Below are 56,779 nucleotides of genomic sequence, written 5' to 3'. Positions count from 1 at the left end.
CGACGACGAAGGGCGCCCGCTGGTCGCGCGCGAGCTCGCGGATCGCGTGGACGCACTCCCGCGCGGGGGAGCGGAGCGCGGACGCCCCGGACACCCCGATGCCGAGGATCCCGTCGAGGACCAGGTCGGCGCGGAGCGCCGCCTCGGTCGTCAGCTCCGCCAGACGGTCGGCGTCCGACGGCACCGCAGCCCGCAGGACGTCCGCGGCACCGGCAGTGGACGCGCCCGTCCCGGAGTCGGACGGTCCACCCAGGAGGCTGCACCCGGCCTCCAGGGCGGCGGCCATCCCCGCCTCGTGGACCCGACTGCCGACCTGGACGACCTCGACGGTCCGGCCGGCGGCCGCGAGACGCGCGCCGGCGAAGAGGGCGTCGCCGCCGTTGTCGCCGCTGCCGACGAGGAGCAGGACCGTGCCGGGGCCGTCGCCCGGCCGTTCGGCCGGGTCGTCGAGCAGTGCGCCCACGATGGCGGCCAGGCCGTCGGCCGCCCGCTGCATGAGCGGTTCGCCCGCGTCGAGGTGGGGCCGCTCAGCCGCCCGGATCTGATCGCCGCCGTAGCCGTCCATGCGGTCCACAGTGCCCCGATACCCTGGGAGGCCATGTCACTCGTCCCCGCCGCTCCCCGACCCCGCGCCGTGATGTCGCCCGACGGCCGCTCCATCGCCACGTACGACTTCGGCGACCCGGACGCGCCCGTCGTCGTCGCCGTCCACGGGTTCGCCTCCGGGGCCGTGCTGAACTGGCACGCGTCCGGGTGGACCCGCGACCTCGTCCGGGCCGGGTACCGCGTCGTCGCCCTCGACCAGCGTGGACACGGTGCGTCGTCGAAGCCGCACGAACCGAGTGCGTACTCGATGGACCTGCTCGTCGCGGACGTCATCGCGGTGATCGACACGTACCTGCTCGACGACGTCGCGTTCCTCGGGTACTCCCTCGGCGCCCGCGTCGGGTGGCACACCGCCGAACGTCTGCCGGACCGGATCAGCCGGGCCGTCTTCGGTGGGATCCCGGACGCCGACCCGATGCGGCGCGTGCGGGTCGACCAGGCGCGGGCGTTCATCACCGACGGCACCCCGGTCGAGGACCGCGTGACGAACGGCTACCTGACGATGGCGGCCGGTGTCGACGGGAACGACCTCGGGGCACTCGTGGCGATGGTCGAGGGCATGCGGAACAGCATCGAACCGACGCCCGAGAACGCGCCCGCGCAGCCGATCCTGATGGCGGCCGGCAGCGAGGACGGCATCCGGGACAGCGCCGTGCGGCTGGCCGAGGCCGCGCCGAACGCGTCGTTCTTCGAGATCCCGGGGCGGAACCACTTCAATGCCCCGACCTCCAGGCCGTTCCGCGAGGCGGCGATCGCGTTCCTGGGCGGAACCACGCAGTGACACCGTTCGGTGCTCCGACGTCGCGGGCGTTCCGCGAGGCGGCGATCGCGTTCCTCGGACAGGGGCTGTGACGGGTACTGCCAGGCCCTCTCGACTGCGGGCCACGCGGGCGTAGCGTCCGCGCCATGGAACACAGAACCCTCGGGAACAGCGGGACAGCGGTGTCCACCCTGACCCTCGGCACCATGACCTTCGGCAGCGAAGCCGACGAACCCACCTCCCACGCCATCCTCGACGCGTTCGTGGCGGCCGGCGGCACCCTGGTCGACACGGCCGACGTGTACTCCGGCAACGAGTCGGAGCGCATCATCGGGCGCTGGCTGTCGTCGCACCCGACCGAGGCCGCCCAGGTGGTCCTCGCCACGAAGGGCCGCTTCCCGCAGGGCGACGGCCCGAACGACCTCGGGCTCTCGCGCCGGCACCTCCGCGTGGCGCTCGACGCCTCGCTGGACCGCCTCGGCGTCGAGCACATCGACCTGTACCAGATGCACGCGTGGGACGCCCTGACCCCGATCGAGGAGACCCTGCGCTTCCTCGACGACGCCGTCTCCGCGGGCAAGATCGGCTCCTACGGGTTCTCCAACTACCTCGGTTACCAGGTCACCAAGGCCGTGTACGAGGCGAAGGCCCACCACTTCGCACCGCCCGTGACCCTGCAGCCGCAGTACAACCTGCTCGTCCGCGACATCGAGCACGAGGTCGTGCCCGCCTGCCTCGACGCTGGCATCGGCCTGCTCCCCTGGTCCCCGCTCGCCGGCGGCTGGCTGTCCGGCAAGTACCAGCGCGACGAGGCCCCGACCGGTGCCACCCGCCTCGGCGAGAACCCGGAGCGCGGCATGGAAGCCTGGCGCGCTCGGAACGACGACGAGCGCACGTGGGAGGTGCTCGACGTCCTCTCCGGAGTGGCGGACGCGCACGACGCCTCACGCTCGCAGGTCGCCCTCGCCTGGCTGCTCGCGCGTCCCGCCGTCACGAGCGTCATCCTCGGCGTGCGCACGCTCGACCAGCTCGCCGACAACCTCGGCGCGGCCGACCTGGTGCTCGACGAGGCCGAGCTCCAGGCGCTCACCGATGCCAGCGCACCGCGCATCGACGACTACCCGTACGGCACCGCCGGTGTCGCGCAGCGCGAGCGGAAGATCGCCGGCGGCCGCTGACCCGCCACCACTGATCCCGCAGCCGTCGCTGGACGCCGGCTGCGGGATCAGTGCGGGAAGCCGCGAGGTCGGCTGGGACCTCTTCACAAGCGCCTCGGCGCAGTGTCATCATCCTGGTACGGCCGGCTGGTTACCGCGCCGAGCGCCGGAACGCCCCCTGATCCGTGTTCCACCTGCGCCGAAGGCCCGAGCGACATCGTCGCCCGGGCCTTCGCTTCGCTCCCGTAGGATCTCGGGGTGCAGACCCGCGACCTCCAGGGCCCCTCCCAGCGGGCCGGGGTCCGCGTCGTCGCACTCGTGCTCCTCGCCGTCGCCACCGCGTACCAGTGCTTCTGGCGGATCGGTGCGGAGAACGTCGGTGGGGACGAGGCGACGTACGTCAAGGCCGGCCTGGCCTACGTGCACGGGGCGTTCGACCAGAACCGCGAGCACCCGCCCACGGCGAAGTACCTGTTCGGCCTGGCCCAGCTCGTGTTCGGCGACGGGGCCACCGCGCCCCGGGTCCTCGTCGGCGTGCTGGTCGTGCTCGGTGCCGGCGTGCTGTTCCTCTGGCTGCGCGTCGAGATCGGCTTCTGGGCCGGGTACGGCGCCGCGGCCCTCTGGACGCTGACACCGCGCGGCGGCGCCGGCGCGCGGGTCGACCGCGTCGCGCTGCTCGACCCGGTGATGGTGTTCTTCGCCCTCGCCGCGCTGTTCGCGATCTGGATGTGGATGCGGACCGACCGAGGGTGGTGGTTGCCCCTGTCCGCGGTGCTGATGGCCGCGTCGGTCACCTCGAAGGCGTCGACGCTCGTGCTCCTGCCGGCGTTCCTGCTCGCCCCGGTGCTGTTCCGCCGCTGGCGCGCGCTCGTGGTCGGCGGTGCGGTGTGGCTCGCGGTGTTCGTGGTGACCGTCGTCGCGCTGTACGCCCCGATGGGCATCCGCTCCGCCGTCACCTACATGCTCGAGTTCCAGGAGGGGCAGAACCGCAACGGGCACCTCGCACAGATCGACGGGCGGACGTACCAGTTCGCCCCCTGGTGGGCCAACGCCTGGTACCTCGTGCACGGCGTCGGCACCCCGGTGTTGGTCGTGCTCGGGATCGGGGTGCTGCTGGCGCTCGTGGTGCGTCCGGGGCGCCTCGTCGTGTTCGTGGCCGTGCCGCTCGTCCTGCTCGGGGTGTTCTACGCGGTGGCGGCGAAGATCGCCCTGCCCACGTACTACTCGGCGTGGATGCCGTTCATCGTGCTGCTCGCCGCCATCGGCTTCGCACGACTCGCCGCCCTCCCGCCGCGGCGGCTCACGGCAGCTGCGGCGTCGCTCCTCGTCGTCGCGGCCGTGGTCGGCAGCGCACCGCTGGCGAAGACCGTCTGGGAGACCCGCTCGACCGGCGTCGCACGACTGCTGCCGCTGCTCCGGCACGAAGGGGTGGGCGGCGGGCGGATCTTCTTCGGGGCGATCACGCCGAGCGACTACGACCAGTACGTCGGCTCGCGCGGCGTGCGGGACGTGGTCGACGCACCGTTCGTGGCGATCGTCGTGGGGACGGACCGGCGCTTCCCACTGCCGCCCGAGGTGCAGTCGCTGCTGGAGACGCAGCGGTCCTCGTTCGACCGGGTACGGCTCGACCGGGTCGTCGTGTGGATCCCGGACGGCGAGGTCGTGCGTGACGGAGCAGGACTCACCATCCGGAGGTGAGGCCGGAGCTGCCGACGGACTTGGGGCCAGCAGCGGGACTTGAACCCGCAACCCCCGTATTACAAGTACGGTGCGCTACCAATTGCGCCATGCTGGCTGACGCCCTCATCGTACCAACGAGGGCGTCGGGGTCACTCGCCCTGCGCGGAGAAGTTCAGCGACAGCGAGTTCATGCAGTACCGGTCACCGGTCGGGGTGCCGAAGCCGTCCGGGAACACGTGCCCGAGGTGCGAGCCGCAGTTCGCGCAACGGACCTCGGTGCGGGCCATGCCGAGCGAACGGTCCTCGATGAGCGTGACGGCCTGGGGGTCGACCGACTCGTAGAACGACGGCCAGCCGCAGCCGGAGTCGAACTTCGTGCCGCTCTTGAACAGCTCCGCGTTGCAAGCCGCACAGGTGTAGATGCCGGCGCGCTCCTCGTCCAGGAGCTCACCGGTCCAGGGACGCTCCGTGCCGGCCTGCCGCAGCACGGCGTACTGCTCGGGGGAGAGCTCCTCGCGCCACTCGGCGTCTGACTTCTCGACGTTGTGTGCCATGGGTTCCTCCTGCTTTCCAGCCGTGGGTGTCGGCCACTTCAGTAAACTCGCCGCGATGTCCAGACATTCCGTGCACCGCACCCGCTGGGACCGCCTGACGACGGACGAACTGTACGGCATCGTGCGGTTGCGGAACCGGGTGTTCGCGCTCGAACAACACGTCTCGGCCGAGGACTTCGACGGCCGTGACCGCGAGCCCGACACCGAGCACTGGTGGTTCGGAACCGAGGCCGATGCGGTGGGGTACCTCCGCCTGATCCGACCCGCCCCGGACGAGCAGCACCCGGCGGACGCGGCAGCCCCGGCGTGGGTCGTCGGCCGTGTCGCCACCCACCCCGACCACCGTGGCACCGGCATCGCGAGCAGGCTCGTCGGTGCCGCCCTCGCCGAGCACGGGCACGAGCCGGTCGTCCTGCACGCCCAGGAGTACGTCGCCGCGCTCTACGAACGGCACGGCTTCGTCCGCTTCGGGGCACCGTACGCCGAGGCCGGCATCACCCACGTCGGCATGTACCGCCCCGGCGCGTGAGCACTCCACCGCGGTCGACGCGGGAGCGCTACACCGCCTACGCGGACCGGATCGCGGACGTCTCGCCGTCCTACGCCGCCTGGGCGCGGTCGCTCGACGACGACCTGGTCGCGCTCCTCGACACGGTGCCGCCGACCCAGCGGCAGCCCGAGCTGGTCTTCGCGGTCGCCCGCGGCCTGGGTGCCGACCCGTCGGACCCGGCCGCGCTCCGCGCACTCGGACAGGAGGCCCGCCCCGCGTTGGTCGCGGCCCTCGCCACCGCGACGGTGCAGGCCAACGACCCGCGACGGCTCGGTCCGCTGGTGCCGGTGGTCGCGGCGCTCGCCGCGGCCGTCGCACGGCCGCTCGGCCTGGTCGACGTCGGTGCCGCGGCGAGCCTGTGCTCGTTCCCGGACCGGGTGACGCTCGACCTCCGGGTGCACGACGGGCACAGCGGGGCGCGATCCGAGCTCGTGCGGATGCACACCGCGCCCGCGGGGCCGTCGCTCCGACTGACCGCGGACGCGTGGGGAACCGTGCCGTCGCCGTCAGCGGCCACGATCCGGGTCGCTGGGCGGGTGGCGCTCGACCCGCACCCCGTCGACCTGCGGGTCCCCGGGGCCTTCGACCGACTGGTGCAGGCCGTCCCGCCCGAGGCGACGGACCGGACCGCCCTGATGCGCGAGGCAGCGCGCGTGACGCTGGCCGAGCCTCCCGTCCGGATCACCGGCCGTGTGCCGGACGACCTGGACCGCGCGCTCGACGCGCTGCCCGCGGACTGCGAGCCCGTCGTGCTGACCGCCGGCACCCTCGTCTACGTGCCGGGCGTCGACCGGCAGCGGTTCGTCGACCGCGCCACCGAGCGCGGCGTGCACTGGGTCGCGCTCGAACGCACCGGGATCCTCGCCGGGGTGGCCTCCACGCTGCCCGACGGGATCGACCCGGCGGACCCGGCGTGCTTCGCGACGGTGTCCCTCGACGGCGTGGCCCTGGCCGTCTGCGACGCGTTCGGCACCGCCACCCGGTGGTTCCGCGACCCGTCGCTGTGACGGTCCTGAGGGTGAATCCACGACAGTCCAGCGCCATGCCAGGGTGACCATCCGCCGCACCCCTACGATGTGCGAGACCCGTTGCCCGAATGTGATCGGACCGTCGTGACCACCATCCCCGCGGACGAGCTCAGTGAGCTCGCGAAGCACGTGCTCGCCTTCGAGCACGACCGCGCGCGGCACGACCGGACGAAGGAAGCGGAGATCCGGGTGGAGTTCGACATGTCCCCGGCCCGCTACTACCAGGTGCTCAACCGGGTGATCGACACACCGGCGGCGCTCGCGTACGACCCGCAGCTCGTCGGTCGACTCCAGCGTCTGCGGCGAACGCGGACGAGTGCACGCGCTGCCCGCAGCTTCGTCGCACCCGCCGACGCCCACCGAACCGAAGAGGAACGATGACGAGATTCCCCCATGACCGCTTCGACGACGTGACCGACGGGCCACGAGTCGGAGCGCACCGTGGTGTGCACCGTCGTGGCCGCGGCTGGATCGCGTTCGCCTGGGCTGCGCTCGCGACCGGGGTGCTCGTCGGCATCGGGGTGCTCGTGCTCGCGCTGCTGAACGGCAGCTACTCGTTCACCGGAGGCGGCAGCAGCTCGTCGCCGTCGTCGTCCGCGTCGTCGTCGGCGACCTCGTCCGCCTCGCCGTCCGCAGGCGGATCGAGTGGTCCGGACGCCGGCGCTGGTGCCGGTGACGCCTCGTCGCCCGCGGCGGCCGCACCGACGGACCAGGGCGCCACGACCGTGGTCGTGCTGAACGGGACGACCACGAGCGGGCTCGCCGCGAACGCGTCCACGAAGCTGACGACCGCCGGGTGGAAGGTCACGTCGACCGGGGACGCCGGCACGACGGGGGCGACCGCGACGATCGTGTACTACCAGCAGGCGTCGCAGGCGGCGGTCGCGCAGGGCGTCGCGGCGTCGCTCGGGGTGACGGCCGTGCAGCAGTCGGCGGCGTTCCCGAACGCCGACGTCAGCGTGGTGCTCGGGGCGGACTACCGCGGCTGACCGGGTGCTTTCGCGGTGGTCTCCCGGGTGCTTTCGCGGTGATTGATCCGCATTCCGCGGGGTCCATGTGACGACGGTGTTTCCGGCACGTTGAGTTCATGAGGAATCAGCGCGGAATGTGCGTGACAGCCCTTGTCCGGACGCCGTTCCTGATTAGAGTCACAAGTGGTCACCGGAGTGCTCGGAATGACGTCCCGCTTCGGGACGGACGCCAGGAACACCCGGGTGAGGCGTGCACGCACTCGGACCCGCGGCATCACCCGAACGATGCCGTTGATCGCTACAGCTGTACCGCAGGGAGCAACAGATCATGGCCAACGGAACCGTCAAGTGGTTCAACGCTGAAAAGGGCTTCGGCTTCATCACCGTCGATGGAGGGGGCCAGGACGTGTTCGTCCACTACTCGGCCATCGACATGAACGGCTACAAGGTCCTCGAGGAGGGCCAGGCAGTGACGTTCGACGTCGGCACGGGGTCCAAGGGCCCGCAGGCCGAGTCGGTGCGTCCGGCCTAGTCAGCGAACCACCGCGAACGCGCCGTCCCCGTCGGGGGCGGCGCGTTCGTCGTGTGCGGGGCGTGCTGCGTGCGCTCCCGGCCGGCGTCCGCGGGTTGGTGGGTCCGTGGTTCCGGAAGGTGTGGCGCGTGTTGCACTCTCAGGGGTCGAGTGCCAGAATCGGCTCTGGCACTCGGTGACGCTGAGTGCCAGAAGACCCCACGACGTCCGGGAGGGACGAAGACTCACATGGCTAAGATCATTGCTTTCGACGAGGAGGCCCGCCGTGGCCTCGAGCGCGGCCTGAACCAGCTGGCCGACGCCGTGAAGGTGACGCTCGGCCCGCGCGGCCGCAACGTCGTCCTCGAGAAGAAGTGGGGCGCCCCCACGATCACGAACGACGGTGTCTCCATCGCCAAGGAGATCGAGCTCGACGACCCGTACGAGAAGATCGGTGCCGAGCTCGTCAAGGAGGTCGCCAAGAAGACCGACGACGTCGCCGGTGACGGTACGACCACCGCGACCGTGCTCGCCCAGGCCCTCGTCCGCGAAGGCCTCCGCAACGTCGCCGCCGGTGCCGACCCCGTCTCGCTGAAGCGCGGCATCGAGAAGGCCGTCGCGGCCGTCTCGGACCAGCTGCTCGCGAACGCCAAGGAGATCGAGACCAAGGACCAGATCGCCGCAACCGCGTCGATCTCGGCCGCGGACCCGACCATCGGCGCGCTCATCGCCGAGGCCATCGACAAGGTCGGCAAGGAAGGTGTCGTCACCGTCGAGGAGTCGAACACCTTCGGCACCGAGCTCGAGCTGACCGAGGGCATGCGCTTCGACAAGGGCTACCTGTCGCAGTACTTCGTGACCGACCCCGAGCGCCAGGAAGCCGTCTTCGAGGACGCCTACATCCTGATCGTCAACTCGAAGATCTCGAACATCAAGGACCTCCTGCCGGTCGTCGACAAGGTCATCCAGGCCGGCAAGCAGCTCCTCATCATCGCCGAGGACGTCGACGGCGAGGCCCTGGCCACGCTCGTCGTGAACAAGATCCGCGGCATCTTCAAGTCCGTCGCCGTCAAGGCCCCGGGCTTCGGTGACCGTCGCAAGGCCATGCTCCAGGACATCGCGATCCTGACCGGTGGCCAGGTCATCTCCGAAGAGGTCGGCCTCAAGCTCGAGAACGCGACGCTCGACCTCCTCGGTCGTGCCCGCAAGGTCGTCATCACCAAGGACGAGACCACGATCGTCGAGGGCGCTGGCGACACCGAGCAGATCGCCGGCCGCGTGCGCCAGATCCGCTCCGAGATCGAGGCCACCGACTCCGACTACGACCGCGAGAAGCTCCAGGAGCGCCTCGCCAAGCTCGCCGGTGGCGTCGCCGTCATCAAGGCGGGTGCCGCGACCGAGGTCGAGCTCAAGGAGCGCAAGCACCGCATCGAGGACGCCGTCCGCAACGCGAAGGCTGCCGTCGAAGAGGGCATCGTCGCCGGTGGTGGCGTCGCCCTGATCCAGGCCGGCAAGGTCGCACTCGACTCCCTCGAGCTCGAGGGCGACGAGGCGACCGGCGCGAACATCGTCCGCGTCGCCATCGACGCACCGCTCAAGCAGATCGCGCTCAACGCCGGTCTCGAGCCGGGTGTCGTGGCCGCCAAGGTCCGCGAGCTCGAAGCTGGTTGGGGCCTCAACGCCGCGACCGGCGAGTACGTCGACCTCATCGCCGCGGGCATCATCGACCCGGCCAAGGTCACGCGCTCGGCGCTGCAGAACGCTGCGTCGATCGCCGGTCTGTTCCTGACGACCGAGGTCGTCGTCGCCGAGAAGCCCGAGCGCGCCGCGGCCGCTCCGGCCGGCGACCCGACCGGTGGCATGGACTTCTAGTCCCAGCCCCACGGAAGACCCCCGCACGCTCAGCGTGCGGGGGTCTTCCTGCGTCCGGGGGCGGGCGTCCGGGGGCGTGCGGCGCGTGCGTGCGTGCGCGGGTGCGCGTGCGTGCGGTGCGTGCGCGCGCCCGTGCGCGCGCCGGCCCCGTCCGCCGGCCCGGTCCGTCTGGTGGCCCACCGGTCGAAACACCCCGCTCACGTTCGCCGAGCGGCCGCAGAACGTCGCTTGGGCTCGCTTCCCACGACCAGTTCGGACCAGTGGGCAGGTCACCGCCGGTGTGTCGTGACCTGTGGAAGCGCCGCCAGGGCGGGATCCGGGACGACGCGGTACCGCACAGGAGGCTCGGTCCAGCACGTTCTCCACAGTCCGGTCCGGCGTGGGTCGCGTACAACCCGGTCCGGCGCAGCATGTGGCATGCCTCGCCGACGACCATTGCCCGATGCCCTGTCCGATCAGCCCTTCCGGGTCGCCGATGCCGTGGCGATGGGTGTGAACGCCGAACGCCTGCGCCGCAGTGACCTGTCGGCACCGGTGCACGGGGTCCGCGTCGTGGCAGGCCGAGACGACTTCGAGTCGATCGTCGACGCGCTGGCGCTCGTGATGCGTCCAGATCAGTTCTTCAGCCACACGACCGCTGCCCGGCTCTGGGGAGCACCACTGCCGCTGGCAGTGCAGCGCGAGCAGACCGTGCACGTCTCGACGAGCGGGACGGGCCCGCGGATGCGGCGGGCACGGGTCCATGGCCACCGTCTCTCGGCGTCTGGAGTCATCGAGGTGGCGGGGCGATGGCTGTCCACACCCGAGGACACGTGGGCGCAGTGCGTCCCGCTGCTGGGGACCCGTGCTCTCGTCGCGGTCGGAGACCACTTCGTGGGGCGGAGCGACCTGACGACGACCATCGCAGACCTGTTCGGCGCGATCGTTCCGGGGTCCCGATCTGCGGTGGCCGCGCGGACGGCGGTCGACCTGGTCCGGGTGGGATCGGAGTCGGCGATGGAGACCTGGTTCCGGTTGGCGATCGTGGACGCCGGGTTCCCGGAGCCGGAGCTGAACGTCGAAGTTCGTGACCCGGACGGCCGGTTGCTCGGTCGCGTGGACATGGCGTGGCCGGATCACCGCATCGCGTTCGAGTACGACGGGGACCACCACCGGGAGCGCGACGTGTTCCACCACGACCAGCGGCGCGACAACGGCTTCACCGTCAACGACTGGATCGCCATCCACGCGACGTCGGCGGATGCGCACCGGCCGGCTGTCGTGTTCGAGCGTCTCCGTCAGGCGTTCGAGCAGCGACTGGCCACGGTTCGTCGATTCGCGGCGTGAGGAGGACGCGCTGTCGGTGAAGCCGCGGCCTCGAGTGGTCGAGACTCCCCGACGGACATCCGTCGACTGGTCAGAGCACGTCGAATGAGCGCCCGTCGAACGACGTTCTTCGCCCACTCGGCGGAACTGAGCGGGGTGTTGCGACCTGTCGACGCGTCAGCGCCGCTGCAGGCCGCGCGGGGCGCAGGTGGCCGGCGCGGGGCGCCGGGGCGCCGGCGCGGGGCGCCGGGGCGCCCCGGGGCCGCGGCCACGGCCGCGGCCGCGGGTCAGGACTCGGGGGTGGGGAGCGGGGCGGGGGTGTAGTCGCGGGGGAGCAGGGGGAGCCAGATGCGGAAGGTGGCGCCACCGCCCACGGTGTCGATGACCTCGACCGAGCCCTGGTGCGCGGCGACGATGCCCGACACGATGGCGAGCCCGAGGCCCGAGCCGCCGGTGTCGCGCGCGCGGGAGGTGTCGGCACGCCAGAAGCGCTGGAAGATCTTGTCGCGGAGCTGCGGCGGGATGCCCTCGCCGTGGTCGATGACGTCGATGTGCGCCATGCCGCGGTCGTCGTCCACGCCGATGCCGATCTCGATGGGGTCGTCGTGCGCGGTGAAGCGCATCGCGTTGCCCATCAGGTTCGTCACGACCTGGCGGATCTTGTTCTCCTCGGCCAGGACGATCGGCGGGCGCTTCGGCAGCACCACGGTGGGCATCGGGGTGGTCTCGGTGCCGGGCTGCGACTCCGACTCGACGTCCATCGCGCGGCCACGACGAGCACGGAGGCGCGCGATGGTCTGGCGGGAGAAGGCGATCGGGCCGGTGGTGTTGGTCGCAGCCGACGGCGACATCGGGAGGGCATCGGGGGCAGGCGTGGCCGCGGGGCCGAAGGCCGAGGGAGCCCGGACAGCCTGGGGCACGTCCTCGACGAGCACCTGGATCTCGCGGTCGGGGTTCGACGCCATCGTGTCGAGCGCCGAGTCGCGCGCGATGGCGACGAGGTCGACCGGGCCGAGCTCGAGCGGCTTGGACTCGTCGATGCGGGCGAGCTGGAGGAGGTCCTGCACGAGGAGCCCCATGCGCTTGGCCTCCTTCTCGATGCGCTCCATCGCCTGGGCGACGTCCTCTTCCTTGCGGAGGGCACCCATGCGGTACAGCTCGGCGTACCCGCGGAGGGACACCAGCGGTGTGCGGAGCTCGTGGGAGGCGTCACCGACGAAGCGGCGCATCTGCGCGATGGTGCGTTCGCGGTCCTCGAAGGCGCTGTCGATCCGCTCCAGCATGGCGTTCAGGGAGCGGTTCAGCCGGCCGACCTCGGTGTTCGGGGTGTCGGCGTCGAGGCGCTGGTTGAAGTCCCCCGCGGCGAAGCGGGCGGCGGTGTCCTCGACGTCACGGAGCGGGTCGAAGGTCGCGGTGACGAGCAGCCGGGTGAGCATGGCCCCGAGCAGGATGACCGAGGCGCCGAACCCCAGGAAGATGAACGTGAAGCGGGCGATGGTCTGGTCGGTGTCGGCGCTCGACACGGCGACGAGCACGTAGCCGGTCTCGGTGGCGCCGGTCGACAGGTTCTGCAGGTTCGCTGGGATGACCTGCGCACGCCACTCGTGGTTGTGCTGCTTGTCGTAGAGGCTGAACGGCTTGCCGGCTGCTGCGGCACCGGAGAACCGCATCCGGGAGATGTCCGGCTGCGACGTCGACTGGGTGTCGCAGATCTGCTTGCCGTCGCTGTCGTACGCGGCGACGTACGAGCTCTTCTCGAGGACGACCGACAGCTTGCAGTACTGCTCCCCGTCGCTGACGTTCTGGCCCTCGAGCTGCGAGCTCGTCGTGCTGACCTGGGTGTCCAGGCGGGAGACCAGGTAGTTCGACAGCACGGTCATCGTGCCGAGGCCGGCAACGAGCAGCCCGAGCGCCACCAGGAGCACCGTGATGCCGGTGATCTTGGTTCGCAGGGAGATGCCGTCCCACCAGCGGTTCATTCTGGAGTGCATGCTGCCCTCACGATAGACGGCGGCCACCGGGCGAAACCCGGTGACCGCCGTGAACAGCCTGGAACTAGGAGGCCTTCGAGGCCTTGAGCATGTAGCCGAACCCGCGCTTGGTCTGGATGATCGGCTCGGTGGAGTACTGGTCGAGCTTGCGACGCAGGTACGAGATGTAGGACTCGACGATGCCGGCGTCGCCGTTGAAGTCGTACTCCCACACGTGGTCGAGGATCTGCGCCTTCGACAGCACGCGGTTCGGGTTGAGCATCAGGTAGCGCAGCAGCTTGAACTCGGTGGGGGAGAGCTCGATCTGCGCGTCCCCGATCGTGACCTCGTGGGTGTCCTGGTCCATCGTGAGCTCGCCGGCCCGGATGATGGCGTCCTCTTCGTCGTTCATCGTGCGACGCAGGATCGCCTTGATGCGGGCGACGATCTCGTCGAGCGAGAACGGCTTGGTGACGTAGTCGTCGCCGCCGACGGTGAGGCCGGTGATCTTGTCCTCGGTGTCGTCCTTCGCCGTCAGGAACAGGATCGGCGAGGTGTAGCCGGAGGACCGGAGGCGCTTGGTGACGCCGAAGCCGTTCATGTCCGGCAGCATGACGTCGAGGATGATCAGGTCGGGCTCTTCCTCCAGCACGGCGGAGATCGCCTGTGCCCCGTTGCCGACCGCTCGGACGGCGAACCCGGCGAAGCGCAGCGAGGTCGTGAGGAGGTCGCGGATGTTCGGCTCGTCGTCGACGATCAGGATCTTGGGGCCATCGGTCATGCCCCTATCATCTGACTGTTGTCTAAGCGTTTCCTGAGAGCGCATGGGGCGCCCCCTGGACCTGGTCCGCGTCGAGGATCGTGTACGAGTACCCCTGCTCCGCCAGGAACCGCTGCCGGTTCTGGGCGAAGTCCTGGTCGACGGTGTCCCGCGTCACGAGCGTGTAGAACGACGCGGGCAGGCCGTCCTTGTTCGGACGGAGGAGTCGGCCGAGACGCTGCGCTTCTTCCTGCCGCGACCCGAACGAGCCGGAGACCTGGATCGCCACGGTCGCGTCGGGCAGGTCCACGGAGAAGTTCGCGACCTTCGACACGACGAGCACGTCGATGTCGCCGTCACGGAACGACTGGTAGAGCCGCTCGCGCTCGTCGACGGGCGTCGCACCCGTGATCTCGGCGGCGTCCAGGGACTGTGCCAGGGCGTCGAGCTGGTCGATGTACTGCCCGATGACCAGGATCTGCTCGCCACGGTGCTTCTCGATGAGCTCGCGGACGACGGGGGTCTTGGCGGGGGACGTCGCGGCGAGGCGGTAGCGCTCGTCGTCGCTCGACGCCGCGTACTCCAGGCGGTCCTCGTGCGGCAGGTCCACCCGGACCTCGTAGCACTCGGCGGGGGAGATGTAGCCCTGGGCCTCGATCTCCTTCCACGGGGCGTCGTACCGCTTCGGGCCGATGAGGGAGAAGACGTCACCCTCACGCCCGTCTTCGCGCACGAGCGTGGCCGTGAGGCCCAGGCGGCGACGGGCCTGCAGGTCCGCGGTCAGCTTGAAGACCGGCGCCGGCAGCAGGTGGACCTCGTCGTAGACCACGAGGCCCCAGTCGAGGGCGTCGAGCAGCGACAGGTGCGTGTACTCGCCCTTCCGGCGGGCGGTGAGGATCTGGTACGTCGCGATCGTGACCGGACGGATCTCCTTGACGCTGCCGGAGTACTCGCCGATCTCCTCCTCGGTCAGGGAGGTCCGGCGGAGCAGCTCGGACCGCCACTGCCGCGCGGAGACGGTGTTCGTGACGAGGATGAGCGTGGTCGCCTTCACCGTGGCCATCGCGCCGGCACCGACGAGCGTCTTGCCGGCGCCACAGGGCAGCACGACGACGCCCGAGCCCTGCGCGAAGAAGCTCTGGACGGCGTCCTGCTGGTACGGGCGCAGGTCCCACTCGGAGTTGTCGAGGTCGATCGCGTGGGGCTGCCCGGGCGTGTAGCCAGCGAGGTCCTCGGCCGGCCAGCCGATCTTCACGAGCTCCTGCTTGACCTGCCCACGAGCCCACTGCTGCAGCTCGATCGCGGTGTCGGAGCGCTTGTCGCCGAGCAGCGGCTTGATCCGCTTGGACCGGACGACCTCGGCGAGCACCGACGGGTCGGTCGCGGTGAGCAGCAGCCGGGGCTGGCGTTCGAGTTCCTCGGTCGGGGAGTTCGCGATGACGGGGGCGTCCGCCGGGTCTTCGCGCCGGATGACGAGCCGCCCGTAGCGCGCGACGGTGTCACGGATGTCGACGGTGACGCTCTGCGGGACGGGGAACTTCGCGAAGCGCTCAAGGGTGCCGATCATGCTCTCGGCGTCGTGTCCTGCTGCGCGCGCGTTCCACAGGCCGAGCCTGGTGACCCGGTAGGTGTGCACGTGCTCGGGGGCGCGTTCGAGCTCGGCGAAGGCGGCGAGCTCGTGGCGCGCGTCCTCGGCATCGGGGTGCGCGACCTCGAGCAGGACGGTGCGGTCGCTCTGGACGATCAGCGGTCCGTTCATGGCCTTCCAGCCTAGCCGTGCACGGCCGGGTCAGGCTTCGCTGTCGACGGACACGACGAGCGACAGCGGCAGCGTGCGTTCCACGTCTGCCGTGGTGTCCTTCCCGCGGATGCGGCCGGCGGCGACGGAGGTCGGGATGATCGAGAACGGCCGCTCACTGCCGTCCGGCATGCGGACCGTCACGCGGATCGGCGTGCGACCGCGGACGGCCAGGTCGATCTGCCGTCCGAGCCACTCCTGCTCCGGTTCGGCAGCGCCGCGTTCGGTCGTGACACGGAGGCGTTCCACGACGGCGTGCGCTGCGGCTTCCGGGCTGCGGCCCGGTGCACGGCGACGGCCGGGAGGCCCGTGGTGCGTCTCCGGGCGGGCGCCGGGTTGCAGCACGGCCGGGTACCGCTGGTCCTCCAGCGCCGCGTGCACCACGTGCGCCGGGTAGCGGGTCACCAGGGTGGTCAGCTCGGGGCGCTCCCACGCCAGCTGTCGCAGCTCGGCGTCCACCCCGATCAGGTCGAGCTGGTCGGCGGTCCCGCGGACCACGGCACCGATGCCGCCCTCGCCGCGGTCCACCACGATGCTGCCGTCACGGGCGGCGACCTGGTCGACGAGGTACGCCAGCGGCTGGGGCACGCCGGTGACGCCGATGCGTTGGAACAGGTCCATCACGTCCTGCTGGGAGTTGCCGGCGCGCAGGGCCCGCCGGAGTGTCTCCTCGGACACGCGGTAGCGCGCGGCGAGCCCGGGGGCCTCGAGGTCGGCGACGGTGCGGAGTTCGGCGTCCGCCGCGGGGGCGAGCGGGCCCGGCGCGATGATCGTCAGGTCGTGCTGCAGGTAGACGCCCTCGACGGTCTGCGGCAGGTCGGCCTCGGCGGCGCGGACGGCTGCGGGCTCGTCGTCACCGAGGAGCGTGCGGCCGGTCTCGGTGACGAGGCCCTCGACGGTCAGGCCGAGGGCGTCCGCGGTGCCGGCGACGTCGAGCAGGGTCGCGTCGAGCCAGCGGGCCCCGGCCGGGTACGCCCAGCGGCCGAGGACGACGAGGTCCCGCCAGTCGTCCCCGGCGACGTCGAGGACCTCGCGGACGGCCGGGTCGAGGCCGTCGTGCCAGCGGGTCACCAGGTCGGTCCACCGGGACGGCCACGGGGTGGTCAGCCACGCACGACCGGCGTCGGTCAGGGCCCAGGTGCCGTCGTCAGTCGTGGTGAAGTGGATCCGTTCGAGCAGCCCCAGGCGCCCGGGCACCACCTCGGCGTCGGCGCTGGAACGTTCCGCGAGCGCCCGGGCGAGCGGGGAGCCGATGCCGCCCTTGACGAGCTCGCGGACGGCGCCGTCGTCGACCGCGCGCAGCAGTTCGGCGAGGACGGTCATCGTCGCGAACGCGTGCTCCGCGCCGGTGGTGCGCTGCGTGGCGGGGTCGGCCGTGTCGGGGACCGCAGCGGCGGGGCGGGCCTCACCCGGGCCTCCCGTCTGCTCTGACTGGTCCACCAGGTCGGGGTGGGCGGCCACGCGCAGGGCGACCGCGTCGTCGACGCGGCCGTCCTCGTCGGCGAGGCCCAGCGCGACCGCGGGGTCGAGGTCCGGGCCGGTGGTGCCGTCACGGAGCGCGAGGAGGGTGCGTCGGGGGAGTCGTTCGACGGCGGCGTCGACCGCGGCGTCGGCACGGAAGGCCTCGGCGAGGTCGAAGAAGTCCGTGATGCTCTGGGGGCCCGTCTCGCCGAGCACGGCGGTGGGGAGGCCTCGGGCGACGATCAGTCGCTCGAGGTCGTGGTCCGGCATCGTCCGCAGGCGTGCGGCGAGGTCGGCGGTGGTCGTCATCGTCCTCCGCGTGGCGTCCGGAGCGGACGTCAGCGGACCTCGTTCTTGTGGGAGCGGGCCTTGCGGGTCCAGGTGACCGCCAGGAGCGCGAAGATCAGGACCATCGCGATGGGCGGTCCGAAGTAGAGCACGCCCAGGGCGACCGGCCAGATGCCGTCGCCGGGGATCTCCTTGAGCGTCAGCCAGCCGATGATCATCACCGCGAAGCAGACGATCGTGAAGAGGACGATGCCGCCGATCATGAACGCGAGCGTGCGTTCGGTACGATTGAACGTCGCCGGGGGTTCCGCGATGTTCCGCGTGTCCCCGGGCGATCGGGTCGGCTTGGCCATCCACCCAGGATATCCGCACCACGGCCGCCCACCTATCGAGGAGTTCCGCGCATGCCCACCGGCAAGGTCAAGTTCTACGACGACCAGAAGGGGTTCGGGTTCATCACCGGCGACGATGGTGACAACGTCTTCCTGCATGCCTCGTCCCTGCCCGACGGCACGACCACCGTCAAGGCCGGTGCACGACTCGAGTACGGCGTCGTGCAGGGCAACAAGGGGTCCCAGGCCCTCTCCGTGCGGCTGCTCGACCCGAAGCCGTCGCTGGCGAAGATGTCCCGCCGCTCGGCGGACGACATGGCCGTCATCGTCGAGGACCTCGTGAAGGAGCTCGACCGGATCAGCGGCGACCTCCACCACGGTCGCTACCCGAAGAACGGCACACGCATCGCCGCGATCCTGCGGCACGTCGCAGACCAATTGGACGCATGACCATGACGACCGACCACACCGACCTGACCGCTCTCGCGCGCACGGCCCTGCTCGAGGTCACCGAGGAGTCGACCGTCGGGTCCTTCGCGGGCACCACCGACGAGGGCGACGGCGTCGTCTCCGTGCTGTTCGCCAACCGCATGGCGGGCTACCCGGGCTGGCGCTGGACCGTCAGCGTCGCGCACGTCGAGGGTGAGGACCCCTCCGTGCTCGAGGTCGAGCTGATGCCGGGCGACGGCTCACTGCTCGCGCCCGAGTGGGTGCCGTGGTCGGAGCGGCTCGCCGACTACCGCGCGGCGCAGGAGGGTGTCGACGAGGCCGACGCCGATGACGAGGACTCCGATGACGACGATTCCGATGACGACGACGAGTCGGACGAGGACTTCGACGACGCGGACGAGTCGGACGACGACGAGTCGGATGACGACGAGTCGGACGACGATGAGTCGGATGACGATGAGTCGGACGACGACGAGTCGGACGACGATGACGACGACGACTTCGACGACGACGAGGACGACCTCGCCGAGTCGGACGACGACGAGATCGAGGGCGTCGACGTCGACGAGCTCGACGAACAGCGCTGAGACGCCGGCGTCACACCGAGCGACGCCGCACGAACGACGAAACGCCGCCGGACCCGGCGGCGTTTCGCGTTGGCGGGGTGTCCCGGGTCAGTCCTGGAGGGCGCCGACCACGTAGGTGATCGCCCGGACGAGCTGCTGCACGTCGTCGGGGTCGATCGCCGTGAACGTCGCGACGCGGAGCTGGTTGCGCCCGAGCTTCCGGTACGGCTCGGTGTCGACGATGCCGTTCTGGCGGAGCACCGCGGCCACGGCGGCGGCGTCGATGCTGTCGTCGAGGTCGATCGTCGCGACGACCTGGGACCGGTGCGACGGGTCCGACACGAACGGCGACGCCCAGTCGACCGACTCGGCCCAGTCGTACAGCGTCGAGGACGAGGTCTTCGTCCGGGTGTCTGCCCATGCCAGACCGCCGGAGCCGTTGATCCACGAGATCTGGTCCTCGAGGAGCAGCAGCGTGGTCAACGCCGGGGTGTTGAGCGTCTGGTTCAGCCGGGAGTTGTCGACCGCGTTCTGCAGCGAGAGGAACTCCGGGATGTACCGGTCGGACGCGGCGATGCGGGCGACGCGCTCGATGGCCGCGGGGGAGAACAGCGCGAGCCAGAGCCCGCCGTCGGACGCGAAGTTCTTCTGCGGCGCGAAGTAGTAGACGTCCGTGGCGCTGGCGTCGAAGGACACCCCGCCCGCGGCGCTCGTGGCGTCGACGACGGTCAGCGCGCCCGGGTCGCCCTGGGCGCGGACGACGGGCGCCATGACACCGGTCGAGGTCTCGTTGTGCGGGTAGGCGTAGACGTCGACGCCCTCGACGATCTCGAGCTCCGAGCGCGAACCACCCGGGGCCTCGACGACGTGCGGGGCCTGGAGCCACGGGGCGGCTGCGGCCTTGGCGAACTTCGACCCGAACTCACCGAAGGACAGGTTCTCGGCGCGCTGCTCGATCAGGCCGAACGCGGCGGCGTCCCAGAACGCGGTCGACCCGCCGTTGCCGAGGACGACCTCGTAGCCGTCGGGCAGGTCGAACATCGTGGCGAGGCCCTCGCGCACGGAGCCGACGAGGTCCTTCACGGGCTTCTGGCGGTGGGACGTCCCGAGGATCGTCGCGCCGCGTGTCACGAGGGACTCGAGCTGGGCACCGCGGATCTTCGACGGGCCGCAGCCGAAGCGTCCGTCGGTCGGGAGGAATTCGGCCGGGATGACGATGTCTGCCATGGGCCGATCCTACCGACGGGTCATCCGCCGCCCGCCCCGTCGTTGCTTGTCAGCCCGAGGAAGTAGTGTGGGTCCCGCTCAGTTCTGACAGGAGAGGCGGATCCGTGACCGATCTCGTCGACACCACGGAGATGTACCTCCGGACGATCCTCGACCTCGAAGAAGAGGGGATCGTGCCGCTGCGTGCGCGCATCTCCGAACGGCTCGGGCACTCCGGTCCCACGGTCTCGCAGACCATCGCCCGGATGGAGCGCGACGGACTCGTCGTGGTCTCCGGCGACCGACACCTCGAACTCACTGACGAGGGCCGCTCCCGCGCCACCCACGTCATGCGCAAGCACCGTCTCGCGGAGCGCCTGCTCGCCGACGTCATCGGGCTCGACTGGGCCTTCGTCCACGACGAGGCCTGCCGCTGGGAGCACGTGATGAGCGAGCAGGTCGAGGTCCGCCTGCTCGAGATGCTCGGCAACCCGACCGAGTCGCCGTACGGCAACCCGATCCCCGGCCTGGCCGAGATCGGCGGGCCTGACGCCGGCGGGTTCCTCGACGGCGTCCGCAACATCGTCGCCGCAACAGAGGGCACCGACGCCGTGGCCACCGGGGTCATCCGTCGACTCGGCGAGCCCGTCCAGTTCGAGCCCGAGCTCCTGCACCAGCTGCGCTCCGCCGGGGTCATGCCCGGTCGGCTCGCCAGCGTGCAGCGCGCCGGAGCGTACGTGTCCGTGCGCGTCGAGGGCGAGGACGCCGGCATCGAACTGCCGTCCGAGGTCGCCCAGCACGTCTACATCGACGCTACGTGACGTTCTGCCCTCTGACCAGGGCTTCGTCACCGATCTGTTACCAAACGGCGTTTTCGTCTCGACAAGGTAACGGCGTCCCCGTACACTCGACGAGTCCCCGGGCTGATGCCGATCTGGGGACCCGTGGCAGGACGTCTCTCGAACCCGTCTCCTGCCTCGATCGGAGACGATGACGAACGGATGGGGTTGCGCACGTACGGGCCCGAACCCGTGCGGGTGATGACGAGACGCCGGAGACCACACCCTTGACGCAGACCGGTTCCGCCGCGGACGACATGTCCACGAACCCGACGAACGCAGTCCCCACCAACGCAGGCCTCCCGAACACCGGCCACCTCGACGCGGCCGACGCACCGCTGACCCGGCGTGCAGCCCGTGCCGCCGAGACCCCCACCCGCCGTCGCGCCGTGACCCCGGTCCGCAGTGCGCCGCTCGTGCGTCCGACCGCCGTCGCCTCGACCCAGGCGAAGCCGACCGCGAGCTCGCGCAAGCGCAAGTTCATGGCCCCGGTCGTGCTCGCCGTCGCCGCCGGCATGTTCGGCACGATGGCCGTCCCCGCCGCGTTCGCCGCCACGCAGCAGACCGGCGCGTCGGACGCCGCGGCCGCACAGCAGGCGGTCCGCACCACCGAGAGCCAGCAGCTGACGGTCTCCGACGCCGCGGTCCTGGCCGACACCAGCCGCGACGGCTTCTCCGCCACGTCGACCGCGACGCTCGACGCCCGCAAGCACGCCGCAGACGTCGAAGCCGCCCGTGCCGCCGCCGCGAAGCAGTACGCGTCGTACACCGGTCCGACGGCGACCGACTACCTCGCGTCGTCGAAGACCAGCACCACTGCGGGCACGACCGCGGGCGCGGCCGCCGCAGCTGTCCCCGCCGCCGCTGCCGCCCCGGCCGCGAACACCCCGTTCTCGCTGCCCGCCGTGGTCGCCACCGCGAAGCAGTACATCGGCACCCCGTACGTCTTCGGCGGCGCCACCCCGGCCGGCTTCGACTGCTCGGGCTACGTCATGTTCGTGTACGCCCAGTACGGCATCAACCTGGCACACTCGGTGCCGCTGCAGGACGCTGCCGGCACGACGATCCCCACGTCCGAGGCCCAGCCTGGTGACGTGGTCATCTTCAACAGCGAGGCCCACGACGGCTTCTACATGGGCAACGGCATGATCATGGACGCCCCCAAGCCCGGCGGTGCCGTGTCGATCCGACCGATCTGGACGAGCGAGTACCACATCGTCCGCTTCGGGGTCTGACCCGCGCTCGCCCTGAACGTTCCGTGAACCGGTCCAGCACTCCTCGTGCTGGGCCGGTTTCTGGTTTAGCCTGAGCGCATCGGCCCGACACGGCCTGGACTGGAGACCTCATGTCAACGGCACGCACGACCCGCACCATGGGTCGGCGCGCGCTCGTGGACATACGGTCGACCACGACCCGCGTGCACCTGCACGCCCTGGGATGACCGAGAGCACTGCCCCTGCGGGCGGTGCTCTTCTTCGTTCCGGGCCCCGGTCGTGGCCACTCGTCCGACGCCGTTCGATCCGTTGCCCCGCATCGCCTGGAAGCCGTCCAGGCACGTCGGAAGGGAACCCATGCGCACTCTCGTCCTCAACGCCGGTTACGAGCCCCTCGCGGTCATCTCGTTCCGGCGGGCCCTCGTGCTGGTCATGAACCAGAAGGCCGCCATCGTCGCCGCCGACGTCGAGCACCCGGTCACCGGGTCGACCTCGAGCTACGACCGTCCGTCCGTCATCATCCTCACCCGGTACGTGCGCATCCCGCACGCCAGGCTCGTGCCGGTGTCGCGGCGCGGTGTCCTGCGGCGCGACGCGAACCGCTGCGCGTACTGCGACCGCCACGCCACCACGATCGACCACGTCCAGCCGAAGTCGCGCGGCGGAGCGGACTCGTGGGAGAACCTCGTCGCCTGCTGCTTGGCGTGCAACAACGCCAAGGGCGACCGCACCCCGCGGGAGATGGGCTGGAACCTGCGGTTCCGCCCGAAGGCCCCGCACGGGTCGAGCTGGGTGGTGCGCGGGATGGAGCGCACGGAGCCGGACTGGGACGAGTACCTGGTGGCCGCCTAGCCACGCTGCGGACGGGAGGCCCGGTGCCAGGCCGCCACGGGCCTCCCGTCCGGCTCGTCACCGGCCCGGCGAGAAACTGAGTACTGCTCCTGGTAGCTTCGGCTCCATGTCCCGGTCCCGTGGAACCGCACCGCTCATCGTCGGCCTCGGGGGCACTGCAATCGGTGCTCTCCTCGGGTCGTGGGGCGGGTCGATGATGCTCTCCGGTGGTCGTGAGGCAACCATCAGGGACGGTGTTCCGCCGTCCTCGCTGGTGGTGGTCGTCGTCGGCGCCGTCGTCGGCATCGGGCTCCCGCTGGTGGCCATCGGCTGGTACTTCCGCCAGCAGGTCGCACTGGCCGGTCAGCCGCACCGTGTCCAGGCCTTCTGGCTGGGCCTCGCCTGGGGGACCATCGCGATGCTGCTCGCCGGCACCCTGAACGTCGTCGCCGGCCTGCTCCCCGGCGGCCCTGTCTGGCCAGGGTTCGTCGAGGAGTTCCTCAAACTCCTCGTGCCCGTCATCCTGCTGCTGTCCTCGCGCACCTACCGCTCGCCGCGACCCGCGGTGTGGCTCGTGTTCGTCGCCGCCGCCTGGCTGGGGTTCCTCGAGGGCATCAGCTACATCATCACTTCGCTCGACCCGATCCTCGACGGCGCTCCTCCACCGTCAGACGCCCCCTTCATCATGATGATGGACATCGTCGTGCGCATCATCGCCGAGGTCTCGCACCCTCTGATCACCGTGGGGGCCGCGGTCCTGATCTGGCTCGCCGCCAGGACGCTGTCGACGGGCAAGGCGGTCGGTGTCGGCGTGCTCGCGTACCTCGGTGCCGCCGCGATCCACGGCCTCAACGACGCGGTGATCGACGGCCCGGTCCGCGACTGGAACGTGCCCCTCAGCATCGTCCTGGAAGCCGTGTACGTCGTCGCGATCTTCGTGTTCTGGTTCCGGCCACGGGTGCGACGGCTGCGCGAGTTCGATGACAGCGGTCGCGGAGTCCCGCCAGCTGCAGTGTCCGCCGGCCGTGACCGGTCGACCCTCCGGTAGCGCCGCGGCTGCCGAACTGACCACTGGTCTCCGTGCCACCGCCACGACCACGCTCCGAGCCCACGAGGACACCACCATGGCCGAGAACTCCGAACGACATCACCCGCTCGCTGCCGCCGGGAACCGGTGGCAGCGGTTCTGGAACCGCGGCGGGTGGTGGCGGGCAGTGCTGGCCGTCGTCCTCTACCTCGCCGTGTACGAGGGGCTGGGGTGGCTGAACGCCCGCACCCTCGCCAGCGGCATCACCGCGGACGGGGTGTTCGCCACGCCTCGCGGGGTCATCCTGGGCATCGCCCTGCCGATCATCGTGATGGGGCTGCTGACTCTCGTCTTCGTCCGGACCCTCGGGTGGGGGCGCGAGATCTTCGCTCGCCAGCCACTTCCGGGACGCGGGTGGATGTGGATCGCCGTGGTCCTGCTGCTCGTCCCGATCGTGATCCGGCTCATCGCGACGAACTGGTCGTCGTACTCGGTCTCCGTGGTCTTCGCGGTGCTGTTCCTCGGCCTGTGTATCGGTTTCACCGAGGAACTCATCGCTCGTGGTGTCGCCGTGGACCTCCTCCGACGCGGCCACCACACCGAACGCACGGTCGCGCTGCTGTCCTCGCTGCTGTTCGGGCTGATGCACGCTTCGAACGCCATCGGCGGGACGGCGCTCCCCGTCGTGGCGGTCACCGTCGTCTACACGTTCGGCGCCGGCATGATGTTCTACCTGTCGATGCGGATCACCGGGAGCATCATCCCGGCGATGCTCCTGCACGCTGCAACCGACCCCACCACCATCCTCGCCACTGGCGGCATCGACACCTCGGCGGCGACCGCCGGTGACGCCGGGCTGATCGGCTTCGCTGGGATCTTCAACCTCGTCTACCCGGTGCTCGCGCTCCTGGTGCTCTTCTTCATCAAGGGCCGCGTCAGCAATCAGGCAGCCGAGAACGACCAGACCGGAGGCACCGCATGACCACCGAACCCACCTCCCCGACAACAACCGACCGGCTGCCTGGTGGGCGTCGCGAGGTCCCGCGGCGGTTCTGGATCGCGCTCGTGGCCTGCGTGGTCTACGTCCTCATGGCCGCTGGCGTGGGGAACCTGCTCAGCGCCGTCGTCGACGGGGAGCACCACCCGATCGCGGACTGGCTCGTGGGCACCTGGGTCCCGGTCGGCATCATGGTCGTCGCCGGAGTGTTCTTCGCCCGGCGCTCGGGTTGGTGGAACGACATCTGGCACGAGCGCTCCGTCGCCGTCGGGCAACCCCGGCGCTGGTGGTGGCTTGCAGCGCCGGCTCTGTCGCTGACCGGCACGGCCATCCTGTTCAGCCTCGTGCCGTGGTCCGAGGTGTCGGCCGGGATCATCGTCGTCGTGCTCATCGGGGCGCTCGGCGTCGGCGTCGGCGAGGAGCTGTACTTCCGCGGGATCCTCGTCACCGCGCTCCGTGCGCGCCACTCCGAGTTCGTGGTCCTCATCGTCTCGTCGGTGCTGTTCGGTCTCGCCCACGTGGTCGGCGAAGTGATCGCCGGACTCCCGATCGGCCTGATCCTCTTCCAGGTGGCGTTCCTCAGCATGGACGGCGCGCTCTTCTACGCAGCCCGTCGCGCGACAGGCACGCTGTGGGTGCCGATGCTCCTGCACGGACTCAACGACGCTGCGCTGTTCCTGCAGACAGCCGGACGGAACCACGAGGGCGCCGAGCCCCCAGCCACCACCGGGGTCATCGAGATCCTCTTGATCGCGCTCTCCGTCGCGATCGCGATCAGTGTCCTGCGCGAGACGCTCCGGCACCGTCGCGCGCTCCGGACTGAGGTCGACACGGCGGGGTCGTCCTGACCGGCAGCACACGGAGGCGCGACGTCCGCACGCGGGCGACTCGTCAGGTCAGGTGCTGCCTGGCGTGCAGCCGAACTGGGACGAGTACCTGGTGGCCGCGTAGCCACGGTGCGGACGGGAGGCCCGGTTCCAGGCCGCCACGGGCCTCCCGTTCGGCATGCCGTTCCCCTGGTCGCCCTGCCCGGCCGATCAGGCCGGGTTCGGCAGAGGTCAGCGGAACCATTGTCGGACCACAGTGCGTCCACAGACGCCTGACCGTCAATGGGGTCACCACTCGACCGCGAGTGGTCCGACGGCCGGTCCTGCCGCACAGCGTCAGGACCGACGGATGAGCACGACGACGAACCGACGGTCGGTGGTGACACCACCGACCGGTCCCGAGAGCAGCTCCCAGCAGCGCATGCTGTCCGAGCCGGAATTGCGTGGCCGGGCTCGACGCCGACAGGCCGCCGTCGACGTGCTCGGCGTCGCGGTCTGGGGCTCGGCAGCGATGGCGGTCACGCTCTGGTTGAGCGCGGGACCGGTCGACCTCTCCGGTGTCGGACAGGTCCTCGTGGCTGCGGGCATCGTGGCCGGCATGGTCGGGACCGACCTGGTCCTCGTGATGCTCGTCCTCGCCGCTCGCGTCCCGTTCATCGACCGTCTCGTCGGGCACGACGCGGCGATGGTGCAGCACGGCAAGCTCGGCAAGCCCGCGCTGTACCTGCTCCTCACCCACGCGGGACTGCTCGTCGTCGGGTACGCGATCGAGTCGCACGAGAACGTCGTCGCAGAGGCGGTCGCGTTGTGGGGCACGTCGGACGTCCTGTTGGCGGTCCTCGCCCTGGTCGGGTTCGTCGCGGTGGTCTGGACGTCCGTCGTCGCGGTCCGGAAGGTGCTCCCGTACGAGGTGTGGCACGGCGTCCACCTGCTCTCCTACGTCGCGGTCGGCCTCGCGATCCCGCACCAGCTCTCCCAGGGACAGGTGCTGGCGCAGGGCAGTTGGGAGCGCGTGTACTGGGTGGTGCTGTACGTAGTCGCCTTTGCCTCCGTCGCCGTGTTCCGGTTCGGGCTGCCGATGGTCAGGTCCCTGCGGCACCGCGTCGTCGTCGTCGGGGTCGAGCGGATCGGTGCGGAAGTGGTCTCCCTGTACCTGCGCGGTCGAGCCCTGACGGAGTTGCAGGCGCGCGGCGGACAGTTCTTCATGTGGCGGTTCTGGACCGGTGCGACCTGGTGGCACGCGCACCCGATCTCCCTGTCCGCGGCGCCGACCGCCGACGGCATGCGGGTCACCGTCCGGGCTCTCGGTCGCGGCAGCGCCCAGCTCGGGAGTCTCCAGCCGGGGACCCGGGTTTCGTTCGCCGGCCCGTACGGGGTGTTCACGGACCGGGTGCGCACGTCGACGCGGGTGGCCGTCGCCGCGTCCGGCATCGGTGTCACTCCCGTCCGGGCGTTCCTGGAGCGCCTCGACGCTCCTGCCGGAGCCGTCACCGTCCTGCTGCGCGGGCGATCGCCGCGGGAGACGTCCCTGTGGCAGGAGGTGATCGACCTGGCGCACGCGCGTGGATACCGGGTGTTCACGAGCATCGGGCCGCGGGGGAGCGGCACGGGTGGGTGGCTCTCGAGCTCGGACACAGCGCGCGGCGTCTCGGCGGCGTCGGTGTTCCCGAACCTGCGCCAGTCCGACCTGTACGTCTGCGGGCCCGGACGGTGGAGCGACCTGGTCGAGCAGGACGCCCTCCGTGCCGGACTCCCGGCGACGCACCTGCACCGAGAGCGGTTCGACTGGTGAGGGCACGCATCGTCATCGGCGGGGTCCTGGTCTCGATCGGGATCCTCAGTGCGGGCGTGGAGTCCGCGGTCGTGCACCGCGACGCCGTCTCCGCCGCGGACGGGACGGGCACGTCGGACGCCGGGCCCTCGGGTACCCCGTCGACCGGGACCGGGACCGGGTCGAGTTCGACCAGTGGTGCCCTGCAGGACGGCACCTACATCGGGACCGCCGCGGCCACCCAGTTCGGGAACGTGCAGGTGCAGGTCACCGTCGCGGGCGGGAAGATCTCCGACGTGACTCCGCTGCAGCTCACGGACCGTGACGGCCGGTCCGTGCAGATCAGCGCGCAGGCGGCACCGGTGCTCCGACAGGAGGCCCTGTCCGCGCAGTCCGCCGAGATCGACACCGTCTCCGGCGCGACGTACACGTCCGAGGGCTACCTCCAGTCGCTCCAGTCGGCGCTCGACCAGGCACGGTGACGCGGTGGACCAAGTCTTCAGGACGATGGGGACCGTGGTGTCGCTGCGGATCGACGGCACGGATCCCGGGAGCGACGTGCTCGAGGACGTCGAGGCCCGGTTCACGGCGTTCGACACCGAGTTCAGCCGGTACCGTCCGGACTCGCCGGCGTCCCGCATCGCCGACGGGCGCCTCCCGCTGACGCGCACGTCCGCCGAGCACAAGCACTGGTACGCCGAGGCGGTCCGGTGGCGGAACGCCACCGGTGGCGCCTTCGACCCGCACCGTCGGGACGGGAGCGTGGACCTCGCGGGGATCGTCAAGGCAGCGGCGATCGAAGCCGCCGGCGCCGTGCTCGTCGCTGCCGGCATCGAACGGTGGTGCTGCAACGCCGGTGGCGACGTGCTGACCGCGGGTGGTTCACCGGCGACGCCCTGGAGAGTCGGCATCAGCCACCCGGACGATCCAGCACGTCTGCTCACCACCGTTGCACTCGACGGCAGCGCACGAGCGGTCGCGACGTCGGGGACCAGCCACCGTGGTGAGCACGTGTGGCGGACCGACGTGACGAGCGAGTACCGGCAGGTCACCGTCGTCGGCAGCGACGTCGTCGAGGCCGACGTCCTCGCGACCGCCGTCCTGGCCGGGGGCCGAAGCGTCCTGCTCGAGGCGGTCGAGCGGTGGGACGTCCGCGTGGTCGCCGTCACCACCAGCGGTGACCTCGTCGACGCACGACGGACCCCACCGCTCGTCTCGGGTCGTCTCACCGGCCTGGCACCGGCCGCGTCGTGACCGGGGCCAGCCACCGGGTCAACAGGACAGCGGTGATGCTGCCGGTGGTCATGATCGCGGCGAGGACGACGATCTGGAACCGGCCTGCCTCGAGCGGCGAGACCCCGCCGAAGACCGCGCCGACGAAGGCGCCGGGCAACGTGACGAGACCCGTGGTCTTCGTCTGGTCGACGGTGGGGACGAGCGCGGCCGTCACGGCTCGGCGGACCAGCTGTTCGGTCGCACGGCGGGGCGCGGCGCCGAGGGCGAACCAGCCCTCGACCTCCTCCCAGCGGTCGTCGACGAGTTCGTGGAAGCGGCGTCCGGCCACGCTCGCGATCGTCATCGCGTTGCCGATCACGATCCCGCCGATCGCGAGCGCGTACCGCGGCGACAGGGTCAGCGCTCCGGTGCCGAACACCACGGCGCAGCTGACCAGGATCCCGGCGGCCATGGTCACCGCGACCGGCACGATCGCCGTCCGGACGGGTCCGAGCCGTCTGGCGGCCGTGATGGCCGCGACGCTGAACATCACGGTCAGCGCGAGGGCGATGAGCAGGGGCGACCGGATGACCCCGCTGAGCACCAGGCTGATCGCGGCGAGCTGCAGCGCGCCGCGGAGGATTGCCAGGGCCGGAGCCCAGGGGTCCGCTGCCCGGGCGAGGACCAGCGTGAGCGAGGCGATCGCGACGAGTGCCAGGACTCCGGCGACGGTGTGCAGGAGCTCCTCGACGGTCACGTCCTGGAGCCTACGGGCGTGCGCAACGCCCGGTGTCGCGAACCACCCCGGGGACGTGCCGGGTCACTCGGCGACGGTGTCGTCGTCTTGCGTGCTGAGGTACAGGCGGTGGCTGGTGATGATCATCGACAACCAGCTGGCGCCGGTCACCCAGCCGACGGCGACGTCGGTGAACCAGTGCGCGCCGAGCAGCACCCGGGACAGCCCCACCGTCACGGTCGTGCCGGCCGCTGCCGTGTCGTCGACCATGGACGAGGACGACCGTGCTGCTCGGGTACGGCCGTTCTCGTTCTCCGCGATGACGGATCCGGACGTCTCCGCCCGTGTTTCCCGAACCGGATCCGTCACGGCGCGGGAGGAAGTCGGGCTCGCCCGATCCCGACGACGGGTGGGCGGTCGCGACCGGCGGGAGTGGTGTCGGCGGATGTGCGTAGCGTGCGGGCATGACCCGGATGTGGATCGACGACGCGACCATCGACGACCTCCGCGCGCGGCTGCTGGCCACCCGCTGGCCGGACGCACCGCAGGGGACCGGGTGGTCGCTCGGCGTCGACGTGGACGAGGTCCGTGACCTGGCGACCTACTGGGCGGACGGCTTCGACTTCGGCGCGCACCGCGACGCACTCGCCGCGCTGCCGAGCCGGGTGGTGCAGGTCGACGGGCTGGGCATCAACGTGCTGCACCAGCGAGCGGACGCGGGCGACGGGCTGCCGTTGCTGCTGGCGCACGGGTGGCCGGACTCGTCGTGGCGCTACCGGACGGTGCTGCCGATGCTGGCCGCCGCCGGGTTCGACGTCGTCGTGCCGGACATGCCCGGGTACGGGTTCTCGGACGTGCCGGCCACGCCGCTCGACGCCCGCCAGGTCGCCGCGCTGTGGGCGCCGCTCATGACGGAGCTCGGGTACGAGCGGTTCGCGGTCGCCGGTGGGGACATCGGCACGCACGTCGTCCGCTACCTGGCGCTCGACCACCCCGACCGGGTCGTGGCCGTCCACCGGATCGACGGCGGGCTGCCGTGGCCCGGCATCGACGTCGCGTCGCTGTCGCCCGCCGAGCAGGACTTCGTGCAGGCCACCACGCGGTGGCGGGACACCGAGGGCGCCTACGCGATGCTGCACCGGACCAAGCCGCAGACCGTCGCGGTGGGCCTGAACGACTCGCCCTCGGGGCTGCTGGCGTGGATCGTCGAGAAGCTCCGGTCGTGGAGCGACTGCGACGGGGACCTGTGGTCGGTGTACACGCGGGACCAGGTCCTGGCGCTCGTCACCGAGTACTGGGCCACCGGCACGATCGGCTCGGCGATGCGGATGTACCACGCGAACGCCGCTGTCCCGCCCGAGCAGATGGCCCGCCGGGTCGAGACGCCGTCGGGGTTCTCGCTGTACCCGGGCGACCTCGTGACGGCGCCGCGGGAGTGGCTCGAGCGGACGACGAACCTCGTGTACCTCTCCGGGCCCGAGCGGGGAGGGCACTTCGCGCCGGTCGAGCAGCCGGAGTCGTACGTGGCGGAGCTGACCGCGTTCCTGGAGCCGTACCGAGGGCTCGGGTCCCAGGTCGCGTCCCGCTAGAGTGGAGGGGCCGGCCTCTGTAGCTCAATGGAAGAGCAGTTCCGTCCTAAGGAAATGGTTGGGGGTTCGAGTCCCTCCAGGGGCACCATATGCTCCCCGCCGTCGAGCGGGCCCCTGCCGGTTGTGCAGCAGGGCCCGCTCGTCCGCGGTCAGGGTGCTGGCGGCATCGCGCGGATGATCGTGCCCGAGCCATCGAGCTCGACCGGGCCGATGCCGAACGGCACCAGGACGGTGTCGCCCGCAGTGACGTCCAGGGCCCCCTCGCGGTGGGTGATCCGGAGCGCTCCGTCGAGCACGATGACGATGCCGTACGCGGCGTCGAGCGGGACGACCCCGGCGACGGCGATCCGCTCGGCGCGGAAGAACCGGTCGGCAGCGGACGGGAACAGCTGCACGGTCGACGGTCGGACGGGGCGGGGTCCGACCGCGAGCGCCTCGACGTCCCGGGGGTCCCAGCGCCGACGGTCGAGCGCCCCGAGCGCCGTCGACAGGTCGAGCCCGAGCGTGGCGTCCTCGACCGTCAGGTCGCCGTAGCCCTGGTGCTCGAGCAGGATCGACAGGTCGGTCGGCTGCTGCAGCTCGACCAGGGTGATGCCCGGGCCGATGGCGTGCGGGACCCCCGCCGGGACGAGCAGGGTGCTCCCCACCGTGAGCGGGACCCGGTGCATGGCCGCGAGCATCCCGTCGACGTCCTGCCCGTCGAACCAGGCGGTCGCCTCCTCGGTCGAGACCTCGCGGGTGAAGCCGACCGCGGCGTACGCGTCGACGCCCTCGGCGACCGCGACGATCGCCCACGCCTCGGTCTTGCCGCGGCGCTCGTCGAGGTGCGCCACGGCGAAGTCGTCCGACGGGTGCAGGTGCACGAACAGGCGCTCGCCGGTGTCGAGGAGCTTGACGAGCAGCATCGGGTCCGCGCCGTACGCCGCCACGTGGTCCGGGCCGAGGAACCCCTCGGGGTCGGCCGCGACGGCCTCCTTGAGCGTCAGGCCGGGCTCCAGGACGGTCAGGCCGACCGTCGCGGAGCCGTGGACCGACGTGGTGGAGCCGACGAAGTCCTCCGGGGTGTGCGGGTCGGCACCCGTCCACGGCGTCCCACGGAACGCCGCGATGCCGGCACCGCCGAGGTACGGCCGGTGCGCGGGTTGGTTCGGGCCCAGGAGGATCGGCGCGGCTGCCCAGGGGCGCCGGGGATCCGCAGTGTGGTCGGTGCTCACGCGTCGAGGCCCTCGACCAACCGGATCGTGACCGTGATCAGGTCTGGTTCGCGGGCCTCGGCGCCGTCGGCGTGCCGCTGGGCCAAGGCGTCGCGGATGCGCTCGCCGACCTCGCGGACGGTGTCCGGCGCCGGGCGGGTGTCGTTCGCCGCGATGCCGGCGGTGACGGTCATCGAGCCGTGGTCGCGGTCGATGTCCACCAGCACGTCCGGCTGCCGGAGCGCGAGCTTCACGGCGACCGCATCGGCGGCGGCCTCGAGGATCGGCTGCGCCGGGTAGACCTCGTCGACGCCGGGGGTCGAGCGGATCAGCGCGGTGAGGCGTCGGGAGAGTTCCTGGTCGTCGTGCACCCTCGGCTCCTCGGTCACGGGACGTGGACGTCGTCGAACACGACGTCGATCCGGTCGATGACGATCTCGGTGTGCCGACCGAGCACCTCGGCGATGCGGGCCCGCAGTCGGTCAGCCGTGACGTCGGCGGCCAGGCCGTACGCGATGCTCGCCGTCACCTCGACCCGGATCGGCGTGCCGGGCTCGGTGACGTCGCCGTGGAGGGTGCAGCGACCCATCACGACACCGCCCATGGTGTCGCCGGCGCGACGAACGAGCCCGCGGACCGAGGCCTCGGTCATGGTCAGGCGGAGCCGGGGGTCCGGGTGCTCCACGGGGACGTCCCGACCGGAGCGGACCTCGTTGCGGATGGTGTCGAGCAGGCCGCTGATCCAGGCGGAGTCGCGGTCGGGGTCGTCCTCCGCGCGGTGCTGCATCGCGTCCCACGAGAGCTCACGGAGGCGCTGCATGCCGGAGAGCGCCAGGCGGCAGGCGGGGGAGCCCTCGATGCTCGGGTCGCGGGGGGTCCGGTCGCGGTCGAGGTAGGCGCCGAGCTCCTCCATCGTGTGGCCGTCGACGAGGTCGTCCTCGGGCATGGCAGCGTCGTCGTTCGTCATCGCCACGCCTCCATCTCCTGGAGCAAGAACCGTCGTGCGCGGGCGAGGAGCCCGCGGACCGTCGAGACCGGCAGCTCGAGTGCCTCGGCGATCTCCTGGTAGCTGTAGCCGGATGCCTCTCGCAGCAACCAGCACCGGCGCTGGTCATCGGGGAGCGTGTCCAGCGCCTGCCACACGGCATCGAGCTGCAGCCGCGCCTCGACGATACGCTCCGGCGAGTGGACGGCGTGGGCGGGCGGGTCGACCGTGTCGACGTCGTCGTGGTGTCGCCGTGACCGGATGCGGTCGAGGGCCTTCCGCGTGACGATCTGCATCATCCACGGGCGGAAGCGCGCGGGGGTCTCGAGGTCGCTCAGCTGCCGCCACCCGATCAGGAACGACTCCTGCACGACGTCGTCGGACTCGTCGTTCGAGCGGAGCATCTTCGCGGCGAAGACCCGCAGCAGGGGACCGTGGCGGCGGGCGAGGACCTCGAACGCGCGGACGTCGCCGTCGGCAGCCCGGACGACGAGGGTGGCGTCCTCGGCGTCGACGAGCGAGACGTCGTCGTTCATCGGCACCTCCGGTCGCGGGTCTCGTTCCCGGCTGCTCGGGCGATGTTCCTCGACATGAGCATGCACCTCAGCGCTGGTGACTGGTCGTCGGGAAGGGTCGTGGCATGCGATCCGTGACGAAACCCGTGGTCCGTACGTCTGTATGGAGGGGGACGACCGAAGGGCACCATGCAGGACCGAGCACCATCAGCCGAGACGCGCGCGTCAGCGACCCGGGCGTGTCCGTCGACGTTCGACCGCTGGCACTGCGACCTGCCGACGGGGCACGACGGCCAGCACCACTCGGCGCGCGGGACCGAGCGCACCGAGTGGAACGACCGGGCGTCCGGCCGGCGGCTCAGCGACCTCTGACGCGCGACGCAGCACCGCGCAGCGCAGCACCGCGCAGCGCCGAGCAACGCGCGTCACGGGGACAGCACCGGGCGGTGGCGGGACGACCACCACCGCCCGGAGTCGGGGGCCTCGGGATGAGCGCGGTCAGCTGGTCATCGAGGGGATGATGGAGACCTTGACGGAGGCGCCGGCGGAGTCGCCGACGAGGTCGAGGGCTTCTTGGAAGGCTTCGAGGGGGAACTGGTGGGTGCAGATCCGGTCCATGGGGAGGGTCTGGGTCTCGAGGAGCTTGATGGCGGCGGGCCAGGTGTGGGGGCCGAGGTGGGCGCCGCGGATGTCGAGTTCCTTGTCGTCGGAGATGATGGACCAGTCGACGGAGACGTTGTCCTTGAAGACGGAGTACTCGACGAAGGTGCCGAGTTTGCGGAGCAGGTTCAGGCCCTGGGGGACGGCGGAGGGGTGGCCGGTGGCTTCGATGTAGACGTCGGCGCCGTAGCCGTCGGTGAGGTCCTTGATGATCTGGACGGCGTCCTCGTTGGCGATGTTGATGGTGAGGTCGGCGCCGACGGCCTTGGCGAGGTCGAGTTTGGTGTCGAGGACGTCGAGGGCGATGATCCGCAGGGGGTTCTTCTGGCGTGCTCCGGCGATGGCGGAGAGGCCGATGGGGCCGGCGCCGGCGATGACGACGGTGTCGCCGAACTTGATCTCGGCGCGTTCGACGGCGTGGAAGGCGCAGGAGAGGGGTTCGGCGAACGCGGCGACCTGTCCGGGGAGGTCAGCGGACACGGGGTGGGTGAGGGCCTTGGCGGGGACGAGGACGTACTCGGCCATGGCGCCGTCGTGGCCCTTGAAGCCGAACATGTCGTGCACGGCGCACATCCAGTAGGCGCCTTCGAGGCAGTAGCGGCATTCCCAGCAGGGCACGATCTGTTCGCACGCGATCCGGTCCCCGAGGCTCAGCTTCCGCTTGGTGAGGGTGTCCTGGTCGCCGGCGATGACGGTGCCGACGAACTCGTGTCCGGGGATCCGGTTCGTCTCGGCCCATGCCGGTCGGTTCTCGTCCCCCCAGAACTTCGCGGCGCCGTGGTAGCACTTCAGGTCCGAGGCGCAGATCCCGACGGCGTCGGTGCGGAGCAGCAGTTCCCCGGGTCCCGGGGTGGGGACGGGGCGGGTCTCGAGGCGGTAGTCGCCGGGGCCGTGCACGACGACCGCCCGCATCGTCGCAGGGATCTCCGGCGTCGCGGTGGCTGCCTGGGGAGGGGTCGAGGTCGTGGACATGGTGGTCTCCGTCGGTCACGTTCCAGCCGCGTCATCGCGGTGCAGCAGACCATACGGGGTCCTGAACAGATGTCAAGAACAAGATTTCTGACAGCATCGGTTTCGCGCTGATCTGCGATTGCCCCTTGCAGAAATGTCGTTCTGCACGTAATTTCTGGTCAGGCCGCTCCGAGAGGTGCGGTCGACGCCGTTCCGCAGGGACCGGCTGACCCGACCAGACGACGACGTCAGGCGCCCGCCGCGTGCTCGTCGTCCTCATGCAAGGAGCACGCGATGCCGCGAGCCGTCCGCCCCACCGCCGGGGCACCCCGAACCGAGCAGGCGTCCCGCGTCGACGGGACGCAGTCGTGAGCGCCGTCAGCACGACGTCGCCGCAGCGCCGACGCCTGACGCGCCGGATCGTCATCGGCGCGGTCGTGCTCGTCGTGCTCATCGCGATGGCACTCAGCGTGAAGGTCGTCAGCAAGGGCTCGTCCGTCGGTGCCGGCCCGGCGGCGTTCTCGGCCTCGGCCTGGGGCAAGAAGCACTTCCCCGAGGTGCAGGCGGCGATCGCCAAGCGCGCCGTGCCCGCGGACGAACTGGCGACGGCACTCAACGCCGACGCAGCCGCCGCCACCAAGAAGTACGGGGTCGCCGGCGGCGCGGGGACCGAGTTCTCGACGACCTTCACGGGCACGGTGGGCGAGGCGCAGGACGGCCTGTACCCGGTCACGGTCGACGGGCTGCCGGGCGGGCTGCTCATCCGCATGCAGACCGGTCCGGCCATCAACGGCACCGACCTCCGCGACGCACCGGGGACGATCGAGTTCGGGCAGTTCACGAACCAGATCGACTACCAGAACGCCGGCGCCGCCCTGAACGACCAGCTGAAGAAGCAGGTCCTCGCCGACGTCGACACCGCGTCCCTCACCGGCAAGACCGTCGAGGTCACCGGAGCGTTCCAGCTGATCAACCCGAAGGCCTGGCTCGTCACGCCGTCGGCCCTGGAAGTCCGATGAGCGGCGACGGCGCGATCGGCGCGGTCGTCCTCCAGGCCACCGACGTCGTCAAGACCTACGGTGCGACGCGTGCGCTCAAGGGCGTCAACTTCGCGATCCACCGCGGTCAGGTCACGACGCTGTTCGGGGAGAACGGCGCGGGCAAGTCGACGCTCATGAAGATCCTGTCCGGGGTCGAGCAGCCGACGTCGGGCACGCTCACGCTGCACGGCGAGACCGTGTCGTTCACCGACACCGTCGACGCCCGGGACCACGGCATCTCGATCATCCACCAGGAGCTCAGCCTCGCGCCGAACCTGACGGTGCGCGACAACATCTTCATGGGACGCGAGATCACCGGGCCCACCGGGGTCGACTACGCCGAGGAGGCCAGGCAGTCCGCGACCGTCCTGGCCGAGCTCGGCGAGGAGATCGACCCGCTCGCGCTGGTGTCGGACCTCCGGCTCGGCCAGCAGCAGCTCATCGAGATCGCCCGGGCGCTGTCGGTCGACGCCCGGATCCTCATCATGGACGAGCCGACGAGCGCGCTCTCGGCCTCCGAGGTCGAGGTCCTGTTCCAGGTCGTGCGGGACCTCACCGCCCGCGGCGTCTCGATCGTCTACATCTCCCACCACCTGGAGGAGGCGCTGGAGATCACCGACCACGCGGTCGTGCTCCGCGACGGCGCGATCACGGCGATGGCCCCGGCGGCCGAGATCGACCTGGAATGGGTCGTCCGGGCCATGGTCGGCGAGGGCTTCGACCTCGGGTCGCCGCCCACGGGCTACGACTTCGGCCCGGTCGCGCTCGCGATCGAGGACGTCACGGTCGCCGACCCCGACGTCCCCGGGCGCAACGTCGTCGACCGCGTGTCCCTCGACGTCCGTGCCGGCGAGATCGTCTGCATCTACGGCCTCATGGGCGCCGGCCGCACCGAACTGCTCGAGGCCGTGGCCGGACGCAACCGGATCGACGGCGGCCGGGTCCGCAAGGGCGACCGCGACCTGGCGGGCCTGAGCATCGCGGACCGCATCGAGGCGGGCCTCGGACTGGTGCCGGAGGACCGGCAGCGGGACGGACTCGTGCAGACGATGACGGTCGGGCACAACATGTCGCTCGCCTCGATCGGCGCCTTCGTGAAGGGCCTGTTCCTCTCCGGGAACCGCGAGACCGACATCGTCACCGAGTCGATCCGGACCGTGCACGTCAAGACGCCCGGCGGCCACGCGATGATCGGCTCGCTCTCCGGCGGCAACCAGCAGAAGGTCGTCATCGGCAAGATGCTGGCCACGCAGCCCGACGTCATCCTGCTCGACGAGCCGAGCCGGGGGATCGACATCGGCGCCAAGGCCGAGGTCTTCAAGCTCCTCGCCGAGCGCGCCAGGAACGGCCTCGCGGTCGTCTACACGACGTCGGAGGTCGGTGAGTGCCTCAGCATCGCCCACCGCATCGTCGTGATGAGCCGCGGGCGCATCGCCGCCGAGTTCGGATCCGAAACCACCAAGGAAGCGATCATGGCCGCCTCGGGCGAGGCCGTGATCGCATGACCGCCACGAACGGAACACGCATGTCCTCCACCACCTCGGCGCGACGCCGGCCCGCGATGTTCGCCGACGGGTTCAGCCTCGGCCGGCTCCTGCTGCAGGGGCGCGCGTTCTTCGCCCTCGTCGCGATCATCGTCGTCTTCTCCGTCCTCTCTCCCAACTACTTCACCGTCAGCAACATCCTCACGATGTCCTCGCACGTCGCGGTCTACGCGATCCTGGCGATCGGCATGCTGGTCGTGATCCTCAACGGCGGCATCGACCTCTCTGTCGGCTCGACGCTCGGGTTCTCGGGCGTCATCGCCGGTGCCCTGATGAAGGGCGTCACGATCGGCGGTTCGACGCTGTACCCGAAGGTCTGGGTCGTCGTCGTGATCGCCTGCGCGGTCGGTGCGTTCATCGGCTTCGTGAACGGCATCCTGGTCGCCCGCTTCAAGGTGGCCCCGTTCGTCGCGACGCTCGGCATGCTCTACGTCGTCCGCGGCATCGGCCTGCTGATGACGAACGGCCTGACCTACAACGACCTCGGCGGCAACGCGGCGCTCGGGAACACCGGCTTCGACTGGCTCGGCTTCAACCGGCTGATCGGGCTGCCCATCGGCGTCATCGTGATGATCGTCGCGGCGATCGCGGCGAGCCTGCTCCTCAACCGCACGGTGTTCGGCCGCTGGCTGTACGCCTCCGGTGGCAACGAGCGGGCCGCGGAGCTCTCCGGCGTCCCGGTCAAGCGGGTCAAGGTCCGGGTCTACGCACTGTCCGGCCTCTGCGCCGCGATCGCCGGCCTGATCCTGTCGTCCGAGCTGACGAGCGCGAGCCCCACCGCGGGCAACTCGTACGAGCTGACCGCCATCGCGGCCGTCGTCATCGGCGGCGCCGCGCTCTCCGGTGGTGTCGGCAACGTCCGCGGCACCCTCCTCGGGGCCTTCGTCATCGGCTTCCTGTCCGACGGCCTCGTCATCATCGGCGTCTCGGCCTACTGGCAGACCGTCTTCACCGGCGCCGTCATCGTCCTCGCCGTGCTGCTGAACGCCGTGCAGTACAAGCGCCGCCCGGCCCGTGCCGGCGGGACGACGACGCCCACCCCCACAGCTCCCGTGGACACGCAGCCCCCGGCCGCCGTCCACGAGAAGACCGCCGGCTGACCCCCGTCACCGGAACACAGCGAAAGGAACCCCACAATGAACCGCAAGCTGGCAATGGTGCTCGCCGCGGGCGTCGGCCTGACCCTCGTCCTCGCCGGCTGCTCCGCCGGGGGCAGCGCATCGTCGGACACGGGCTCCGGCTCGGGCTCGTCGAAGAAGGGCGGCCTGATCTCGATCATCGTCAACGACCCCTCGAACCCGTACTGGAAGACCGAGGGCGACGTCGCGTCCGCCGAGGCCAAGTCCCTCGGCTACAAGTCGAACGTCTCGGCCTCCAAGGGCGACACGAACACCGAGAGCAACCTCATCGACACCGCGATCACGAACAAGTCGGTCGCGATCATCCTCGACCCGGCCAACGCGAGCGGATCGATCGGTGCCGTGAAGAAGGCCGACGCCGCGGGCATCCCGGTGATCCTGGTGAACGCCGAGATCAACCAGTCGGGCCTGGCGAAGGCGCAGCTCGTCTCGAACAACGCCCAGGGCGCCGCCCTCGGTGCGCAGCAGTGGGTCAAGGACGTCGGTGACTCCGGCAACTACGCCGAGCTCTTCGGCGCCCCGTCGGACAACAACGCGCAGACCCGCTCGAACGGCTACAAGACCGTGCTGTCGCAGTACCCGGGCCTCAAGGAGGTGGCCAAGCAGGTCGCGAACTGGGACCGCACGCAGGGCCACGACAAGATGCAGTCCATCCTGCAGGCGAACCCCGACATCAAGGGCGTCATCCCGGGCAACGACGAGATGGCCCTCGGCGCGGTCGCCGCGCTGAAGGAGGCCGGCAAGCTCGACCAGGTGAAGGTCGGCGGCTTCGACGGCTCGCCCGACGCGGTCGACGCGATCAAGGCGGGGGAGCTGCAGTACACCGTGCTGCAGCCGGTCGCCACGTTCGCGAAGAAGGCGGTGCAGGAGGCCGACTCCTTCATCCGCACCGGCAAGACCGGCGCCAGCCAGGAGAAGCAGGCGTTCGACTGCGTGCTCATCACCAAGGAGAACGCGGACAAGGTCACGTCCCCGTTCACCCTCGCCGAGTGAGCGCGTGACACCACGCCCTCCCACGGGCGCGACGGCCGGTCGTCCGGGACGACCGGCCGTCGCCGTGTCCGACGCCCCGCGCGACGGCCACGCCCGCTTCCCGCTCGACCTCGTCTACCAGGCGGCGCGGATGTACTACCTGGAGGACGTCACGCAGGTGGACATCGCCGAACGGCTCGCGGTGTCGCGGGCCACGGTCAGCCGCCTGGTCTCCGAGGCCCGGCGGTCCGGACTCGTCGAGATCCGGGTCCGTGACCCGTTCCTCGACGAGACCGTCGCCCTCGCCGAGGACGTCCGGACGCTCCTCGGGCTCGACGCCGTGCAGGTCGTCTCCGCCGTGCACCACGCCACGCTCGGCACCGACCTCGCCGCCGCGGTGACCGTCGCCGTCGACCGGATGGCGCTCCGCCCCGGAGACGCCCTGCTCATCGGCAGCGGCCGGACGACCCACGCGGTCGCGCGGGACGTCACGCTCCGCCTGGACGGCGTGCTCCTCGCGCCGACGGTCGGCGGGCAGGCGGACCCGTTGCCGTGGTTCCAGTCGAACGAGATCACCCGGCTCGCGGCCGAGCGCTCCGCGGCCGTGCCGGCGTTCCTGTTCGCGCAGGCGCTCCCGTCCGTGGACATGCGGGCGTCGCTGGAGAACGACCCGGCCTTCCAGCACGTCGTCGGCCTGTGGGACCGCGCGGTCGGTGCCCTCGTCGGCGTGGGGGCACCGCCGGCCATCCGCGACGCACACGCCCGGGGCGTCCCGGTGGACGACGAGGTCCTCCGCGACGCGGCCGGCGACGTCTCCCTGAACTTCTTCCGCGCCGACGGCTCCGAGATCGCCTTCGACGGGGCTGAACGCATGGTCAGGACGCCCCGGTCGGTCCTGGTCGACATCCCGCACGTCGTCGCGATCGCGGTCGGGCCGGAGAAGGCACCGAGCGTCGTCGGGGCTGTCCGCGCCGGGATGGTCGACGAGCTCGTGACGGACGTCGCGACCGCCAGAGCGGTGGTCGCGGTCGCCCGAGCCGGGGGCGCCGACGCCGAGTAGCGGACCAGAACCGGACAGACCGGCGAAACCCATGTACGTTCGCTGAAAGACCGCTGCATGCGGTCGCACGTCGAAGGAGCAAGCAGCATGGCAAACACCACTTCCGGTCGTCCGACGACCGTCACCGTCGCGTTCGTGATCTGGCTGATCGTCGTCCTGGCGAACATCCTGTCCGGCGTCATCAACCTCGTGTCGGGCAGCGCGTCCGACGCGGCCGACAGCGTCGGCACCGCCCCGCTCGTGGGCGGCGCGATCTTCGCGTTCATCCTCGCGATCATCGAGCTCATCATCGTCTTCAAGATGCGTGACGGCCGCAACTGGGCCCGCATCGTGCTGACGGTCCTCGCGATCCTGCAGATCATCGGCGTCGGCGTCGGCGCCGCCTCCGGCGGCAACGCCTTCGGCTGGATCGGTGGCGTCGCCGTCATCGTCGCGACCATCCTGATGTACGTCGGTGGCGCGAACGGCTACTTCCGCCGCCACTGAGTCGAGCGGGTCGCCCAGGCGACCACGTGACGGACGGGAGGCTCGGGGCACGACTGCCCCGAGCCTCCCGTCCGTTGCTGCGTGCGCTCAGCCGAGCACTGGCTCGCGCCGCCGGTGGAACGAGCGGTACGCGCCGGGTGCGGCGCCGAAGGCGCGGGTGAAGTGGGCGTAGAAGCTGCTCTGCGACCCGAAGCCCGCTGCGTGGGCGACCTCACTGGTGGTCATCGTCGTCGTGGCGAGCAACCGCTGGGCCTCCGCGACCCGGCACCGCGTGAGGTACTCCACGATCGTCGTGCCGACGTCCTGCCGGAAGACGGTCATGGCGTAGTGCGGGTGGAGGTGTGCTGCGGCAGCGACGTCGGTCACGGTGACGGGTTCCCGGAAGTGGCCCACGACGAACCGGACCATGTCCACCACCCGGTGCATGGACTCCGCGGTCCCGTGGTCACCGCAGGGGCGGAGGTCCACCTGCGCGCGTGCGTGCCGGAGCAGGCGCCGGACGAGTGCGTGCGCCTCCAGGTTCGCGATGAGCTCGGCGCCGTCGTCGGCGAAGTCCTGCTGCCACGAACCGAGCATGGACTCGACGTCCCGTCCGGCGGCCGACGTCGGGACGATGACCGGGCGGTTCAGCAGCATCGCGCCGAGGTCGTGGTCGGGCAGCCCCCACGCGAGCACCTCCGCGAGCGGGATGTGGACCCACCGGAACTCGCCGACCTCGGTGGGCTCGCCGATGAGCTGGTGCGCGGTCCAGCCCCAGAAGAGCGCGATCTCGCCGGCGTGCACGCTGATCGGTGTCCCCCCGAACCGGTAGTCGAGCCGGCCCTCGAGCACGAGGTTGATCTCGAGGTCGTCGTGGCGGTGGGAGGCGTCCATCCGCGGAGCGGGCCCGCGGTGGCTCCAGTAGGCGGGCTCCACCGTCTCGACGACGGAGCCGGGCGTCGGTGGATGGGTGAGCGCGTCATCGAGCACGGGGCGAGCCTAGGACAGCGCACCGAGCAGGACCCTGGCCGACCTGAGGATCCGGGAACGCCGCCGTCCGAAGCCGGAGGCGGGCCGTCCCGGGCGCTCCGTAGCGTGCTGCCATGACCAAGATCACCATCATCGGCGCCGGCGGCTTCGTCTTCCCCTTCCGTCTCATCGGCGACCTCGTCAGCTTCCCGGCGCTGCAGGACGCGACGCTGCACCTCATGGACCTCGACGCGGGCAGGGTCGCCCGCACCGCGTCCGCCGCCAGGGAGCTCGTCGCGCACCACGGCCTCGGCGTCGAGGTCCTCGAGACCACCGACCGCCGTGCGGCCCTCGCCGACGCGGACGTCGTCATCATCACGTTCCAGGTCGGCGGCGTGGAGTCGTACAAGTGGGACGTCGAGATCCCGCGGCGGTACGGCATCGACCAGGCCGTCGGGGACACCGTCGGCCCCGGCGGGGTCTTCCGCTTCCTCCGCTCGGTCCGGGCGTACGAGGACATCGCCCGCGACGCGCTCGAGCTCTGCCCCGACGCGCAGTTCATCAACTACGCGAACCCGATGGCGATGGCCACGGCGTTCCTCAACGCCAAGGGCCTCCGCACGGTCGGGCTGTGCCACAGCGTGCAGGGCACGACGCGGATGCTCGCCAGGACGCTCGACGTGCCGTACGACGAGGTCGAGTTCGTCAGCGCCGGCATCAACCACCAGGCCTGGATCCTGGAGTTCAAGCGACGCAACGGCGAGGACCTCTACCCCCGGCTGCGCGAGGTGATGACCGCGAAGCACCGTCGTGGCGTCGCGGCGGCCGACCTGCACGACGACGACGGCGACCACAGCGAGGCAGCACTGGCAGCCAGCAACTACGAGGGCGGCAACGAGCAGGTGCGCACCCAGCTCATGCGCTCGTTCGGGTACTTCGAGACCGAGTCGAGCCACCACGCGAGCGAGTACGTGCCGTACTTCCGGAAGGACCCGGAGACGACGCTGGAGTACATCCCGGAACGCTGGGACTACTACGAGATCTGCCTGGCCCACGACGAGCAGGGCGACGTCGACCAGCAGCTCGAGAAGCTCAAGGCCGACCTGTCCCCGTCCGTCGAGTACGGCGCGAGCATCGTCAACGCGATCGTCACCGGCGTCCCCGCGGTCGTCTACGGGAACGTCCCGAACGCCACCGGGGTCATCGCGAACCTGCCGTCCGACGCCTGCGTCGAGGTGGCCTGCCTGGTCGACGGCAAGGGCGTCCAGCCGACCTCCTTCGGCGAGCTCCCGCCGCAGCTCGCCGCGATCAACCGGACGAACACGAACGTGCAGACCCTCGCCGTCCGGGCCGCGCTGACCGGGGACGTGGCGAACGTGCACCACGCCGTGGCCCTCGACCCGCTGACCGCGGCACACCTGACGCTCGACCGGATCGCGGCGATGACCGACGAGCTGCTGCACGCGCACGCGGCGCTGCTCCCGGAGGCGCTCCGTCCGGCGGACGCGGTCGGTGCGGAGCAGGGCCACGGCCAGGAGGCCCGGCCCGTCCTGGTCTGACCGGTCGCGCCCGGCGGACACCGCGCCGGGCGCGACCCCAGGCCACGGCGCGGTGCTGCGCGCACCGCGACCCGAGCCTCCTGTCCGCACGACCCGGCACCACGACCTCAAAGGAGAGGACATGCCGAACCGCCCACCACCCCAGCTCGCCAGACGGGGGTTCCTCGCCCTCGCCGGCATCTCGATGGCCGGCGCGCTCGCAGCGTGCGCCGGCCAGGGGACCGCCGCGCGCGGCGGCACGAAGCACATCCGCCTGTCGACCTGGAACATCCCGACCGACATCACGAGCTACCAGCGGATCGCCGACGAGTTCGTCGCCACGCACCCGGGGACCAGCGTCTCGGTGGAGGTGACCACCGGGCAGTTCCACCAGTGGTTCATCACCCGGCTCGCCGCGGACCTGGCGCCGGACATCATCCGGATCACCCCGCAGCAGATCGGTCGGTACGCCGCGAACGGCAGCCTCATCGACATCAGCGGGCACATCCCCGCCGACTACGAGTCCGACTACACGAAGCCGTTCTGGGCGATCGGCGCCAGGAACGACGGCGTGTTCGGGGTGTTCCAGCACACCGACAACTTCATCACCTACTACAACCGCGACGTGATGGAGCAGATCGGCGTGACCCCGCCGACGGCCATCGCCGACGCCTGGACCTGGGACCAGTTCCTCGACGTCGCCCGCGAGGTCAAGCAGGTGACGGGGAAGTACGCGTTCGGCTACGGGTGGAGCGGACCCGAGACGGCCTACCGCTGGCTGCCCTTCGTGTACCAGAACAGCGGCGCCTTCCTCGGGGAGGACGGCGCGACACCGTCCATGGACACCGCGGAGGCGATCGGCGCGCTCGAGTTCGGCCGGAAGTGGTACGCCGAGGGACTCGCGACCACGGGCAACCTCAGCAAGACCGGTGGCGGGGACGTCGCACGGAACCTGTTCATGACCGGGCAGATCGGGATGATGCTGAACAACCCCGAGCCGATGGCCCAGCTCGACGAGCAGATGCCCGACAACTGGGGGACCGCGCCCATGGTCCGCAACACCGGCGAGGCCAGCGACCTGGGCGGGAACGCGCTCGCGGTGACGAAGTCGAGCAAGCACCCCGACCTCGCCGCGGAGCTCGTCGCCCTCATCACGAGCCGTGAGCAGATCGAGCGGTTCTGCCACGACGGCAACTGGCTGCCGGCACGCAGGTCCCTCGACGCCGCCGACGTGGGCTACGAGTCCCACGCGGACACCATGCAGCAGTTCATCGACCAGGGCGCCACGATCCCGCTCTCGATGGTGAAGGCCGAGAGCGGGCAGTACTTCTCGTCGCTGAACGCCGTGTTCGCCGACTACCTCGACCTGTGCCTGCTCGGGCAGCTCCGCCCGGCCGAGGCCGCTGGCCAGATGATGGAGGCGATGCGCAGTGTCACTGCGAACTGACACCAGGGACCGGGCGGTCACCCTGCCCGCGAGCCCCGAACGTCCCGCCGACCCGCGGACGCGACGCCGGGCGCGGTTCGTCCCGTACGCCTTCATCGGTCCGGCCGGTCTGCTGTTCCTCGCGTTCTCGCTCGTGCCGATCGTCATCGCGATCACGCTGAGCCTCCGGGACAGCAGCACGTCGATCACCGACGGCGGCTGGATCGGCGCCGGGAACTTCACGGCGATGACCGGCGACCCGCTCATCCTCACCGCGCTGCGGAACACGCTCGTGTTCACCCTCGGGACGGTGCCGACGTCGATGGCGATCGGGCTCGCCCTCGCCGTCGCCCTGAACCGCCCCCTGCCGGGGCGCGGTGTGTTCCGTGCCCTGTTCTTCGTGCCGATGGTCGCGGCGGGTGTCGTCGTCGGCGTCGTCATGTCCTGGATCTTCAACGGGGACTACGGCGTCGTGAACAACCTGCTCGAGGCACTCGGGCTCGGCCGGCTGCCCTGGCTGACCGCGCCGGGCTGGGCGATGGCGACCCTGGTGATCGTCGTCGTGTGGACCCGCATCGGGTTCTGCATGGTGATCTACCTCGGAGCGCTGCAGTCCGTGCCCGCAGAGCTCAAGGAGGCGGCCGCGATCGACGGCGCGTCCCGCTGGGCCCGGTTCCGCACGATCACGTGGCCACTGCTCCGGCCGACCACGTCGATCCTGGTCATCCTCAACGTCGTGTTCTCCCTGCAGGCCTTCGACGTGATCTACGTCATGACCGGCGGCGGCCCGGGCTTCTCCACCACCGTGCTCATCCAGTACGTGTTCCGGACCGCGTTCATCGACGCGCGCATGGGGTACGCCGCTGCGCTCGGACTCGTCCTCGTCGCGATCCTGCTCGTCTTCACGCTGCTCCGGCAGCGCGCCAACCGCAAGGCCGAGGAGGTCCTGTGACCACCGCAACGACACCCCGTCAGACCAGTCGGTCCCGTCCGTTCCGCGCCCGCCGTCCGCGGCCGGGGCGCTGGGTGCTCGTCGCCGGGCTCGCCCTGCTCGCGGCGGTGATGGTCTTCCCGCTCTACTGGATGGTCGTCTCGGCGCTCACGCCCGGAGGGCAGTCGCAGAGCGGCTCGTTCTACCTGTTTCCCCGCGCACCCGTCGTTCGACAACTACACGCAGGTCTTCAGCACGCAGCCCGTCTGGCGGTGGCTCGGCAACTCGGCGCTGATCACCTCGGTCGGCACCGCGCTCAGCGTCGTGGTGTCGCTGATGGCCGGCTACGCACTCGCGAAGTTCCGGTTCCTCGGCCGGGGGCTGCTGTACTCGGCGTTCCTCGTGACCATCATGATCCCGATCCAGGTGACGATCGTGCCGAGCTTCCTCGTCGTGGCGAAGCTGGGCCTCGTCGACTCGCCGTGGGCCGTGGTGCTCCCGACCCTGTTCGACGTCGTCGGCATCTTCATCGCCCGACAGTTCATGCTCGGTGTGCCGGACGCGCTCCTCGAGGCGGCGCGGCTCGACGGGGCCGGCGAGTTCGTCACCTTCTTCCGGGTGGTGCTGCCGACCTGCGGACCGCTCGTCGGGGTGCTCGTCATCCTCGGCTTCATGACGCGGTGGAACGACTTCCTCTGGCCACTGGTCGTGCTCCAGGGGAACGAGAACCTCACCGTGCCCGTCGCGCTCTCGACGCTGACGAACAACCCGGCCTTCAGCTCACCGTGGGGCGCGGTGATGGCGATCGCGACGATCACGGTGCTGCCGCTGCTGGTGGTGTTCCTGGCGTTCCAGCGGCAGTTCGTCCAGGGGATCGCGTCGACCGGCATCAAGTGAGCACCCCCACGTTCGGTCGCCGTTCACCCGGAGTCGTTATACCGGGCTGACGCGCACGGCGGACCGTGCGCAGGACGTGAGGAGACCGCATGCTGGACGCCACGCCGATCGGTGACCTGCGGGAGTACATCGAGGACCTGCGCACCCGCGGGTTCACGGTCGGGAACGCGCACACCCCGGACCCGGAGCTCATCGACCCCGAGGGCAACCCGATCTACACCTGGCTCGAGGACTACCCCTACGACGAGCGGATGTCCCGCGACGAGTACGAGTACGAGAAGTACCGGCTGCAGGTCGAGCTGCTGAAGTGCCAGTACTGGCTCGAGGACAACGACCGCAAGGCGATCATCCTGTTCGAGGGCCGGGACGCGGCCGGCAAGGGCGGCACCATCAAGCGGTTCACGGAACACCTGAACCCGAGGACCTCGCGGGTCGTGGCGCTGTCGAAGCCGACGGAGCGCGAGCAGGGCCAGTGGTACTTCCAGCGCTACGTCGAACACCTGCCGAGCGCCGGCGAGATCGTCATGTTCGACCGCTCCTGGTACAACCGGGCCGGTGTCGAGCGGGTGATGGGGTACTGCACGGACGCCGAGTACGAGACCTTCATGACGCAGGCGCCGTCCTTCGAGCGGATGCTCGTCGACTCCGGCATCCACGTCACGAAGTTCTGGTTCTCCGTCACCCGCAAGGAGCAGCGGACCCGCTTCGCCATCCGCCAGCTCGACCCGGTGCGTCGGTGGAAGCTCTCCCCGAACGACGTCGCCTCGCTCATGGTGTGGGACGACTACACGGCGGCGAAGGAGGAGATGTTCCGGCGCACCGACAAGCGGTACGCGCCGTGGACGATCGTCCGCTCGAACGACAAGAAGCGCGCCCGTGTCAACGCGATGCGGTACTTCCTGACGCAGTTCGACTACGACGACAAGGACCCCGAGGTCGTGCTGCCGCCGGACCCCCTGCTCGTGATGCGCGGCAAGTCCCTGCAGCTCGAGGAGTAGCGCCGGACGCGGGGGCACCGGAGGGCGATGCTGCATGCGGACTGCGGGTTCCGTCGGTGCTGCGATCAGAGTCCTCCGGTGGTGGCAGGATGAGCGACGGCCGCTTCCCTGGTGGCCGGATCTGGAGTGATCGAGCGTGACCGAGACACACTCCGCGGCACCTGTCAGCGAGGACACCGCGACCCACGAGCACAGCGGCCCGAGCGGCGGCGCCGCGCTCGCGCTGGCGGCGCTCGGCGTCGTCTTCGGCGACATCGGGACCAGCCCGCTCTACGCGCTCCGGACCGTGTTCACGATCGACGGCGGCATCGTCAAGCCGATCCCCGAGGACGTCTACGGGGTGATCTCGATGATGTTCTGGAGCATCACGATCATCGTCTCGATCAAGTACGTGCTGGTGCTCATGCGCGCTGACAACAACGGCGAGGGCGGGGTGATGGCGCTCGCCGCACTGGCCAGGCGCCTCTACGCCCAGCGCCGTGGCGGTGCGACGATCTTCCTGGTCATCGGCATCATCGGCGTCTCGCTGTTCTACGGCGACTCGGTGATCACCCCGGCGGTCTCGGTGCTCTCCGCGGTCGAGGGCCTCGGCACCGCGGCCCCGGCGGTCGGGCACCTCATCGTGCCGATCGCGGCCGTGATCCTCGTCATCCTGTTCTTCGTGCAGCGGTTCGGCACCGGCAAGGTCGGCACGCTGTTCGGCCCGGTGATGATGCTCTGGTTCGTCGTCATCGCGCTGGCCGGCATCCCGCGGATCATCGAGCACCCCGGCGTCCTGCAGGGCCTGTCCCCGACGTGGGCGATCGCCTTCGTGTTCGCGCACCCGCTCATCAGCTTCGTGGCGATGGGTGCCGTCGTGCTCGTCATCACCGGTGCCGAGGCGCTCTACGCCGACATGGGCCACTTCGGCCGCGTGCCGATCCGCCGCGCCTGGTTCTTCGTGGTGTTCCCCGCGCTCGTGCTGAACTACCTCGGCCAGGCGGCGCTCGTGCTCGAGCAGCCCTCGGCCACGAAGGACCCGTTCTTCCTGCTGTTCCCGAACTGGGCGCAGCTGCCCGTCGTGGTGCTCGCCACCGCGGCCACGGTCATCGCGAGCCAGGCCGTCATCTCCGGCGCGTTCTCCCTGACCCGCCAGGCCGTCCAGCTCGGGCTGCTGCCCCCGCTGACGATCCGCCAGACCTCCAAGCGCGAGGGCGGCCAGATCTACCTGCCCGCCGTCAACCTGCTGCTGTTCATCGGCGTGATGGCGATCATGCTCGCGTTCCGGTCCTCGGCCAGCCTGGCGACGGCGTACGGCGTCTCGGTGACGGGTGCCCTGGTGACCGACACCCTGCTCCTGCTGCTCGTGGTGAAGCCGCTCTGGAACTGGTCGACGTGGAAGCTCGTCGTCGTCGCGGTCGTCTTCGGCGGACTCGAGCTGACCTTCCTCGCCGGCAACCTGTCGAAGGTGCTGCACGGCGGGTGGGTGCCGCTGCTCATCGCGCTCGCGGTCGTCACGGTGATGACCACGTGGCGTCGCGGCCGACAGCTCGTGCAGGACGAACGTCGGGCACGCGAGGGCTCGCTCGCCGAGTTCATCGAGAAGGTCAACGCCAAGGGCGTCCCGCGCGTCCGCGGGGTCGCGGTGTTCCCGCACCCGAACAAGGAGACCACCCCGCTGGCGCTCCGCGCGAACATGGAGCACAACCACGTGATGCACCGCCGGGTCATCATCGTGTCCGTGATCACCGCGAACGTGCCGCACGTGCCGCACGCGAAGGCCTTCACCCGGGACGACCTGGGGTACGCGGACGACGGCATCGACCACGTCACCGTCAAGTTCGGGTTCTCCGACGACCAGGACCTGCCGCACGCCCTGCACGCGGCGTGCCTGTCGGAGGTCCTCGACCTCGACCCGGAGGAGATGGCGGACGCGTCGTACTTCGTCTCGCGCGGCGCACTCCGGCCGATGCGCGGCAACGGCGGGATGGTGAACTGGCGGAAGAAGCTGTTCGTCGGGCTCGCGCACAACGCCGCCGACCCGGCGTCCCGGTTCGGGCTGCCGCCGCAGCGGACGGTCACGATGGGCAGCGACGTCGAGATCTGACGTCCTCCGGGCGGTCGCCCGCCGCGCGGCCGCCGGGCGGCGGTGGCCGCCAGGCACGGCGCGTCAGGCCGTCGGTACCGCTTCGCCGCTGACCAGCGCCGCTGCCAGCACCGCGTTCCGCACGACCCGGGCCACGTCCGGTGACGTGGACCCCGCGGGCCAGGCGACGACGGTGGTGGCGAGCACGGCGTCGACGACCGGCACGGCGACGTGCTCCGGCCACTGCAGGGTCCGGCTGGACCGGGGGATGACGATGACCGTGCGGCTGAGGGCGACCAGCTGAGCGAGCTGGGCCTGCGACCGGACCTCGGGCCCGGGACCGTCGGGGTAGGACCCGTCCGGCCGCGGCCACCTGGCGGCGGGCAGGTCCGGCAGGTCGCGGAGGTCGGCCTGCACGAGCGACTCCCGAGCCGCCAGGGGATGGGTGCGCGGCAGGATCGCCACCTGGTCCTCGGTGCGCAGGTCCTCGGTGTCGAACCCGGTCAGGTCGTCGTACGTGCGGTGCATGAGCGCCACGTCGGCCCGGCCGTCGCGGAGGAACGCCGCCTGCTCGTGCACCTCGCCGAACAGGACCTCGATCGGCAGGCCGTCCGGGTCCGCCCCGTGCACGTCGAGCAGCGCCTGCAGCAGGTCGTGGTCGGCACCGGCCTTCACCGCGAGCACGAGGTGTCGCGTGGGCAGTCCGGCCCGTCGGGTGCGTCGACCCGCAGCCGCCACGGCCGCGAGCGCCGACCGGGCCTCGCCGACCAACACGGTGCCGGCGGTGGTGAGACGGACGCCCCGTGGGTCACGGACGAACAGGTCCACGCCGATGCGCTGCTCCAGCTGGCGGACCGCCCGGGAGAGCGGCGGCTGCGACATCCCGAGGCGGACGGCGGCGCGGCCGAAGTGCAGCTCCTCGGCCACCGTCAGGAAGTACCGCAGCTCACGCGTCTCGAGATCGTCCACGTGCGGAGCCTACGTCCTGCCGATACCCCACGGGCATCGCCCGGCGCCCGATCGGTCTTGGACGCACCGGGGTGCGCCGACCGAGGATGGGACCATGACGACGACACAGCAGACCGCCCTGGTCACCGGGGCGAACAAGGGCATCGGGTACGCGATCGCGGAGTCGCTCGGGAGGCTCGGCCACCGTGTCGTCCTCGGCGCGCGTGACGACGTGGCCGGTGCCGACGCCGCAGCCCGGTTGGTCGCGCAGGGGATCGACGCGAGCGCGCTCCGGCTCGACGTGACGAGCGACGCGAGCGTCGCCACCGCCGCCGCGGAGCTGGAGGACCGGGTCGGCACGCTCGACGTGCTCGTGAACAACGCGGGCGTCTCCGGGGCGTTCGACCAGGTCACGTGGGGGCAGGACCCGACGACGATCGACCTCGACGTGCTCCGGGGCGTGGTGGACACGAACGTGTACGGCGTCATCCGGGTCACGAACGCGATGCTGCCCCTGCTCCGTCGGTCCGACGCCCCGCGGATCGTGAACACGTCGAGCAGCATGGGGTCCCTCGGCCGGCAGCCGGGTCCGGTGATGGCGGTCTACTCGTCCTCGAAGACCTTCCTCAACGCCGTCACCGTGCAGTACGCCCGGGCGTTCGCCGACACCCCGGTGATCGTGAACGCGGCCTGCCCCGGCCTCGTCGCGACGGACTTCAACGGCTTCGCGGGGGACCGCACCCCCGAGCAGGGCGCCGCGACGGCCGTGCGCCTCGCGACCCTGCCCGACGACGGGCCCCGCGGCGGCTTCTTCGAGGACGACGGCGTCGTCCCCTGGTGACCGGTCAGGCCGTCGGTCCACCGGCCGTCAGCTCACGGGGCGTCAGTCCGGAGGGCCCGACGGTCGCAGCCCGCTCGCCCGGCGCTCGAGGTCAGCCAGCGCCCGCACGGTCGCCGCGTCGCCCCGTCGCCACCGGTCGACGACGTCGGCGCCCAGCAGGGTGACCTCCGGCCGGGTCGTCAGCGCACGGACGGCGAGCAGCTCGGTGCCGGCCGGCTGACGACCCAGGCGGGCAGTGGCGGTGGCGCTGCGGACGAACCCGCCGCGGAAGTGCAGCCAGACGAGCAGCAGCGCCACGACGAGCACGACGGCGACACCGGCACCGACCAGGTGCGCCAGCCGCACGGTGGCGTCGTGCTGCTCCGTCCCCGCTGCGGCCACGGCACCGGCACGTTTCGAGGCCTCGCGGAGGGGACGGCTCACCGCATCGCCGGCGAAGGGCACCTTGCCGAGTGCGGACGCGGCCTTGCCGAGCTGCTCCTGGAACGCCGAGCCGTCGCGGTTCACCCGGGTGCCGATCGCGGCGATCCCGCTGATCGCCCCGGAGACGGTCGTCCCGACGACGACCGCCAGGACACAGCCGAGCAGGACGACGACGTCGAGGACCACCTGCCGCACGCGCTGCACGGGCCGGGCGCTGTAGAACACCACGGTCAGTCGGTGGGACGGTGCAGCGTGCGGATGCGGTCGTGCAGCGGTTCGGTCTGCCACCGGGCCTCGAACGTCACCGACGCCGGGTCGCACCGCACCCAGAGCAGGTGCGGGGTGTCGACGAACCGCACGGCGACCAGGACCCGACCGTCCTCGTCGACCGCGGCGCTCGCCGCCGTCGACCCGGCGACCGCCCACGCGCCGGCGCCGAGCGGCGCCACGACGGGGGAGCCGTCCTGGGTCAGGGTGGCCGTCCAGGTGCCGCCGTCCTGCTCGAGCACCACGGTGTCCAGGCCGGGGACCGCGGAGCTGGCGGCACGGGAGAACGCACCACGAGCCTCCAGGCCGTCGACCGTGTCCAGCGCGCCACCGGCGACCGGTGGCAGGGCCAGGCCGGCCAGTGCGGCGCCCGTCGTGTCCGGGCCTGGGCGGTCGATCGCCGGCAGCAGGTGCTCCCAGACGGCGTCGAGCACGGCCTGCATGTCGATGCTCTGCCCGGTGATCGCGAGGACGACGTCGTGCTCCGGCAGGACCACGCAGAACTGGCCGTAGGCGCCGTCGCCGCGGAAGCCGTGCCGGGCCATCCAGAACTGGTACCCGTAGCCCTGGGCCCAGTCCGGGTTCTCCTCCTCGGGGTTCGCGACCTGCGTGCGGGTGGCGGACTCGACCCAGTCCTCGTCGAGGATCCGGACGCCGTCCCACACCCCCCGCTGCAGGTAGAGCTGCCCGAGCTTCGCGACGCTCTCGGTCGTGGTGTAGCAACCGCTGAAGCCGAGTTCGCCGATCGAGTCACGCTTCCAGGACAGCTGGTCGATGCCGAGCGGGTGGAGCAGGCGCGGCCGGAGGTACTCCACGAGGGTGCCCCCGCTGACCCGTCGGACGATCTCCGCGAGCGTGTACGTGCACGGCTGGTTGTAGGCGAACACCGAGCCGGGCTCCTCGTCCGGGGGCAGCAGCAGGAAGCCGCGGACCGTGTTCTCCGGGTCGATCGCCAGCGCCCGGTCGAGGGTCTCCGCACGGTGGCCACTCGCCATCGCCAGCAGGTTCCTGAGCGTCATCCGACGGGTGCGCTGGTCGAGCACCTCGTGGTCCAGTTCAGGGAAGTGGCTGATCACAGCGCTGTCGAGGTCGAGCAGCCCCTCGTGCGCGGCGATCCCGACGGCCGCAGCCGTGAAGCTCTTGCTGAGCGAGTAGAGCAGGTGCGGGCGGTCGGCGGAGTACGGGTCCCACCAGCCCTCGGCAGCGACCTCGCCGTGCCGGAGGAGCACCAGCCCGTGCGGTTCGACGTCGGGAGTCGACTCCAGCGCACGGACGAGGGCATCGACCCCAGAGGCGTCGATGCCGAGGGCGGACGGGGAGCTGCGCGGGAACGTCGTCGTCACGTGTCCGAGGCTAACCGCCGGACGCGGGGAGCGGTCGCCTGACATCATCGGGGGAGCGTTCGACAGCAGATCGCACCGCCGTCACCCACGACAAGGATCCGCATGCCGTTCTTCTCCCCGACCCCGTCGACCAGCGACGCACCGCCCACCGGTGCCAGGAAGGCGTGGTCGGACTCGTTCGGCGGCCTCGCGACCCGGTGCCTGCAGGTCATCATCGTGCTGGTCATCGTGATCGGCATCGTCTTCGCGGCGTCGACCATCAGCGTCGTGACGATCCCGGTGCTCATCGCGCTCATCATCGCCTCGGCCATGCACCCGGTCGTGTCCTGGCTCCGCCGACACCGCGTGCCCTCCCTCGTGGCGACGCTGATCGTGCTGCTCGGGGTGCTGGCCGTGCTCGGGCTGGTCGGCTGGCTCATCGTCGTCGCGGTCGAGAACCAGTGGAGCGACCTGCAGAAGTCCGCGGTCGACGGCTTCCAGCAGCTGCAGGGCTGGGTGACGTCGCTGCCGTTCTCGATCTCGGACAAGCAGATCGACGACGCGACGAAGACCGCCACCGACTTCGTCACGAGCGCCAAGTTCGGCTCGGGTGCGCTCGCCGGGGCCTCGGCCACCGCGAACTTCCTCACCGGGCTCGTGCTGATGATCGTGGTGCTGTTCTTCTTCCTCAAGGACGGCCCGAAGATCTGGGAGTTCCTGCTCCGCCCCTTCACGGGCACCCGCTACGCCCGCGCCCGCCGTGTCGGTGACCGCGTCGTCTCGACCCTCGGCGGCTACGTCCGCGGCACGGCGACCGTCGCCGCGGTGGACGCCATCGGCATCGGTGTCGGCATCGCCATCGTCGGGGTGCCGCTCGCGCTGCCCCTGGCCGTCGTCGTGTTCATCACGGCGTTCATCCCGATCGTCGGTGCCACGGCCGCCGGCATCCTGGCCGCCCTCGTCGCCCTGGTGACCCTCGGCCCGGTGCAGGCGCTCATCGTCGTCGGCATCGTGGTGCTCGTGAACCAGCTCGAGGGCAACCTGCTCCAGCCCGTGCTCATGGGCCGCACCCTGCAGCTGCACGGGCTTGTCATCCTGGTCGGTCTGACCGCCGGCACCGTGCTCGCGGGCATCACGGGTGCGGTCATGTCGGTCCCGCTCCTCGCCGCCGCGTGGGGCGCCGTGCAGGTCTGGGACGGCCCGGACACCCCCGCCAAGCCGTGGCGGCAGAAGCGCTCGGAAGAGGTCGGCGCCAAGTAGCCCGCGGGGCGGACTGCGGTGCCCCGAACGGGGGTATCGCCACCCACCCCGTCCTGCCTTGTAGATTGCTCAGCAATCGACCGGTGTCCCCACAACGGTGGACCCCGATCGGCCGACACGGACTCACCACCCGTGTCCCGCAGCGCGGCGAGGATGCCGCGTGGACCCGGAAGGATCAGGGATGTCACGCCCACGGACCGATCGAACGCCCCTGGCGTCGGGTGTCTTCGGCGTGCCGAGTCGTTCCGCGCGGCGTGACGTCGCCGGTGATCCCTTCCGCGTCGGGTCCCCTGCCACCACGGGGGACGGATCAGCGGCGGACGGCCGCATGTCGGGTTCGGTGCGGTGGGGCGTTCGGGTCCCCACCGCACCGACTCCGCGCCGTCCACCCGGACGAACGACAGGAGCGAGCGTGCACGACCACGACACCCACCCCCTCGACCGGGCGGTCGGACCGGAGCACGTCGAGCGGTTCCGGCTGCTCAGGACCCCCGACGAGACGCTCGGCGTGGTCTGTCGGTGCGCCATCGGTGTGGACCACGACAACACGATCACACCGGCCGGCCCGGTGCCGGACCTGACGGGTCGCCGAGTCCACTGACCGTCCCGCCCGCCGCGGTGGATACTGGGGCGGTGCGTGAACTCCAAGCCGCCATCGCAGCGGACCTCAACGTCCAGCCCGTCATCGACCCGGCCGCCGAGGTCGCACGTCGCGTCGACTTCCTCCGTGACTACCTGCTGACCACGGGGGCGAAGGGCCTGGTCCTCGCGATCAGCGGCGGGCAGGACTCCACCCTCGCCGGGCGGCTCTCCCAGCTCGCGGTCGAGTCGCTCCGCGCCGAGGGGCACGACGTCTCCTTCACCACCGTGCGGATGCCGTACCGGGTGCAGGCCGACGAGGACGACGCCCAGCTCGCGCTGCAGTTCATCGCCGCCGAGCCGGGCCTGACCGTCAACATCGAGCACGGGGTCGACGGCGCGGTGCAGGACACCGCGGACGCCGGCGTCGCGCTGAGCGACTTCGTCAAGGGCAACGTCAAGGCGCGGATGCGCATGGTCGCCCAGTACGCGGTCGCCGGGCAGCTCGGGCTCCTGGTCGTCGGCACGGACCACGCGGCCGAGGCCGTGACCGGCTTCTTCACGAAGTACGGCGACGGCGGCGTGGACCTCACCCCGCTGACCGGGCTCACGAAGAGCCAGGGGCGCCAGCTCCTCGAGCACCTCGGCGCACCGGCGCGGCTCTACGAGAAGGCGCCCACGGCCGACCTCCTCGACGAGACCCCCGGCCAGACGGACGAGGCAAACCTCGGCCTGAGCTACGCCGAGATCGACGCCTACCTGCAGGGGCACGACGTGCCGGTCGAGGTCGCCGAGGCGATCGAGACCCGCTACCGCGCCACGGAGCACAAGCGCCAGGTCCCGGCGACCCCCTTCGACGCCTGGTGGCGCGCGTAGCGAGTTCGCTCGCAAGACACCGGTGTTCGTCGGTCGCGCCGCGG

57 protein-coding genes and 2 tRNA genes (1 of these 59 running past the window's edge) are annotated in these 56,779 nt (G+C 70.9%); 39 read left to right on the top strand and 20 right to left on the bottom strand.

Annotated elements, in window-relative coordinates; translation table 11 throughout:
- Positions 1–565, bottom strand: the 5' portion of a protein-coding gene (locus tag OVA28_RS01830; protein WP_268095557.1) for an NAD(P)H-hydrate epimerase. The gene continues 206 nt to the left of window position 1, outside the view; 565 of the gene's 771 nt are visible here — the first part of the coding sequence; the start codon lies at positions 563–565; the stop codon falls past the left edge of the window.
- 33 nt (positions 566–598) lie between these two features.
- Here OVA28_RS01830 and OVA28_RS01825 point away from each other — a divergent pair, with 33 nt between their 5' ends.
- The 3 genes from OVA28_RS01825 to OVA28_RS01815 all read left to right on the top strand — a co-directional run bounded on the left by OVA28_RS01825 (position 599) and on the right by OVA28_RS01815 (position 4,221).
- A complete protein-coding gene (locus OVA28_RS01825) occupies positions 599–1,387 on the top strand; it encodes an alpha/beta fold hydrolase (protein WP_268095556.1) in 789 nt (262 codons plus the stop codon).
- A gap of 125 nt (positions 1,388–1,512) precedes the next feature.
- Positions 1,513–2,544, top strand: coding sequence for an aldo/keto reductase (locus OVA28_RS01820; RefSeq protein ID WP_194661476.1), 1,032 nt, complete (start codon positions 1,513–1,515; stop codon positions 2,542–2,544).
- A gap of 237 nt (positions 2,545–2,781) precedes the next feature.
- The gene (locus OVA28_RS01815; RefSeq protein ID WP_268095555.1) at positions 2,782–4,221 is read left to right on the top strand and encodes an ArnT family glycosyltransferase; all 1,440 of its coding nucleotides are present in this window, start codon (positions 2,782–2,784) and stop codon (positions 4,219–4,221) included.
- A gap of 21 nt (positions 4,222–4,242) precedes the next feature.
- On the opposite strand, the gene OVA28_RS01810 is transcribed toward OVA28_RS01815, so the two are convergent.
- Positions 4,243–4,318, bottom strand: a tRNA-Thr gene (locus OVA28_RS01810).
- A gap of 34 nt (positions 4,319–4,352) precedes the next feature.
- Positions 4,353–4,757 (bottom strand): peptide-methionine (R)-S-oxide reductase MsrB, encoded by a 405-nt coding sequence (gene msrB / locus OVA28_RS01805; RefSeq protein WP_194661469.1) that lies wholly within the window; start codon positions 4,755–4,757, stop codon positions 4,353–4,355.
- A gap of 55 nt (positions 4,758–4,812) precedes the next feature.
- On the opposite strand from msrB, the gene OVA28_RS01800 reads away from it, so the two are divergent.
- The 7 genes from OVA28_RS01800 (at position 4,813) to OVA28_RS01770 (ending at position 11,015) form a co-directional block, all read left to right on the top strand.
- Positions 4,813–5,286, top strand: coding sequence for a GNAT family N-acetyltransferase (locus OVA28_RS01800; protein ID WP_268095554.1), 474 nt, complete (start codon positions 4,813–4,815; stop codon positions 5,284–5,286).
- Positions 5,283–6,314, top strand: a complete 1,032-nt coding sequence (locus OVA28_RS01795) for a DUF2332 family protein (RefSeq protein WP_268095553.1) — start codon at positions 5,283–5,285, stop codon at positions 6,312–6,314. The genes OVA28_RS01800 and OVA28_RS01795 overlap by 4 nt, the downstream gene beginning before the upstream one ends.
- Before the next feature lie 105 nt (positions 6,315–6,419).
- Complete coding sequence (locus tag OVA28_RS01790; protein ID WP_268095552.1) at positions 6,420–6,716, top strand: DUF3263 domain-containing protein; 297 nt, start codon at positions 6,420–6,422, stop codon at positions 6,714–6,716.
- On the top strand, positions 6,713–7,324 hold the full coding sequence (locus tag OVA28_RS01785) for a LytR C-terminal domain-containing protein (RefSeq protein ID WP_268095551.1): 612 nt from the start codon (positions 6,713–6,715) through the stop codon (positions 7,322–7,324). The genes OVA28_RS01790 and OVA28_RS01785 overlap by 4 nt, the downstream gene beginning before the upstream one ends.
- A 310-nt stretch (positions 7,325–7,634) precedes the next feature.
- Positions 7,635–7,838, top strand: coding sequence for a cold-shock protein (locus OVA28_RS01780; protein WP_056120541.1), 204 nt, complete (start codon positions 7,635–7,637; stop codon positions 7,836–7,838).
- Positions 7,839–8,066: 228 nt separating this feature from the next.
- Positions 8,067–9,689: a chaperonin GroEL gene (groL, locus tag OVA28_RS01775; protein ID WP_071273375.1), complete on the top strand. Its 1,623-nt coding sequence runs from the start codon at positions 8,067–8,069 to the stop codon at positions 9,687–9,689.
- 417 nt (positions 9,690–10,106) lie between these two features.
- A complete protein-coding gene (locus OVA28_RS01770; protein ID WP_268095550.1) occupies positions 10,107–11,015 on the top strand; it encodes a hypothetical protein in 909 nt (302 codons plus the stop codon).
- A 266-nt stretch (positions 11,016–11,281) separates the two neighbouring features.
- Here the strand turns inward: OVA28_RS01770 and OVA28_RS01765 are convergent, their stop codons facing one another.
- The 5 genes from OVA28_RS01765 to OVA28_RS01745 form a co-directional block, all read right to left on the bottom strand.
- Complete coding sequence (locus OVA28_RS01765) at positions 11,282–12,985, bottom strand: sensor histidine kinase (RefSeq protein ID WP_268095549.1); 1,704 nt, start codon at positions 12,983–12,985, stop codon at positions 11,282–11,284.
- 64 nt (positions 12,986–13,049) lie between these two features.
- On the bottom strand, positions 13,050–13,745 hold the full coding sequence (locus OVA28_RS01760; protein ID WP_056120555.1) for a response regulator transcription factor: 696 nt from the start codon (positions 13,743–13,745) through the stop codon (positions 13,050–13,052).
- A 22-nt stretch (positions 13,746–13,767) separates the two neighbouring features.
- Positions 13,768–15,483 carry a DNA repair helicase XPB gene (locus OVA28_RS01755; RefSeq protein WP_268095548.1) on the bottom strand — a complete coding sequence of 572 codons (1,716 nt, stop codon included), beginning with the start codon at positions 15,481–15,483 and terminating at the stop codon, positions 13,768–13,770.
- 30 nt (positions 15,484–15,513) lie between these two features.
- Positions 15,514–17,292, bottom strand: coding sequence for a helicase-associated domain-containing protein (locus tag OVA28_RS01750; RefSeq protein ID WP_268095547.1), 1,779 nt, complete (start codon positions 17,290–17,292; stop codon positions 15,514–15,516).
- 29 nt (positions 17,293–17,321) lie between these two features.
- Positions 17,322–17,624 (bottom strand): hypothetical protein, encoded by a 303-nt coding sequence (locus OVA28_RS01745; RefSeq protein ID WP_071273360.1) that lies wholly within the window; start codon positions 17,622–17,624, stop codon positions 17,322–17,324.
- 51 nt (positions 17,625–17,675) lie between these two features.
- Between OVA28_RS01745 and OVA28_RS01740 the strand changes: the two genes are divergently transcribed.
- Both OVA28_RS01740 and OVA28_RS01735 read left to right on the top strand, forming a co-directional pair.
- Positions 17,676–18,053, top strand: coding sequence for a cold-shock protein (locus OVA28_RS01740; protein WP_194661460.1), 378 nt, complete (start codon positions 17,676–17,678; stop codon positions 18,051–18,053).
- Positions 18,050–18,640 (top strand): DUF3027 domain-containing protein, encoded by a 591-nt coding sequence (locus OVA28_RS01735; RefSeq protein WP_268095546.1) that lies wholly within the window; start codon positions 18,050–18,052, stop codon positions 18,638–18,640. Before OVA28_RS01740 ends, OVA28_RS01735 begins: the two co-directional genes overlap by 4 nt.
- 87 nt (positions 18,641–18,727) lie before the next feature.
- Here the strand turns inward: OVA28_RS01735 and serC are convergent, their stop codons facing one another.
- Entirely contained in the window at positions 18,728–19,846 is a 1,119-nt protein-coding gene (gene serC / locus OVA28_RS01730; RefSeq protein WP_268095545.1) for a phosphoserine transaminase, read from the bottom strand.
- A gap of 104 nt (positions 19,847–19,950) precedes the next feature.
- On the opposite strand from serC, the gene OVA28_RS01725 reads away from it, so the two are divergent.
- From OVA28_RS01725 to OVA28_RS01685, 9 genes are all read left to right on the top strand, one after another.
- Complete coding sequence (locus tag OVA28_RS01725) at positions 19,951–20,646, top strand: metal-dependent transcriptional regulator (RefSeq protein ID WP_268095544.1); 696 nt, start codon at positions 19,951–19,953, stop codon at positions 20,644–20,646.
- Between the two features lie 245 nt (positions 20,647–20,891).
- Positions 20,892–21,899, top strand: coding sequence for a C40 family peptidase (locus OVA28_RS01720; protein ID WP_268095543.1), 1,008 nt, complete (start codon positions 20,892–20,894; stop codon positions 21,897–21,899).
- Positions 21,900–22,235: 336 nt separating this feature from the next.
- On the top strand, positions 22,236–22,730 hold the full coding sequence (locus OVA28_RS01715) for an HNH endonuclease (RefSeq protein WP_071273343.1): 495 nt from the start codon (positions 22,236–22,238) through the stop codon (positions 22,728–22,730).
- A gap of 106 nt (positions 22,731–22,836) precedes the next feature.
- On the top strand, positions 22,837–23,757 hold the full coding sequence (locus OVA28_RS01710) for a PrsW family glutamic-type intramembrane protease (protein WP_268095542.1): 921 nt from the start codon (positions 22,837–22,839) through the stop codon (positions 23,755–23,757).
- Between the two features lie 76 nt (positions 23,758–23,833).
- On the top strand, positions 23,834–24,718 hold the full coding sequence (locus OVA28_RS01705; protein ID WP_268095541.1) for a CPBP family intramembrane glutamic endopeptidase: 885 nt from the start codon (positions 23,834–23,836) through the stop codon (positions 24,716–24,718).
- The gene (locus tag OVA28_RS01700) at positions 24,715–25,581 is read left to right on the top strand and encodes a CPBP family intramembrane glutamic endopeptidase (RefSeq protein ID WP_268095540.1); all 867 of its coding nucleotides are present in this window, start codon (positions 24,715–24,717) and stop codon (positions 25,579–25,581) included. Before OVA28_RS01705 ends, OVA28_RS01700 begins: the two co-directional genes overlap by 4 nt.
- Positions 25,582–25,909: 328 nt before the next feature.
- Positions 25,910–27,352 carry a ferredoxin reductase family protein gene (locus OVA28_RS01695; RefSeq protein ID WP_268095539.1) on the top strand — a complete coding sequence of 481 codons (1,443 nt, stop codon included), beginning with the start codon at positions 25,910–25,912 and terminating at the stop codon, positions 27,350–27,352.
- Positions 27,349–27,813 carry an FMN-binding protein gene (locus tag OVA28_RS01690; protein ID WP_268095538.1) on the top strand — a complete coding sequence of 155 codons (465 nt, stop codon included), beginning with the start codon at positions 27,349–27,351 and terminating at the stop codon, positions 27,811–27,813. Before OVA28_RS01695 ends, OVA28_RS01690 begins: the two co-directional genes overlap by 4 nt.
- 4 nt (positions 27,814–27,817) lie before the next feature.
- On the top strand, positions 27,818–28,585 hold the full coding sequence (locus OVA28_RS01685) for an FAD:protein FMN transferase (protein WP_268095537.1): 768 nt from the start codon (positions 27,818–27,820) through the stop codon (positions 28,583–28,585).
- Here OVA28_RS01685 and OVA28_RS01680 read toward each other — a convergent pair.
- Positions 28,557–29,303: an ABC transporter permease gene (locus tag OVA28_RS01680; protein ID WP_442780751.1), complete on the bottom strand. Its 747-nt coding sequence runs from the start codon at positions 29,301–29,303 to the stop codon at positions 28,557–28,559. The genes OVA28_RS01685 and OVA28_RS01680 overlap by 29 nt on opposite strands.
- Before the next feature lie 63 nt (positions 29,304–29,366).
- The gene (locus OVA28_RS01675; RefSeq protein WP_268095536.1) at positions 29,367–29,552 is read right to left on the bottom strand and encodes a phosphatase PAP2 family protein; all 186 of its coding nucleotides are present in this window, start codon (positions 29,550–29,552) and stop codon (positions 29,367–29,369) included.
- Between the two features lie 194 nt (positions 29,553–29,746).
- Here OVA28_RS01675 and OVA28_RS01670 point away from each other — a divergent pair, with 194 nt between their 5' ends.
- Together OVA28_RS01670 and OVA28_RS01665 are read left to right on the top strand one after the other, a co-directional pair.
- A complete protein-coding gene (locus OVA28_RS01670; protein ID WP_268095535.1) occupies positions 29,747–30,871 on the top strand; it encodes an epoxide hydrolase family protein in 1,125 nt (374 codons plus the stop codon).
- A 13-nt stretch (positions 30,872–30,884) separates the two neighbouring features.
- Positions 30,885–30,959: transfer RNA gene (locus tag OVA28_RS01665), tRNA-Arg, on the top strand.
- Between the two features lie 61 nt (positions 30,960–31,020).
- On the opposite strand, the gene OVA28_RS01660 is transcribed toward OVA28_RS01665, so the two are convergent.
- From OVA28_RS01660 to OVA28_RS01640, 5 genes are all read right to left on the bottom strand, one after another.
- Positions 31,021–32,085 (bottom strand): class I mannose-6-phosphate isomerase, encoded by a 1,065-nt coding sequence (locus tag OVA28_RS01660; protein ID WP_268095534.1) that lies wholly within the window; start codon positions 32,083–32,085, stop codon positions 31,021–31,023.
- On the bottom strand, positions 32,082–32,435 hold the full coding sequence (locus OVA28_RS01655; RefSeq protein WP_268095533.1) for a hypothetical protein: 354 nt from the start codon (positions 32,433–32,435) through the stop codon (positions 32,082–32,084). Before OVA28_RS01655 ends, OVA28_RS01660 begins: the two co-directional genes overlap by 4 nt.
- A 14-nt stretch (positions 32,436–32,449) precedes the next feature.
- Complete coding sequence (locus OVA28_RS01650) at positions 32,450–33,031, bottom strand: hypothetical protein (protein ID WP_194661443.1); 582 nt, start codon at positions 33,029–33,031, stop codon at positions 32,450–32,452.
- Entirely contained in the window at positions 33,028–33,585 is a 558-nt protein-coding gene (locus OVA28_RS01645) for an RNA polymerase sigma factor (RefSeq protein WP_194661442.1), read from the bottom strand. Before OVA28_RS01645 ends, OVA28_RS01650 begins: the two co-directional genes overlap by 4 nt.
- 477 nt (positions 33,586–34,062) lie before the next feature.
- Entirely contained in the window at positions 34,063–35,196 is a 1,134-nt protein-coding gene (locus tag OVA28_RS01640) for a zinc-binding dehydrogenase (RefSeq protein ID WP_268095532.1), read from the bottom strand.
- A 347-nt stretch (positions 35,197–35,543) separates the two neighbouring features.
- Between OVA28_RS01640 and OVA28_RS01635 the strand changes: the two genes are divergently transcribed.
- The 6 genes from OVA28_RS01635 to OVA28_RS01610 all read left to right on the top strand — a co-directional run bounded on the left by OVA28_RS01635 (position 35,544) and on the right by OVA28_RS01610 (position 41,416).
- A complete protein-coding gene (locus OVA28_RS01635) occupies positions 35,544–36,194 on the top strand; it encodes a DUF2291 domain-containing protein (RefSeq protein WP_268095531.1) in 651 nt (216 codons plus the stop codon).
- Positions 36,191–37,720, top strand: coding sequence for a sugar ABC transporter ATP-binding protein (locus OVA28_RS01630; protein WP_268095529.1), 1,530 nt, complete (start codon positions 36,191–36,193; stop codon positions 37,718–37,720). Before OVA28_RS01635 ends, OVA28_RS01630 begins: the two co-directional genes overlap by 4 nt.
- Positions 37,721–37,740: 20 nt before the next feature.
- Positions 37,741–38,859, top strand: a complete 1,119-nt coding sequence (locus tag OVA28_RS01625) for an ABC transporter permease (RefSeq protein WP_228506051.1) — start codon at positions 37,741–37,743, stop codon at positions 38,857–38,859.
- Between the two features lie 36 nt (positions 38,860–38,895).
- Positions 38,896–39,891, top strand: coding sequence for a D-ribose ABC transporter substrate-binding protein (locus OVA28_RS01620; RefSeq protein WP_217635669.1), 996 nt, complete (start codon positions 38,896–38,898; stop codon positions 39,889–39,891).
- A 4-nt stretch (positions 39,892–39,895) separates the two neighbouring features.
- The gene (locus tag OVA28_RS01615) at positions 39,896–40,930 is read left to right on the top strand and encodes a sugar-binding transcriptional regulator (RefSeq protein ID WP_268095526.1); all 1,035 of its coding nucleotides are present in this window, start codon (positions 39,896–39,898) and stop codon (positions 40,928–40,930) included.
- Positions 40,931–41,017: 87 nt separating this feature from the next.
- Positions 41,018–41,416: a hypothetical protein gene (locus OVA28_RS01610; RefSeq protein ID WP_268095525.1), complete on the top strand. Its 399-nt coding sequence runs from the start codon at positions 41,018–41,020 to the stop codon at positions 41,414–41,416.
- An 87-nt stretch (positions 41,417–41,503) separates the two neighbouring features.
- Here OVA28_RS01610 and OVA28_RS01605 read toward each other — a convergent pair whose 3' ends face one another.
- Positions 41,504–42,385 (bottom strand): helix-turn-helix domain-containing protein, encoded by an 882-nt coding sequence (locus tag OVA28_RS01605; protein ID WP_194663407.1) that lies wholly within the window; start codon positions 42,383–42,385, stop codon positions 41,504–41,506.
- 113 nt (positions 42,386–42,498) lie between these two features.
- Between OVA28_RS01605 and melA the strand changes: the two genes are divergently transcribed.
- From melA to OVA28_RS01575, 6 genes are all read left to right on the top strand, one after another.
- Positions 42,499–43,923: an alpha-galactosidase gene (gene melA / locus OVA28_RS01600; protein ID WP_268095524.1), complete on the top strand. Its 1,425-nt coding sequence runs from the start codon at positions 42,499–42,501 to the stop codon at positions 43,921–43,923.
- 121 nt (positions 43,924–44,044) lie between these two features.
- Complete coding sequence (locus tag OVA28_RS01595; RefSeq protein ID WP_228506049.1) at positions 44,045–45,349, top strand: ABC transporter substrate-binding protein; 1,305 nt, start codon at positions 44,045–44,047, stop codon at positions 45,347–45,349.
- Entirely contained in the window at positions 45,333–46,280 is a 948-nt protein-coding gene (locus tag OVA28_RS01590; RefSeq protein ID WP_194663403.1) for a carbohydrate ABC transporter permease, read from the top strand. Before OVA28_RS01595 ends, OVA28_RS01590 begins: the two co-directional genes overlap by 17 nt.
- 315 nt (positions 46,281–46,595) lie before the next feature.
- Positions 46,596–47,156 carry a carbohydrate ABC transporter permease gene (locus OVA28_RS01585; RefSeq protein ID WP_268095523.1) on the top strand — a complete coding sequence of 187 codons (561 nt, stop codon included), beginning with the start codon at positions 46,596–46,598 and terminating at the stop codon, positions 47,154–47,156.
- Positions 47,157–47,245: 89 nt separating this feature from the next.
- On the top strand, positions 47,246–48,154 hold the full coding sequence (gene ppk2, locus OVA28_RS01580; protein ID WP_194663401.1) for a polyphosphate kinase 2: 909 nt from the start codon (positions 47,246–47,248) through the stop codon (positions 48,152–48,154).
- Positions 48,155–48,290: 136 nt separating this feature from the next.
- Positions 48,291–50,240, top strand: coding sequence for a potassium transporter Kup (locus OVA28_RS01575; RefSeq protein ID WP_194663398.1), 1,950 nt, complete (start codon positions 48,291–48,293; stop codon positions 50,238–50,240).
- A gap of 63 nt (positions 50,241–50,303) precedes the next feature.
- Here OVA28_RS01575 and OVA28_RS01570 read toward each other — a convergent pair whose 3' ends face one another.
- A complete protein-coding gene (locus tag OVA28_RS01570) occupies positions 50,304–51,188 on the bottom strand; it encodes a LysR family transcriptional regulator (RefSeq protein ID WP_268095521.1) in 885 nt (294 codons plus the stop codon).
- Between the two features lie 94 nt (positions 51,189–51,282).
- Here OVA28_RS01570 and OVA28_RS01565 point away from each other — a divergent pair, with 94 nt between their 5' ends.
- The gene (locus OVA28_RS01565) at positions 51,283–52,008 is read left to right on the top strand and encodes an SDR family oxidoreductase (RefSeq protein WP_268095520.1); all 726 of its coding nucleotides are present in this window, start codon (positions 51,283–51,285) and stop codon (positions 52,006–52,008) included.
- A gap of 42 nt (positions 52,009–52,050) precedes the next feature.
- Here OVA28_RS01565 and OVA28_RS01560 read toward each other — a convergent pair whose 3' ends face one another.
- Positions 52,051–52,659: a hypothetical protein gene (locus OVA28_RS01560; protein WP_268095519.1), complete on the bottom strand. Its 609-nt coding sequence runs from the start codon at positions 52,657–52,659 to the stop codon at positions 52,051–52,053.
- 2 nt (positions 52,660–52,661) lie between these two features.
- On the bottom strand, positions 52,662–54,041 hold the full coding sequence (locus OVA28_RS01555; RefSeq protein WP_268095518.1) for a serine hydrolase domain-containing protein: 1,380 nt from the start codon (positions 54,039–54,041) through the stop codon (positions 52,662–52,664).
- Between the two features lie 102 nt (positions 54,042–54,143).
- Here OVA28_RS01555 and OVA28_RS01550 point away from each other — a divergent pair, with 102 nt between their 5' ends.
- From OVA28_RS01550 to nadE, 3 genes are all read left to right on the top strand, one after another.
- Positions 54,144–55,280, top strand: a complete 1,137-nt coding sequence (locus OVA28_RS01550) for an AI-2E family transporter (protein WP_268095517.1) — start codon at positions 54,144–54,146, stop codon at positions 55,278–55,280.
- A gap of 412 nt (positions 55,281–55,692) precedes the next feature.
- On the top strand, positions 55,693–55,881 hold the full coding sequence (locus tag OVA28_RS01545; protein ID WP_268095516.1) for a hypothetical protein: 189 nt from the start codon (positions 55,693–55,695) through the stop codon (positions 55,879–55,881).
- Between the two features lie 32 nt (positions 55,882–55,913).
- Positions 55,914–56,735: an ammonia-dependent NAD(+) synthetase gene (nadE, locus tag OVA28_RS01540; protein ID WP_268095515.1), complete on the top strand. Its 822-nt coding sequence runs from the start codon at positions 55,914–55,916 to the stop codon at positions 56,733–56,735.
- Positions 56,736–56,779: the final 44 nt, after the last annotated feature.

The organism is Curtobacterium sp. SL109 (assembly GCF_026672405.1).
In the GTDB taxonomy this organism is placed as follows: Bacteria; Actinomycetota; Actinomycetes; order Actinomycetales; family Microbacteriaceae; genus Curtobacterium.
The sequence above is the reverse complement of the archived record's forward strand: the minus strand, read 5'-3'. Positions and strand labels throughout refer to the sequence as shown.

Coding starts and splice junctions, on each gene's coding strand:
- OVA28_RS01825 (WP_268095556.1), top strand. CDS start 599: ATGTCACTCGTCCCCGCCGCTCCCCGACCCCGCGCCGTGATGTCGCCC.
- OVA28_RS01820 (WP_194661476.1), top strand. CDS start 1,513: ATGGAACACAGAACCCTCGGGAACAGCGGGACAGCGGTGTCCACCCTG.
- msrB (WP_194661469.1), bottom strand. CDS start 4,757: ATGGCACACAACGTCGAGAAGTCAGACGCCGAGTGGCGCGAGGAGCTC.
- OVA28_RS01800 (WP_268095554.1), top strand. CDS start 4,813: ATGTCCAGACATTCCGTGCACCGCACCCGCTGGGACCGCCTGACGACG.
- OVA28_RS01785 (WP_268095551.1), top strand. CDS start 6,713: ATGACGAGATTCCCCCATGACCGCTTCGACGACGTGACCGACGGGCCA.
- OVA28_RS01780 (WP_056120541.1), top strand. CDS start 7,635: ATGGCCAACGGAACCGTCAAGTGGTTCAACGCTGAAAAGGGCTTCGGC.
- groL (WP_071273375.1), top strand. CDS start 8,067: ATGGCTAAGATCATTGCTTTCGACGAGGAGGCCCGCCGTGGCCTCGAG.
- OVA28_RS01770 (WP_268095550.1), top strand. CDS start 10,107: ATGCCTCGCCGACGACCATTGCCCGATGCCCTGTCCGATCAGCCCTTC.
- OVA28_RS01765 (WP_268095549.1), bottom strand. CDS start 12,985: ATGCACTCCAGAATGAACCGCTGGTGGGACGGCATCTCCCTGCGAACC.
- OVA28_RS01760 (WP_056120555.1), bottom strand. CDS start 13,745: ATGACCGATGGCCCCAAGATCCTGATCGTCGACGACGAGCCGAACATC.
- OVA28_RS01755 (WP_268095548.1), bottom strand. CDS start 15,483: ATGAACGGACCGCTGATCGTCCAGAGCGACCGCACCGTCCTGCTCGAG.
- OVA28_RS01750 (WP_268095547.1), bottom strand. CDS start 17,292: ATGACGACCACCGCCGACCTCGCCGCACGCCTGCGGACGATGCCGGAC.
- OVA28_RS01745 (WP_071273360.1), bottom strand. CDS start 17,624: ATGGCCAAGCCGACCCGATCGCCCGGGGACACGCGGAACATCGCGGAA.
- OVA28_RS01740 (WP_194661460.1), top strand. CDS start 17,676: ATGCCCACCGGCAAGGTCAAGTTCTACGACGACCAGAAGGGGTTCGGG.
- OVA28_RS01735 (WP_268095546.1), top strand. CDS start 18,050: ATGACCATGACGACCGACCACACCGACCTGACCGCTCTCGCGCGCACG.
- serC (WP_268095545.1), bottom strand. CDS start 19,846: ATGGCAGACATCGTCATCCCGGCCGAATTCCTCCCGACCGACGGACGC.
- OVA28_RS01715 (WP_071273343.1), top strand. CDS start 22,236: ATGCGCACTCTCGTCCTCAACGCCGGTTACGAGCCCCTCGCGGTCATC.
- OVA28_RS01710 (WP_268095542.1), top strand. CDS start 22,837: ATGTCCCGGTCCCGTGGAACCGCACCGCTCATCGTCGGCCTCGGGGGC.
- OVA28_RS01705 (WP_268095541.1), top strand. CDS start 23,834: ATGGCCGAGAACTCCGAACGACATCACCCGCTCGCTGCCGCCGGGAAC.
- OVA28_RS01700 (WP_268095540.1), top strand. CDS start 24,715: ATGACCACCGAACCCACCTCCCCGACAACAACCGACCGGCTGCCTGGT.
- OVA28_RS01695 (WP_268095539.1), top strand. CDS start 25,910: ATGAGCACGACGACGAACCGACGGTCGGTGGTGACACCACCGACCGGT.
- OVA28_RS01675 (WP_268095536.1), bottom strand. CDS start 29,552: ATGGTCGACGACACGGCAGCGGCCGGCACGACCGTGACGGTGGGGCTG.
- OVA28_RS01670 (WP_268095535.1), top strand. CDS start 29,747: ATGACCCGGATGTGGATCGACGACGCGACCATCGACGACCTCCGCGCG.
- OVA28_RS01650 (WP_194661443.1), bottom strand. CDS start 33,031: ATGACGAACGACGACGCTGCCATGCCCGAGGACGACCTCGTCGACGGC.
- OVA28_RS01645 (WP_194661442.1), bottom strand. CDS start 33,585: ATGAACGACGACGTCTCGCTCGTCGACGCCGAGGACGCCACCCTCGTC.
- OVA28_RS01640 (WP_268095532.1), bottom strand. CDS start 35,196: ATGTCCACGACCTCGACCCCTCCCCAGGCAGCCACCGCGACGCCGGAG.
- OVA28_RS01630 (WP_268095529.1), top strand. CDS start 36,191: ATGAGCGGCGACGGCGCGATCGGCGCGGTCGTCCTCCAGGCCACCGAC.
- OVA28_RS01625 (WP_228506051.1), top strand. CDS start 37,741: ATGTCCTCCACCACCTCGGCGCGACGCCGGCCCGCGATGTTCGCCGAC.
- OVA28_RS01620 (WP_217635669.1), top strand. CDS start 38,896: ATGAACCGCAAGCTGGCAATGGTGCTCGCCGCGGGCGTCGGCCTGACC.
- OVA28_RS01610 (WP_268095525.1), top strand. CDS start 41,018: ATGGCAAACACCACTTCCGGTCGTCCGACGACCGTCACCGTCGCGTTC.
- melA (WP_268095524.1), top strand. CDS start 42,499: ATGACCAAGATCACCATCATCGGCGCCGGCGGCTTCGTCTTCCCCTTC.
- OVA28_RS01595 (WP_228506049.1), top strand. CDS start 44,045: ATGCCGAACCGCCCACCACCCCAGCTCGCCAGACGGGGGTTCCTCGCC.
- OVA28_RS01585 (WP_268095523.1), top strand. CDS start 46,596: ATGGCCGGCTACGCACTCGCGAAGTTCCGGTTCCTCGGCCGGGGGCTG.
- ppk2 (WP_194663401.1), top strand. CDS start 47,246: ATGCTGGACGCCACGCCGATCGGTGACCTGCGGGAGTACATCGAGGAC.
- OVA28_RS01565 (WP_268095520.1), top strand. CDS start 51,283: ATGACGACGACACAGCAGACCGCCCTGGTCACCGGGGCGAACAAGGGC.
- OVA28_RS01550 (WP_268095517.1), top strand. CDS start 54,144: ATGCCGTTCTTCTCCCCGACCCCGTCGACCAGCGACGCACCGCCCACC.